A 56,426-nucleotide genomic window follows, 5' to 3' on the forward strand; every position below is an offset into this window, starting at 1 on the left:
CGGCCTGAAGCGCTACGCCGCCCGCAGCTTGCGTGCCGCAGCCACCATGTTCACCAGCGCCGCCTCGGTTTCCGGCCAGGCGCGGGTCTTCAGGCCGCAATCGGGGTTTACCCACAACCGCTCGGCGGGGATGCGCTCGGCAGCCTTCTGCAGCAGCCGGACCATCTCGTCCGCCTCGGGTACCCGCGGCGAATGGATGTCGTAAACCCCGGGCCCGATGTCGTTGGGATAGTCGAAGGCACGGAAGGCCTCGAGCAGCTCCATCTGCGAGCGCGACGTCTCGATGGTGATGACGTCGGCATCCATCGCGGCAATCGACTCGATCACATCGTTGAACTCGCTGTAGCACATGTGCGTGTGGATCTGCGTTTCATCGCGCACGCCGCTGGCGCACAGGCGGAAGGCATCCACCGCCCAGTCGAGATAGTGCTGCCAGGCGGCGCGGCGCAGCGGCAGACCCTCGCGGAAGGCCGCCTCGTCGATCTGCACGATACGGATGCCGGCCGCTTCCAGATCGCAGACTTCGTCGCGAATGGCCAGTGCCAGCTGCCGCGCCTGCTGTTCGCGTGAAATATCCTCGCGCGGGAAGGACCACATGAGCATGGTGACCGGGCCGGTGAGCATGCCCTTCACCACCTTGTCGGTCTGCTGCTGGGCGTAACGGATCCAGTCCACCGTCATCGGCGCCGGACGACTCAGGTCGCCATGGATCACCGCCGGCTTGACGCAGCGCGAACCATAGCTCTGCACCCAGCCGAAGCGGGTGAAACTGTAGCCTTCGAGCTGCTCGGCGAAGTATTCGACCATGTCGTTGCGCTCCGCCTCGCCATGCACCAGCACGTCCAGCCCCAGTTGCTCCTGAATGGCGATCGCACGGCGTATTTCCGCCTGCATGGCCTCGGTGTAGTCGCCTGCGGCCAGCGTGCCCTGCTTGAATGCCTGGCGCGCCAGGCGGATCGCTGGCGTCTGCGGGAAGGAGCCGATCGTGGTGGTCGGGAACAGCGGGAGCTGCAAGCCCGCACGCTGCAGTTCGATCCGCTCGGCGAAGCTCGAAGCCCGCTGGCTGTGCCGTGGCTTGATCGAGGCCAACCGCGCCTGCACGACGGGGTCATGAATGCGTGGCGATTGCGCGCGGCCGAGCTGCACGGCGCGGCTTTGCTGCAACGCCAGCAGTATGTCGGGATCTTCCGGGGCCTCGATGGCACGCGCCAGGGCCGCGACCTCGGCGCACTTCTGCACGGCGAACGCCAGCCAGCTCTTCACTTCCGTATCCAGCTGATCTTCGCGCGTGAGGTCGACCGGGCTGTGCAGCAACGAGCAGGAAGGTGCGATCCACAAACGCTCCCCCAGGCGCTCGGCGGCATGCCGCGCCACCTCCAGCGCCTTCTCCAGATCGCAGCGCCAGACGTTGCGGCCATTGACCAGGCCGAGGGAAAGGATCTTGTAGGCTGGCAGACGGTCGAGAATTACCGGGTACTGCTCCGGCGCGCGCACCAAGTCGATATGCAGGCCGTCGACCGGTAGCGCAGCGGCCAGCCCGAGGTTGTCTTCCAGGCCGCCGAAATAAGTGGCGACCAGCTTCTTCAGCGGCGCGCGCTGGAGCAGGTTATAGGCGCGTTCGAAGGCATTCTTCCACTCCTGGGGCAGGTCCATCACCAGGATAGGTTCGTCGATCTGCACCCACTCGACGCCCTGTGCCGCGAGGCGTTCGAGCACTTCGCCGTAGACGGGCAGCAGCCGCTCCAGCAGTTCCAGTTTGTCGAATGCCTCGCCCTTGGCCTTGCCCAGCCAGAGGAAGGTCAGCGGCCCGATCAGCACCGGCTTGATCCGATGCCCCAGCGCCAGGGCCTCCTCGACCTCGTCGAACAGCTGTGTCCAGGCCAGCTTGAACGACTGGTCCTGGGTGAACTCGGGCACCAGGTAGTGGTAGTTGGTATCGAACCACTTGGTCATCTCCTGCGCCTGCGAACCGCTGCCACAGCAACGCTTCGACACACCACGCGCCATGGCGAACAGGGTTTCCAGGGTCGGTTCGCCTTCGGCCGGACGGAAGCGCTGTGGGATCACATCGAACATCAGCGAATGGCTCAGCACCTGGTCGTACCAGGCGAAGTCGCCGACCGGCAGCAGCTCGATACCGGCATCCGCCTGCAGTTGCCAATGGGCGGCACGCAGTTCACGCCCGACCTGGCGCAACCCGGCCTCATCCAGATCGCCCTTCCAGTACGCCTCGAGCGCCTTCTTCAGTTCACGGTCGCGGCCGATGCGAGGGAATCCCAGGGAGTGGGCAACAGGCATAACGTCTCCAATTCATGTCGAGAAAAAGTTGGAGCGATTGTCCCTTGCCGACAGTCATGAATAAATCTCACATAATTCACAACCAAAAACAAATTCACTCATAATGTGTGCGCTTTCGTATCCTCGCTGTTCTAACGGGCAGACTTTGCGCAGGCGCGGAACACACCATGAACGCCGAGGAACCGGAAAATCTCCAGGCCCTGATCGAGAACCTGCGCCAGGCCGGCGAGGCCGACCAGCCGGTGAAGATCGAAAGCATGCTCCAGGCGACCGGCGAGCGCAGTGTCGGCGCGCTGCTACTGGTACCGGGCCTGCTGGTGTTGTCGCCGCTGTCGGGAATTCCGGGGCTGCCCAGCGTGTTCGCGGTCATGGTGACGCTGATCGCCGGGCAGCTGCTGATGGGTCGACGGCACTTCTGGCTGCCGCAGTGGCTGCTGCAGCGCACCGCCTCCCGCAGCAAATACGACCGGGCGCTGGCGCTCCTGACGCGCCCCGCCGCGTTCGTCGACCGCCTGCTCCGCCCACGGCTGAAGTTCCTGACTCAGGGCCTGGCGGTACGTGGCAACGCGCTGCTGTGCATCGCGATCGCCGCGACCATGCCGCCACTGGAGATCATTCCCTTCGGCAACACCACGGCGGGCGCAGCCCTGAGCGTACTCGGCGTAGGCATGATGGCCCGCGACGGGCTGATGATCCTGCTGGCGATACTCTTCTTCCTGTCGCTGCTGTTCCTGATCAGCCGCATATGGCTATGAGGTCGCCCCATACACTCCGCTCACGGTCGTAAGCCTGACTCGACAGTTTCTCCACACTGGGACACACTGCGCTGCGCCATGAGAATCGCTCATACGCTATACGTGATCGACCGCCTTCCAGGCCGCGATCCCAAAGAATTGCAGGGAGCCCCGGCATGCTGGAAATACGCCACTTGAAAACCCTTCACGCACTGCGCGAAACCGACAGCCTGGTCGAGGCTGCCGAGCGCCTGCATCTGACCCAGTCGGCGCTGTCTCACCAGTTCAAGGAGCTGGAAGAGCGCCTGGGGTTGCAGCTGTTCGTGCGCAAGACCCGGCCGGTACGCTTCACCAGCGCCGGCCTGCGTCTTTTGCAGCTGGCAGATTCATTGCTGCCGCAACTGCGCAGCGCCGAGCGCGACCTGGCGCGCCTGGCCGGCGGCACGGCCGGCCGGTTGCACATGGCCATCGAATGCCACAGCTGCTTCCAGTGGCTGATGCCGACCATCGACCAGTTCCGCGATGCCTGGCCGGAGGTCGAGCTGGACCTCGCCTCGGGCTTCTCCTTCGCTCCGCTGCCGGCGCTGGCTCGCGGCGATCTGGACCTGGTGGTGACCTCCGATCCGGTCGAGCTGCCCGGCATCACTTACGTGCCGCTGTTCACCTATGAAGCCATGCTGGCGGTGGCCAACCAGCACACCCTGGCCAGCCGGCCTCATGTCCGGCCTGAAGACCTGGTCAACGAGACGCTGATCACCTATCCGGTTGAGCGCGACCGGCTGGATATCTTCACCCGCTTCCTCGAACCGGCCGATATCGAACCGGCGCAGGTACGCACCTCGGAACTCACGGTGATGATGATGCAGCTGGTGGCTTCGGGCCGCGGCGTGTGTTGCGTGCCCAACTGGGCGCTGCACGAGTACAGCGCGCGCGGCTACGTCACGGCCAAGCGCCTGGGTGAGAAAGGCCTGTTCGCCACGCTGTTCGCCGGCATCCGCGCCGACATGCTGGATTCGCCCTTCATGCGCGATTTCCTGCTGACCGCCAAGGACACCTCCTTCGCCACGCTGGAAGGCGTCAGCGCGGCGCAGAAAGGGCGCTAGCGGCTCTTCGCGTTCAGCGGCGCTGACGACAGCACAGATAGATCCCCAGCAAGCCTGCCGCCAACCCGCCGGCCAATAGCATCTTGCGCGGGTCATGGGCTTCGCCGCGCCAGCCACCATCGACTCGACGCTGGCCCAACGCGGGATGAAACAGGTTGCCCGACGAAGTGGGCACGCGCTTCGCGCGCCCGAGCGCCATGCCCGTCAACAGGCCATACAGATGATCGAAGCCTGGCGTGACGAAATGCGCGAAGCGCAGCAGTGTGGCCATGGCACCTACCGAAGTGGTGTGGCGTGGGTGCAGCGCCAGGCTGACCATCGCCGCGGCGACCTCGCGTGGATCGCTCAGCGGTGGCGGGGGTTGCAGCGAGCGGCCGGCGTAGTTGCCGCCATCGCGAAAGCCCGGGCTGTCGACGACCGAGGGATAGACGTCGCAGATGTGAATGCCCGGCCACTGTCCGAGCTCGCTGCGTAGCGCGTGAGAGAAGCCACGCAGGCCGAACTTGGCGGCCGAATAAGCCACTGCGTAGGGCTGCGGCACCCAGCTGCCGACCGAAAGCGTGTTGATCAGCACACCGGCGTTCTGCTGCTTGAAATAAGGCAGCACCACATGGGCACCGCGCAGATAGCCGAGCAGATCGGTCTGTACCACCTGTTCGTGGGCATCCAGCGGCGTCTCGTCGAAAGCGCCCACCGCACCGACGCCGGCGTTGTTGATCCAGACGTCGATGCGCCCTTCTCCGAATGCTGCTGCGGCGCTGGCCAGCGCCTCCATGGACTCGTTGAGGGTGACGTCGGTCGGCACGGCCAGGGCTTCGCCACCCCGTTGTCGGCATTCCTCGACGGCTTCCTGCAACGCTTCCGCGTCACGCGCCGCGAGTACCAGACGTGCGCCCTGGCGGGCGAATGCATGTGCCGCCGCACGCCCGATGCCGCTGGAGGCGCCGGTGATCACCACCAGAGCGCCGTCGAGAGAAACTGGGTTCATCCTCGTTCTCCAGGTTTGCTGTCAGTCCACAGAGGACAGTCGCAACCCGGCAAACATTCCCGCCAGCCGTCACACCATCTGCAGCGCGCGCTTGCGCCTGGGCGGTGGGAAAGCGCCATCGAGAATGCTCAGTTCCTCGTCGCTCAGGCGCAGCTCGGCCGCGGCGGCATTGGCACGCACGTGCACGGGATCGACCGCCTTCGGAATCACCAGCACGTTCGGCTGGCGCAGCGCCCAGGCCAGGGCCACCTGCCCCGGCTGCGCACCCTGGCGTCGCGCCACCTCGACGATGGCAGGATCCTGCAACAGGGAGCCGCCCTGTCCCACCGGGCAATAGGCCATGACCGGCATGTCGTGCGCCTGGCAAAAAGGCAGCAGGTCGAACTCGATGCCGCGCTCCTCGGGGTTGTAGAGCACCTGGTTGGTCGCGCAGGCAGCGATATCCCCCAGCTCCTGCAGATCATCCACGTCGCAGTTGGACACACCCCAGCGGCGGATCTTGCCGGCTTCGCGCAGCCGCTCGAAGGCTTCCACGGTTTCCGCCAGCGGATACTGGCCGCGCCAGTGGAGCAGGTACAGATCGATGCAGTCGGTGCCCAGCCGCCGCAGGCTTCGCTCGCAGGCCTGGGGAACGCCCCGGCGGCTGGCATTGTGCGGATACACCTTGCTGACCAGGAAGACTCGCTCACGACGGCCCTGTATCGCCTCGCCGACCACTTCCTCGGCGCCGCCCTCGCCATACATCTCGGCGGTGTCGATCAGGGTCATGCCCAGCTCGATGCCCAGGCGCAGCGCGGCGATCTCCCGGCTGCGCTCGGCGGGATTCTCGCCCATGTGCCAGGTACCCTGGCCGACGACGGGCACCTCACCCTCGCCCAAACGAATCCTGCGCATCAACGAAGCTCCTCTGTCGTACTTGCGGACTCTGCGGGTTCGGCCCAGGGGTCGTAGGTTCCGAAGCTCCACAGGTGTCCTTCCAGGTCGCGGCAACTGAAGCCGCGACCACCATAATCCTCGTCCTTCAGCTCGACGACGATCTCCGCGCCTGCGGCCTTCGCCTGGGTGTAAAGCGCATCGGCGCTGTTGACCACCACGTAGATGCCCTGCGTCGAGGCGCCACCGATTTCGTCCGGCTGGCGCAGTTGGCGCGAGAACGCCGTATCGGTCACCGGGCCGAGCATCAGCATGCTGTTTCCGAACGTCAGCTGCGCATGGATGATGCCTGCCTGCGGGTCTTCGAAGACCCGTTGCCGCTGAAAATCGAAGGCCCGGCACAGCCACTCCAGCGCACTGGGTACATCACGATAACGCAGACAGGGAATCAGGTTGGCAGGGGTGTGCTTGCTGTGGAGAGACATGACGGCTCCTTTGTTGGCGATGCGCTGTGGAATGACGACGCACTCTCTTCAGACCATCGACACCGCTGGCGTTCCCGCCTCGTCAGCCGCGTTCGCTCAGCCCGAGACGAATGCCGAGCCCGACCAGGATCGAACCCAGCAGTCGATCCAGCCACAGGCTCAAGCGCCGACTGCGGCGCAACGCGGCACTGGCCCGATTGGCCAGCAACACCAGCAGGCACTCCACGATGATCGCCACCACGACCACCAGCACGCCCAGAATCAGCAACTGCGTCGCCACCGCGCCGTGCTCGGGCCGCACGAACTGCGGCAGGAATGCCATGAAGAAAATCGCCGCCTTGGGATTGAGGATATCCACCAGGACGCCCTGGCGGTAAGCCTGCCAAGGCGTGGTTCGCGGCCCCGCCTCGAGCGTCCGGCGCGTGCCTTCGCCCGCCGAGCGCAACGCCTGGATGCCGAGATAAAGCAGGTAGGCCGCACCCAGGTACTTGACCACCGTGAACGCCAGCGCCGAAGTCGCGAGGATGGCAGAGATGCCCAGCGCCGCGAAGGCCACGTGCACCAGCGCACCGCTGCACACGCCACAAGCGGATGCGACACCGACCCGCCAGCCTCCTGCCAGGGTGCGCGACAGCACGTAGAGCAAATCCGGCCCGGGCGACAGATTGAGCGCGAGCGCAGCCGAAAAGAACACCAGCCAGAACGTGGAATCGGACATGAGCACCTCGGGGCGGAAACGCCGTCAATCATGGCCTTTGCAAGAGGGGAAAGTGTAGACCGCGATCGTCGATTTCCGCTGCATCGAGGCTCCTTCTCTCCAGCGTCCAGGCCTCGCTTTAGCCTGTTTCGCGAAAATCTGTTAGGATTCGCCACCTTCGTAGCAAATGCATGCAAATCGCTGCGAATGGATCTCCCGGCATACGTCCGGTTCGTGGCTGCAGGGCCACAGCAATCGCGCCCTTGTGCGCTCAGCCTGTTGGTCTTTGGGCCGCCCCTTTTGCGGCCCCTCTCCCTGTCAGCCTTCTTGCTCGCAACCCCTCGAGACTGAGCTCGATCACTTCGCCCTGCGCGAAAAACGGGTTGCCATGACACCTGCCGATACCGGCCTTGCGTCGTGCCAGCGACGCCTGCGGTGAAAATGATAAGGAGAACGCCTTGTTTCAACTTTCCACTACCACGGTCGTGCTTTTGTTGTTCGGTTTCTACGGGCTGACCTTCCTCATGGCGCTACGCATTGGCGCCAAGAAAGAAAACGTCGATGGCTACATGGTCGCCAATGGCGCCATCGGCTTCGGCATGTCCGCGGCGAGCATGACCGCCACCTGGATATGGGCGGCATCCTTCTATGCCGCGGCCAGCTCGGGCTACAAGTACGGGCTATCCGGCGCGCTGCACTACGGTTTCTGGGGCGCGCTGATGATTCTGTTCATCTACCCATTCGGCAAACGCTTCCGCGAACTCGCACCCCAGGCGCATACCCTCGCCGAAATCATGCACGCCCGGCATGGCCGTTCCAGCCAGATGATCCTGGCCGGCTCCAACATCGTCGGCAGCATCATCAGCCTGATGGTCAACTTCACGGCCGCCGGCGCCCTGGTCGCCGTGCTGTCACCACTGAGCTTCATCCATGGGGTACTGATCGCCGGTTTCGGTGTGCTGTCCTACACACTCTGGTCCGGCTTCCGTTCATCGGTAATGACCGACTTCGGCCAGCTGATGGCCATGATCCTCGCGGCGGTCATCATCATTCCGATGATCTTCTTCACCCTGGGCGGGCCTCAGCTGTTCACCGAAGGCATGCCCCGACTGAATCTGGAACAAGCATCCTTCTTCTCCAAGACGGCGTTCCTCGAACAGGGCGCGCCGTTCTTCGTGGCCGTGCTGGCCTATGCCATCGGCAACCAGACCATCGCCCAGCGCCTGTTCGCCGTACGCGAAGACCTGATCAAGCCGACCTTCATCACCGCCACCGTCGGCTACGGCGCCATCGTGATCGGCCTCGGGATGCTGGGTTTCCTGGCGCTGCTGGCGGGCGTGCAACCCATGGATGGCGACCTCAACAACCTGATCCCGCAGATGGCCGCCACCTACCTGCCGCCCTTCGCGGTCGGCCTGCTGTTCATCATGGTGATAGGTTCGCTGTCCTCGACCGCCGACTCTGACCTCGCCGCTCTGTCCGCCCTCGTGATGACCGACATCTACGGCAAGAACCTGGCCCGCGGCCGGCCGAACCCCACCACCATGCTCTGGGTCGGACGCCTAACGATGATCACCGCGACGCTGATCGGAGTGATCTTCGCCAGCATGAAGCTGGACATTCTCTCCATGCTGATCTTCGTCGGTGCGCTCTGGGGCGCCATCGTGTTTCCGGTGATCGCCAGCCTGTTCTGGAACCGTGTCACCAATACCGCGTTCACCAGCGCCGTAGCCGTCGCTTTCCTGATGTTCGTGGTCACGCGCTTCGAGCTCGTTTCACTGCACGGCGCCATGGCGCTGTTCTTCGAGCTGCTCGCCACTCTCGGCGGCGGCGTGGTGATCGGTCTGATGGCCTTCGGCTTCTTCGGCCGTACCGCGGGCCTGGCGCTTGGCATTGTCGCCACACTGGTGCTGGCACCTTTCGCCATCGGTCACCTGCGCGACTACGCCGTGCTGCTCAGCTCGCTGACAGCCTATGGCGCCAGCGCCGTGGTCTGCACCGGCGTCAGCCTGCTTTCCAACGAGCGCTTCGATTTCGAGCGCATCGGCGAACGCGTGGTTGCCTTCCAGCACAGCGACAACAACGAATCCAACCCTGAAGAAAAGGAGATCAACGCATGTCCAGTTTCGCTCTGACTGCCTACGTCCTGATATGGCCTGTATTGGCCACCATGGTCCTGACGGTACTCTGCATCGGCCTGGTCCGCGACATCCGCACAGCCAGGCGCACCGGGAACGATATGATCTGATCGGTTGCTCCATGAACACGAAAGCCCGCAATGATGCGGGCTTTCGTGTTCATGGATGTCGAGTAATCTCGATAAGCATCGCAGGCCCAGCGACATCTGCGCCGTAGCGTGGGTTGAGCGTCGTGCAGGTCACTGAATACTCCGCCTTGCCGATGGGATAACATTCGCGCCCGGCGGCAACTGCGCTGGGTTACCACGGAATATGCCGACCTTAGAACCTGCCCTCACTGCACCACGGAAGATCACACATGCATAAAACCCTCGCCACCACAGCCGTCGCAGCCGGGCTGCTGTTCGCCGGTCAGAGCGCCCATGCCGACAGCCCCATGCTCTGGCAGGACAACAGCCTGACCTATCTCTACGGCAAGAACTTCTCGGTCGACTCCGGCGAGGACGGTCGCGAGGCCGCCATCCAGCAGACCATCACCTTCGAGCACGCCAGCGGCTGGACCTGGGGCGACATCTTCCTGTTCGTCGACCACAAGTGGTTCAACGGCCATTCGGGCAAGGACGGACGGACCTACTACGGCGAATTCAGCCCGCGCCTGTCGCTGGGCAAGATCAGCGGGAAAGACCTGTCCTTCGGCCCGATCAAGGACGTGCTGATCTCGACCACCTACGAGCGCGGCGAAAGCCAGGCCGATGGCACCCCGAACCAGGTCTACCTGCTCGGCCCGGCCGTGGACTTGGAACTGCCGGGTTTCGATCGCTTCTCGCTCAACACCTATTACCGCAAGCCTGACGGCACCACCGGCAACCCCGGCGGCCAGTGGCAGATCACACCGGCCTGGGCCATGACCATTCCGGTGGGCAAGTCCGACATCCTCGTCGACGGCTACATCGACTGGGTCGTCAACGACAAGAAAAGCGGCGGCCGCGAGCTGAAGAAGAACTTCCACTTCAACCCGCAGGTGAAGTACGACCTAGGCAAGGCCCTGGATTACACGCCGGCCAAGCTCTATGTCGGTATCGAGTACGACTACTGGAGCAACAAGTACGGCATCGAGGACACCAGCGCCTTCAACACCGATAACAACGTGGTGAATTTCATCGTCAAGGCGCATTACTGATCGCCAGCGCTGCCCGGTTCGCCGGGCAGCCATCAGCCGCTAGCCCAGCGAAAACACCATCGCCTTGAGGCTGCTGTCCGGATGGATGTCGGGAAACTCCGGCGGATTCTCCAGCCGCATGCTGAATACCAGCATCGGCGCCTCGGATGCCATGCCCTCGATCAGAAACTCGGGTCCGACGTCCGGATCATTGACACAGGCCAGCACCCTGCCGCCGTCGGCAAGCAGCTCCGGCAATCGGCGCAGAATCTTCTGGTAATCCCGGCTCAGCGCGAAACTGCCCTTCTGGAAGGATGGCGGGTCGATGATGATCAGGTCGTAGGGGCCTGATTTGCGCACCTTGCCCCATGACTTGAACAGCTCATGGCCGAGAAACTCGACTCGACTCAGGTCATGCTCGTTCAGGCGGTGGTTGTCTCGCCCCCTACTCAAGGCCGCCCGGGCCATATCCAGATTCACCACCCGCTCGGCACCGCCCGCAATGGCCGCCACCGAGAAGCCGCAGGTATAGGCGAACAGATTGAGCACGCGCTTGCCCCGCGTCTGTTCCTGCACCCAGCGACGGCCGTAGCGCATGTCCAGAAACAGGCCATTGTTCTGCTTGCGGCCCAGATCCAGCTTGTAGCGCAGGCCGTTCTCGCTGATCAGCCACTCCTCGGATACCTCGCCTAGCAGCGCCTCGGTGTCGCTGTTCGGCAGATAGCGATGCTGGAGCAGCAGACTCGCACCGGACGGCCATTGTGCTGAATACCCAAGAGCCGTGAGCATCTCCGTCAGCGCCTGCCGTTCGGCTGGCCCCGGGTCGCGAAACAGCGACACCAGCAGCACGCCCTGCAACCAGTCGACGGTCACATGCTCCAACCCTGCCCAGCATCGACCTCGGCCATGGAACAGGCGGCGAGTTTCCTCGGGCAGGGCATTCAAGGCAGTGATCAGGTGCTGGCGCAGGGTCTCGATGGCGTCCGGGTTCATCAGGCTTCATCACAAATGCGGGCGCGCATTTTACTCATAAAGACCTGTCTGCACTCGCCCGTCGCATTCGAACTTCCCGCTGTGGTCATCGTCGAAAAACGCGTTCCTGCGTTGCTGCACACCCTCTTTCGAGACAAGGAATCCGTTGTGACAGATTGCCGAAAAGCCGACCGAACAGGACCAGGGGCTATTCACGTTACCCTAGCCATGCTGGCTGCGAGCCTGTTGCTGCCCGTCCTCGCACATGCCGCTTCGGATCAGCACCCGCAAGCCGAACTCGCCGCGCGCGATGCAGAAAACAAGCGACTGACGGCAGAGATCATCAACCGCCCTAACCCGCTGTCGCAGCAGCCTGTCTCCCGCTACAACCATTTCATCACCTACGGTCAGTCCCTGGCCTCGGCCGCCGAAGGCTGGCCCGCACTGTCGACGACCCCGGGCTACGACAACCTGATGCTTGGCGATGCCGTGCGCTCGGCCAGCTACAGCGGCCCCAGCTTCCGCGCGGTTGGCGACGTGGCATTTCGCCCGCTCAAGGCGGTGGTCCAGCGCAAGGCCGACGCCAAGATCATCCTCGACGAGGCGCAGGTTGCCGAACTCGAGAAGCAGGCGCAGGAAGAAGGCGAATCCGTCGAGGTCGGCGCGCTGAACATGGCCCGACGCCTCTATCTGGAAAAGCATGGGGTCGATTCGGACCCCGAGCACCTGTTCCTTGCCAGCAATGCTTCCACCTCCGGGCGCTCGATCGCGCAGTTGTCGAAGACCGGCGGGACCGATGAGTACCGGCGCGTACTGCAGGCGGTCGACCAGGCCAAGGCACTGGCGGATGCGGAAGACGCCAGCTACAGCATCGCCGCCCTCTTCTGGCTCCAGGGCGAGTTCGACTATTCCCACACCAACGGCGGTATCAACGACAAAAGGCGCTACAAGGCCTTGCTGCGCCAGTTACGCGACGACCTTTACGCCGACATCGCAACAGGCATCGCCGGCCAGAAGCAGATGCCGGCTTTTCTCAGCTACCAGACCGACGCCAAATCTTCGGTCAAGGACGGCACGCTCGCGGTCGGCATGGCGCAATGGGAATTGGCCCGGGAAGAGCCGAACTGGTTCCTGGTCGGCCCGGTGTACCCCTACGTGGACAAGGGTACGCACCTATCGGCGAACGGCTATCGCTGGTTCGGGCAGATGCTCGGCAAGGTCTATCACCAGGTAGCGGTGGAGCGTCGCCATTGGCAGCCACTGGCGCCACGCCGGGCAACGGTCGAGGGCAAGGAGGTGCTGATCGACTATCACGTGCCGCATCCGCCGCTGGCCTTCGATCGCCCTTACCTGGGGCATGTGGCACGGCCGGTGAAGCAAAAGGGCTTCGTGTTGCTCGATGAAAAAGGCGAGGTGCCGCTGAGCGACGTGGAGATCGTCGCGGATACCATCGTCCGCCTGCGGGCGGCACGCGAGCCGGTCGGCCAGCTACGCATTCGCTACGCCAGCCACCAGTCAGGTGGTGCCGGGCAGCTGCGCGACAGCGATCCGACGCTGGCCGATGCCCACTACGAATACCTGCCCGACAAGGGCATGCAGGCGCTGGAGAATGTCCCCGAACTGGTCGGCAAGCCTTATCCGCTGCACAACTGGAGCATCGCCTTCGATATTCCGGCCGAGGTGCGGAGCCGCTGATCACGCCCATAGCGATGGAGGACGTAGCCGGGTCCGATCCGCTGATCCGATGCAGCAGTCAATCGAAGAAATAGAAAGTGAACTGGCGAACGTCGCTCTGAAGAGGCTCCGCCAACCGAACAGCTGCCTTCTTGCTTCGAAGAACCTAGTCCCGCCCGCCCAGAAGCCGTCCGATCATGTCCAGCGGATATCCGCGATAACTGAGGAAACGACCCTGCTTGGCCCGCTCCCGTGGCTCGCTGGGCAGCGAGCCGGAAAACTTGCGCTGCCAGACGGCACGCAGCTGTTCGCTCCAGTCGAAACCACTGTCTCGCAAGGCCTGCTCGACGTCGCTACGGGACAGGCCCCGCTGAGTCAGTTCCTCCCGAATGCGTAGCGGGCCATAACCGGCATTGGCACGCATCCTGACGAAACTTTCCAGATAACGGGCCTCACTGAGCAGCCCTTCCTCAGCGAGTCGATCCAGCGCCGGCTCGATCAATTCGGCCGGCGCACCGCGCTGGCGCAGTTTGCGGGACAACTCGATACGCCCATGCTCGCGCCGGGCCAGCAAGTCCATTGCAGCCCGGCGTACGGCAGTGGGGTTATCCAGCACGGCGACCATGGGATCAGATGTCGGCGTCCGCCAGATCTTCGGCTACCGGGGTGGCCTTGGTATTGGCCGAAGTCACCAGCAGCTTGGCGCGAATCTGCTGTTCGATCTCCTGGCCGATCTCGGGGTTCTCTTCCAGATACTTGGCCGCATTGGCCTTGCCCTGGCCGATCTTGCTGCCCTTGTAGGCGTACCAGGCACCGGATTTCTCCACCAGGCCCTGCTGCACGCCGAGATCGATGATCTCGCCGTTGCGGTAGATGCCCTTGCCGTAGAGGATCTGGAACTCGGCCTGGCGGAACGGCGGGGCCACCTTGTTCTTGACGACCTTGACGCGGGTTTCGCTGCCCACCACTTCGTCGCCTTCCTTCACCGCGCCGGTACGGCGGATGTCCAGACGGACCGAAGCGTAGAACTTAAGCGCGTTACCGCCGGTGGTGGTTTCCGGGCTGCCGAACATCACGCCGATCTTCATGCGGATCTGGTTGATGAAGATCACCAGGCAGTTGGCGTTCTTGATGTTGCCGGTGATCTTGCGTAGCGCCTGAGACATCAGGCGGGCCTGCAGACCGACGTGGGCATCGCCCATCTCACCTTCGATTTCCGCCTTGGGCACCAGCGCTGCCACGGAGTCGACGATGATCACGTCCACTGCATTGGAGCGCACCAGCATGTCGGTGATTTCCAGCGCCTGCTCGCCCGTGTCGGGCTGCGACACCAGCAGGTCGTCGACGTTGACGCCCAGCTTGCCGGCGTAATCGGGGTCCAGCGCATGCTCGGCATCGACGAAGGCGCAGGTGGAGCCCATTCTCTGGGCGGCGGCGATGACCGAGAGGGTCAGGGTGGTTTTACCCGAAGATTCCGGGCCGTAGATTTCGACGATCCGGCCTTTCGGCAGACCGCCTATGCCGAGGGCGATATCCAGCCCCAGGGAGCCGGTGGAAATAGAAGGGATCGCCTGGCGATCATGATCGCCCATGCGCATGACCGCGCCTTTGCCGAACTGCTTTTCGATCTGGCCCAGGGCAGCGGCCAAGGCACGCTTCTTGTTCTCGTCCATTACAATCCTCACTTGATCAAGAGGGCCAGAGGCCGCAACAACTGTATAAGTAGACAGTATTAGAGCATAGGCAAATTTGATCGCCTAGCCCTGAAGGGGATTTTCTCCATTGACCAGGCTGATCAAACCGACGAGCGCCGCCTCTACGCTCTGCTCACGCACCGCCTGACGGTCGCCGGTGAACTGGAAGCGCCGAGCGAACATCCGATCGGACGCCGACCAGGCCAGCCACACGGTGCCGACCGGCTTCTCCGGCGAGCCGCCGCCCGGCCCGGCCACGCCGCTGACCGCGACGGCAAAGCGCGCGCCGCTGCCTCGTTGCGCGCCACGTGCCATGGCCTCGACCACTTCCCGACTCACCGCACCGACCTGCTCGAACAACGGCGCCGGCACGCCCAGCTGGCGTGTCTTCTGCTCATTGGAATAGGTGACGAAGCCCGCCTCGAACCAGGCCGAGCTACCGGCGATGCGCGTGATGGCTTCGGCGATACCGCCACCGGTACAGGATTCGGCGGTGGTGACGTGCGCACCAGCAAGCTGCAGCGCACGGCCCAGGTCGGCAGCCAGTGCTTCGATCGGGTTCATCGCAACTCCTCGACGGCATTGAAAGAGGCACAGCCTACCCCAGTCGGACAAGACGCACAGCCGTGCGAACAACTACGAGGTTTAGAGAAAAAACGAGCCCCGCCGAAGCGGGGCCGTTCACCGATTCGGAAGCCCCGTCATACCCGCGGGATGTCCGGGTCGTCTTCGAACATATCGACGTCCTCGTCGGTCAGCTCGCCATTATCCGGCTCCGACATGGGAGCATCGTCGATGCTGGCGCCGTCCGGATCGCCGGGCAAAGGCTCCTGGGATTTCGGATCGTTCGGGTCGCGTTCGTCTTGCATGGTTCACCTCCGACGAGGCCGCCAGTGGCCTCCTGGCATTCGAACGACGCAGGGGGAAAAGGTGGCGCCCGTCAGTCCGATTCATGGTCGCCACTTTTGCCCCAAGGAGACGGCTTCGGCTGCTGGCTGGCGATAGCCCGTGTTAACCTTCGCCCACCATCAGGCAGCCGGCAGCCCCACCGGCTGCCCAGGGCGGATGATCGACCGGAGGCTGATGCACATTGCCTTCCATGCCCCGTACGGTCTCGATCCAGCCCGGCCTGCCCCACCGTCTCAGCCCAGAAAACCGATGACCAAAGACGTTCAAGACCTGTCCAAACACACCCCGATGATGCAGCAATACTGGAAGCTCAAGCGCGAGCATCCGGATCAGCTGATGTTCTACCGCATGGGCGACTTCTACGAGTTGTTCTACGAGGACGCCAAGAAGGCTGCCAAGCTGCTGGACATCACCCTCACCGCGCGCGGCCAGTCGGGTGGCAATGCTATTCCCATGGCCGGGATTCCCTTTCATTCCGCCGAAGGCTATCTAAGCCGCCTGGTGAAGCTCGGCGAATCGGTGGTGATCTGCGAGCAGATCGGCGATCCGGCTACCAGCAAGGGCCCGGTGGAGCGTCAGGTGGTGCGCATCATCACCCCCGGCACGGTGAGCGACGAAGCACTGCTCGACGAGCATCGCGACAATCTGCTCGCCGCCGTGGTCGGCGATGAAAGACTCTTCGGACTCTCGGTGCTGGACATCACCAGTGGCCGCTTCAGCGTGCAGGAATTCGGCGGTTGGGAAACCCTGCTGGCCGAAGTCGAGCGCCTGAACCCCGCCGAACTGATGATCCCCGATGATTGGCCCGCCGGCCTGCCGTTGGAAAAACGCCGTGGCGTTCGTCGGCGCGCGCCCTGGGATTTCGACCGCGACAGCGCCTTCAAGGGCCTCTGCCAGCAGTTTGCGACCCAGGATCTGAAAGGCTTCGGTTGCGAGAAACTGACCTTGGCCATCGGCGCCGCCGGCTGCCTGCTGACCTACGCCAAGGAAACCCAGCGCACCGCCCTGCACCATCTGCGCAGCCTGCGCCATGAACGCCTCGACGACAGCGTGGTGCTGGACGGCGCCACCCGGCGCAATCTGGAGCTGGACATCAACCTCGGTGGCGGTCGCGACAACACCCTGCAATCGGTGGTCGACCGTTGCCAGACCGCCATGGGTTCGCGCCTGCTGAGCCGCTGGCTGAACCGTCCGCTACGCGACCGCCAGGTGCTGGAAGCGCGCCAGGACTCGATCACCTGCCTGCTGGAACACTACCGCTTCGAGCAGATCCAGCCACAGCTCAAGGACATCGGCGACCTGGAACGCATCCTCGCCCGCATCGGCCTGCGCAACGCCCGTCCGCGTGACCTGGCGCGTCTGCGTGACGCCCTGGCCGCCCTGCCGCAGCTACAGGCTGGCATGCAGGAGTTGGTCGCGCCGCACCTGATTGAGCTGGCCGCGAGCATCCGCACCTACCCCGAACTGGCCGACCTGCTGGCCAAGGCGATCATCGATAATCCGCCGGCGGTGATCCGTGACGGCGGCGTGCTCAAGACCGGCTACGACGCCGAGCTGGACGAGCTGCAGTCGCTCTCCGAAAACGCCGGCCAGTACCTGATGGACCTGGAGACGCGCGAGAAGGCACGCACGGGCCTGGCCAACCTCAAGGTCGGCTACAACCGTGTGCATGGCTACTTCATCGAACTGCCGAGCAAGCAGGCCGAATCCGCACCGGCCGACTACATCCGCCGGCAGACGCTCAAGGGCGCCGAGCGTTTCATCACGCCGGAGCTCAAGGAATTCGAGGACAAGGCGCTGTCGGCCAAGAGCCGCGCCCTGGCCCGTGAAAAGCAGCTCTACGAAGAATTGCTGGAATTGCTGATCGGCCATCTGGCGCCGCTGCAGGAATCCGCCGCCGCGCTGGCCGAGCTGGACGTGCTGAGCAACCTTGCCGAACGTGCGCTGACCCTCGACCTGAACCGCCCGCGCTTCGTCGAGCAGCCTTGCCTGCGCATCGAGCAGGGCCGCCATCCGGTGGTCGAGCAGGTGCTGACCACGCCCTTCGTCGCCAACGACCTGAGCCTCGACGACGAGACCCGCATGCTGGTAATCACAGGGCCGAACATGGGCGGTAAATCCACCTATATGCGCCAGACCGCCTTGATCGTGCTGCTGGCGCAGATCGGCAGCTTCGTCCCGGCGGCGGCCTGTGAGCTGTCGCTCGTGGACCGCATCTTCACCCGCATCGGCTCCAGCGATGACCTGGCCGGTGGGCGCTCCACCTTCATGGTGGAGATGAGCGAAACTGCCAATATCCTGCACAACGCCAGCGACCGCAGCCTGGTGCTGATGGACGAAGTGGGGCGTGGCACCAGCACCTTCGACGGCCTGTCGCTGGCCTGGGCCGCCGCCGAGCACCTGGCCAAGCTGCGCGCCTTCACCCTGTTCGCCACGCACTACTTCGAACTGACCGTACTGCCGGAAAGCGAGCCGGTGGTGGCCAACGTGCACCTGTCGGCCACAGAGCACAACGAGCGCATCGTCTTCCTGCACCATGTGCTGCCCGGCCCGGCCAGCCAGAGCTACGGCCTGGCGGTGGCACAACTGGCCGGCGTGCCGGGCGAGGTGATCCAGCGTGCCCGCGACCATCTGTCGCGCCTGGAAACCACCAGCCTGCCCCATGAAATGCCGAAAATAGCCCCCGGCCAACCCGCACCGCCCTTGCAGAACGACCTGTTTGCCAGCCTGCCGCACCCGGTCATCGAGGCGCTGGGCAAGGTCCAACCCGATGACTTGACGCCGCGTCAGGCTCTGGAACTGCTATACAGCCTGAAAACGCAGGTCTGATCGCTAGGGTCTGTTGCCGTTTCAGCGCAATCCGCGTTGCTGCGACAAAAGGCGCCAGGCAAGGCGCGGGACGCAGGCAATGGTGGTTCCCTTGCCAAGTCCCGCAACGCCGCATGGCGACATTTGCCGCGCAACCCTTCGGGCCGGGCCTGTTTTTGCGCGATGCGGCGTTCCTCGTCGCTTATTTGGAACGACCAAACTTCGCTCCTCGTGCCTTGCCTCGCGCAAAAACAGGCTCCGGCGCGGACGCGATGAAACGGCAACAGACCCTAATAAAAGCTGCTAGAATCGCGCGCATTTTTGGACATGAGCGGCATTTGCCTGGTGCCGCCCAAGCCTGCCGAACCGGGGGCGTCACTGCCACGCCACCCGAAACGCCTGAGGAGATAATAGAAATGACCTTCGTCGTCACCGACAACTGCATCAAGTGCAAATACACCGATTGCGTAGAAGTCTGTCCGGTGGACTGTTTCTACGAAGGCCCGAACTTCCTGGTCATCCACCCGGACGAGTGCATCGACTGCGCGCTGTGCGAGCCGGAATGCCCCGCCCAAGCGATCTTCTCCGAAGACGAGGTACCGGAAGACCAGCAGGAATACATCGAGCTGAACGCCGATCTGGCCGAAGTCTGGCCGAACATTACCGAGAAGAAGGACTCGCTGCCGGACGCCGAAGAGTGGGACGGCGTGAAGGATAAACTGCAGTACCTCGAGCGTTGATTTAGCGCGCCACGCCGCTGAACGAAAAATGCCCGTCTCTTGGAGACGGGCATTTTTGTTTCCGCAGACCGATCAGGCTCTGTCGACGCCCTTTTTCACAGCGTCTTTCACGTTGCCCTTGACCTGCTGGGCTTCGCCCTTCAGTTCCTGGCTCTGGCCTTCGCCTTTCAGGCGCGGGTTATCGGTAGCCTCGCCGATGCCCTGCTTGACCTTGCCGATACCTTCGTTGGCTTTGCCCTTCATCTTGTCTTCAGTGCTGCTCATGGCGCTTCTCCTTCTATCTGTCAAAGGTCACAATGTTGTGACAGGGCTGAACGGCTCCGGTTGCGCTTTTCCGAGGAACGGTACGCTTCAGCCCTGTCGAGTACGCAGCAGCCTGAACAGCGTCCGGCCGGCCAGGTGAACGAACACCGGCGCACCGACGATCAGATAGAAGTAGTAGGTCACGAAGCGCCAGATCAGGATGGCCGCCGCGGTGGTGGATTTGCCCACCAGCGGCGTCAGCAAGGCCGCAGACGCCAGATCGGCACTGCCAGCACCACCCGGAAGCAGGCTGAACTGGCCGGCAGTCAGCGCCAGCAACTGGACGATGAAGGTCCAGGCCCAGGCAAGCTCGCTGCCGAGCCCGCGCAAGGTCAGATAGAGCACGCTGTAGCGCAGCAGCCAGTGCAGCGTGGTGAGGGCGAACACCCCCAGCAGCACGCGGCGCGGCAAGCGAAAACAGTCGAGCAGTGCGTTCCGGAAGCGGATCATCTTGCGCGCCCAACGGCGCTTGCGCCGCTGCTTCACCCCGAGACGCCCGACCAGCCAGCCATTGAGCAGAAACACCTGGCGATGGAAACGCCCGAGCAATGCCAGCACCACCACCACACCGATCAGTAGTGCCGTGGTGATGCCCAGCAGGCTGGCGATATAGGCATTCATCGCATGCGTCAGCGCGAAGATGAGCACGCCGACCAATGCGCAGATGAAGAACAACAGGTCGCTCAATTGCTCCACCGCATAGGTGGCGGTGCCCTTCGAAGGCGGCACGCCATGGCGCATCAACAATGCCATCAGCGTCAACGGCCCGCCAGCCCCACCCGGCGTGGCGCAGATGGCGAACTCCGTCGCCATGACGATGCCTATCGCACGCCTCTGGGCCAGCGTCCGGCGGCCGACCAACAGGCGCAGACGCTGCGCGTTGAGGTACCAGCCCAGCACGATCATGCCGAGCATCAGCGCCAGTAGATCGAGCGGAAAGCTGCGCAAACGGCCGAACAGTCCACTGCCGCCCAGCAACAGCGGAATCAGCACGGCCCCGGTCAAGGCTGCCGCCAGGATCCACCAATGACGGCTCATGCCACTGCGCCCAGTCGCAACGCATTGCTCCCTAGCCAGTCGATCTTGGTCATCGGCGTACGCCCGTCAGCCAGCAGGCGGCCCAGGGTATCCAGCCAGTAGCGCCGTGAGTACTCGTAGCGCATGTCCACCGGATGAATACCCAGCCGCAGCACCGCTGCTTGCCTGTGGCGTGCGAGCAGCCGCTCGCTGACCTGCCGGGAAAGGCCCCGGCGCCAGGCGCTGCGAGCACTCCAGACCAGCGACGGCGCTTCGATGCCGGTGAAGTCCGGGAGCAGCCGCAGCTGCCTGACGTCACTCGTATAAACCAGCCCCGTCGCCGCCAACGCGCGTCGTGCGCCGGCGCCCAGCAGCCAGCCCGGCGCCACGAAACCATGCACCGGCCAACCGAATTGCCGGAACATCGCCATGCCCTGCTCCAGACGCCGGGCGGCATCGGTTTCGCTCAGGGCATAGAACTCCCCTTCATGGGTCAGCACGCGACGCATGAACCACTCATGCGGCCCGCGCGGCATCGGCGCCTCGTCCAGATGGTGGAAACCATGCAGCACCAGCTCGTCGCCCCGCGCCAGGCGCTGCTCGAGCATGCGGCAGAACTGCGGGTGCTCGTCGAGCCGGTTGCGGCGGTGGAAATCCGGCACCACCAGCCAGGTCATGGGAACAGCCCCCAGCGCATCGACGGCCGCGACGAAGGATCGGTAATCCGCCCAGGTTTCCGGCGCCACATCATGCAGCACCAGCATCAGCGACCGGTCAGCCATGCACGGCGACCGGCAGGTTGGCGGTACCCAGCACGGCGTGATAGTGCGTCAGCAGGCCGGCCACCACCGCATCCCAAGCATGATGCGCCTCGACGTGCTGGCGCGCCTGCCGGCCGAGCAAACGGTGATCGCAATCGAACAGCTCCCGCACCGCCTGAGCCATGGCGGCGGCATCCAACGGCCGGCACAGGCGTCCGCTGTGAAAGGGCACCAGCTCGGGCAGCGCACCGGCCCGCGCCGCCACCACCGGAATCCCGCTGGCCATGGCTTCCAGCACCACCAGCCCGAAGGTCTCCTGGTTGCCGGCGTGCAGCAACACATCGCAGCTGGCCATCAGCCGTGCGACCTCGATGGCGGGACAGAAGCGGTTGACGACCGTCACGTTCGAGGGCACCTGTCGGGGCATGCCCGAACCGACCAGCAGCAGGTGATAGTCCGCGCCCAGCTGGCGAGCGGTCTCCAGCAGAACGCCCAGATTCTTCTCCCGCGAACCGCGTCCGGCGAAGATCAGCAGCCGCGTATCGTCCGCCAGGCCGAGCTCTTCCCTCAGACCCGGATCACGACGGCTGGGCTGGAAGGTCTCCAGATCGACTCCCAGCGGCTGGACATAGACGTTGCGCACGCCCAGCGCGATCAACTTGCTGGCCATCGCCTGGCTGGGCGCCAGCACACGGTCGAAACTGCCGTAGAGCCGCGCGACATAGCCATTCAGGTTGGCACCCAGCCAGTGTCCGAGACGGTTGCCGACCAGCAGCGGCAGGTCCGAGTGGTAGAAGCCGATCACCGGAACGTCCAGCCGCCGCCCCGCGTCCAGCGCGGCCCAGGCAGTCATGTAGGGGTCGCCGACCTCGATCAGGTCTGGACGCAACGAGCGCAGCAGATTGCGCCAGGGCGCACGGCGTACCGGAAAGCGATAACCCTTGCCGAAGGGCAGCACTGGCGCCGGGACTTCATAAACGCCGGCGTTGTGACTGTAATCGCGACCCGGGACCAGAATGCTGTGGCGCACCCCCGAATAGAGTTGCAGGCGACGATGTTTGGCTTCGAGATAGGTACGCACGCCACCACTGGCGGGTGCGTAGAACATGGTCATGTCGGCGATGTGCAATGAAGCGTCTCCGTCGGTTTCGATGCAGAGCCTCTCGCTGGCAGGCAACCGATCCGCATCGACTCGACGACGCGCAATCACTGCTGCCTGGAAAGATTCTGCAATGAAATCAATGGACCTTTTGCCGTAGGCTCTGTTCCCGCTTCGTCGCACGCTTCGTTGCTGCGCGGATCACTTCGCTTCGTCCGCGATCTCCTTGTCGCCAGGCTCCTTGCCCTCGACCGAAGCATGTTCGATCACCGCATTGAGCTCCGCACCGAGCAGCAGCACCGCGGACGATATGTAGAAGTACAGCAGCAACACGATGATGGCGCCGATCCCGCCGTAGGTAGCGTCGTAATTGGCGAAATTCTGTACATACAGGCCGAAACCCACCGACGCGGCGATCCACACGACCACCGCCAGCACCGAACCGGGCGTGATGAAGCGAAACTCCTGCTCCACATCCGGCGTGACGTAATAGAGCAGCGCGACCATCAGCATCATCAGAAAGATCGCCGCCGGCCAGCGCAGCCAGGACCAGAGCACCACCACGATTTCCTGCAGCCCGACCTGGGCGGCCAGCCACTCCATGATCTGCGGCCCCAGCACCATCAGCCCGGCGACTGTCAGCAGCGTGACGGCAATGCCGACCGTATAGAGCAGCGACAACAGCATCAGTTTCCACGCCGGCCTTCCTTCTTCGACGCCGTAGGCCCGGTTCATCGCGTTCATCAGCGCCCGCACGCCCACCGAGGCCGTCCACAGCGCCACCATGATGCCCACCGACATCAGCCCGCTCTTTTTCTGCTGCAACTGATCGATGACCGGGTTGACCTGCTCCAGCGCCACGGGCGGCAGTACCAGGGTGGCCTGTTCGCGCAGCCAGGCGAAGAACTCGGGCAGTTGCAGGAAGCCCAGCAATGCCATCAGAAACAGCAGGAAGGGAAACAGCGAGAACAGCGCCCGGTACGCCAGCGCCGACGCATAGGTGGACATGTCGTCCTTGCTGAACTCCTTGAAAGTGCGCTTGAGCAACGTGATGCCGCCTATGCCCCGCGTATCCAGGATTGCCATGCCTCTCCCCTCACCCAACCTTAATTAACGACCGAAAAATTACCTGCCAGTTTTCGACGGCCTCATGGAAATGGACGGTTGCGCCCGCCCAGAGTTCGCTTCATCCCGGAGCCTTGGCGACGGCGCAGCGGATCGACCATTGATCGCGCGCGCACCACCTGCACGCGGAACTTTCAGAGGCTTCAGCGCTCTGGATGCTGTCACGAAACTTCGCCGTCCGACGCCAACGGGCCGTACGGCGACCGAACAGGAGCGCTGCGCGGCGCCGCCGATTCGCAGCAGACCATCCCGTTCGTTCCGCGAACACCATATCAACGTACCAGGGATGGCTTACGCCGCTTTAGGGTAGCAGGAGCATTGATGAAGTCGGCCATTGCCACGGACGCCAGCGAGTCACGAATGAAAGCCGAGCTGTTCCGATACGCCCGCCTGATTCTCACCAAAGGCAGTGGCGCAGGCGCGACGCTGGGCCTGAACATCCTCCTGGCCCGTTTGCTGGTGCCGGACCTGGCGGGCACCCTGTTCTTCTGCATCGCGCTGGGCACCTTCGTGTCGCTGATATCGCGTCTCGGGCTGGACGTCGCCTGCCTGAAGAACATCTCGGCCCTGCGCGCCGAGCAACAGAGCAGCTACCTCAACAGGGCATTGATCCTGGCGCTGATGGCGAACGTCCCCGCCGTGGCGATCGGCCTGCTGGTAGTGCTTTTTTCCGAAACCACTCAAGCCCATTTCCAGCACGCCGCCGTTCTCTTCGGCGTCGCAGCCGTGGGCCTGTCGCTGACCAATATCGCCAGCGAAACGCTCAAGGCCCGGCACAGGACCAGCGAAGGGCTGTTCTGGCAGACCGCCTGCCAACCGGCATTGACGTTGGTGCTGGTGTCGATCCTGGGCAACGAGCTGACCACCGTCGTCGGCTGCTTCGCCGTGAGCTACCTGCTGGCCACGCTCGGCTCGGTGGCACGAGCGAAGATGAGCCTGAATTCCACGCCGCAGAGCGGTGCGGTCGGCTGGAAAGAAATGCTGCTGCTGTGTACGCCGCTGATGTTGATCGCGGTGATGAACAGCATCATCGAACTGTCGGACACTCTGCTGCTGGGCATGCTGCGCTCTGCCGCGGAAGTCAGCATCTACTACATCTGCGCCAAGGTGGCTGCGCTTTCCACGACCCTGCTGTTCATCATCAACGGCACCATCGGCCCCGAAATCTCCCGGCGCTGGACCAGCGCCGATCGCGCCGGCACCTTTGCCATCGTCGGCAGGTATTCACGAGTGATGCTGGGGCTGGCGGCGATCATCCTGCTGGCCATCGCGGTACTGCACGATTACATCCTCGCCGTGTTCGGCGAGCAGTACCGCGAGCAAGGCATGTTCCCGCTACTGGTGCTGGCGAGCGGTTACTTCTTCGTGCTGGCTGCCGGGCCGCTGGGCATCTTCATGACCATGACCGGCCACCACCGGCAGTACCTGAACTACAACATCGCGGCCTGCGTGATCAACGTGGCGCTCAACCTGTTGCTGATTCCTCGCTACGGCGTCAACGGCGCCTGCTTCGCCACGGCCGTCGCGCTGTTTCTGAAAAATTTCCTGTTGTACATCCAGTTCAAGAAAATCAAAGGAGTGCAAAGCCATGACTGACCGGACCAGTGTCATCGTCTACGGAGCCTACGACCGGCACAACTATGGCGATCTGCTCTTCGCGATCATCCTCAAGCGCTACCTGGAAGCCAACGAGCGCTTCAGGGTACAGGTCGCCGCAACCAAGAAATCCAACCTTTCCCGCTACGGCGCACTGCCGACCGTGCCGTTGAAGAAGGCGCTGGAGGCGACTCGCTCACAGCCCAAGACGCTGCTGATCGTCGCCGGCGGTGAGTGCCTGACCGCCCAGTGGGAGAGCATCATCGGCTACCTGGCTCCCCAGGCGCTCTACTACCCGATCAAGGCCAGCCCCTACCTGCTCGGACAGAAGTTGTTCATCCGTCTCAGCCGCGCCCTGACCTCCATCCCCTCGGACCTGCCGCTGGTTCCGGGCGAGCGCGACTTCCCCGGTCTGCAGGTGATGTACAACAGCGTTGGCGGCAACGAGATCAGCCGGAAGAATCCACTGATCAACGCGGCGATCGCGCGCAACCTCAGGGATTGCAGCTATATCTCGGTGCGCGACATGGAAACCTCCGCCGAGCTCGACAGGCTCGGCATCAAGCACAACCTGGTACCGGACAGCGCCATCCTGATTTCCGACATGTACCCGCAGGGCAGCGTCGCCAGCGAGCCGGGGCACATCGTTTTCCATATCTCCGATCACCACGCCAAGCGCCGCATCGAGGCGATCGCCCAGCAGCTCACCGAACTCAGCATGACGACCGGCCTGAAGATCGCCCTGCTGACCATCGGCAAGGCGCCCGGCCACTCCGACGACGATCCGCTGGACAAACTGCAGAGCCTGCTCGGCGAGCGCGCCTACCGCGTCGACAGCGGGCACATCGAGGACATCATCCGCTGCATCGCCACCAGCAAGCTCTATTGCGGCACCAGCTTGCACGGCGCCATCACGGCACTGGCCTATGCCGTACCGCAGATCGCCCTGCTGCCCAAGCGCGTAGTGAAATTGTCGAGCTTTCTCGAAACCTGGGTGCCGAAACAGTCATGCGGCTTCGCCGAGGTCGCCGAGATCAGCCTGACCGCGACAGCCCTGATCGCCTCGTTCGGCGATGCCCAGAAAGCCGAGCTGCAGACCGTGATCGAGGCGATGAAGAACCGCGTGCGCAACAACCTCGAGCACATGATCGCCCTCCATCAGCAAACCGCCTCGGGAGACGTTACCCAGGCGCAGAAGGCGAACGATGCGGTGCTGGCGGCGCAGTGAGGGTTGGCGCAACCTGAGCGGGCACCTGTGATGCCGTGTGAAGTGAATGCTGTTGGCCGCTGGTCTGCTGGGACCGGCATTTCGGGGTCACTGCCCCAAATGAAAAAGGGCTAGCCTTCGCTAACCCTTTGATTTCATTGGTGCCGGTGAGAGGAGTCGAACCCCCGACCTTCGCATTACGAATGCGCTGCTCTACCTACTGAGCTACACCGGCGCCAGCGAGGCATTATCGAGCGTTGTCAGGCCGGACTCAAGCCCGGCCGACTCGTCCCGTTCCTTGCCTCACAACCCTGGCGTCGGTCCGGCCTGGGTACGCTGGGTGTCGGTGCGTTCAGCCTCGTGCCTGACCTGGTCGACGACTTCCTGGCCCATTTCCGTGGCTTTCTGGTAGCCCTCTTCCGCCTTGTGGCGGAGCCTGTCGGTCATTCTGTCACTGGCCTGGCCCAGCAACTCGTCTTCACGCCGGGTCGGCGGTACCGAGGCAGCCAGCAATGCGCCCAGTGCAATGCCGATCGCACCCAGCGCCAGCGGCTGTTCGGTGAGCAGATGGTTGAAGCCGCCGCGGGCGCGATCGGCCTGGTGTCGCAGGCTGTCCGCAGCCTGCCGGCTGCCGTCTCGAACGCGGTGGCTGGCCTCGGTGACCGAGGCGGACACGTTGTGTCCCATCTGGCTGGTCCTGTCGCGCACATCGGCTCCTTGGTGCTTCAGGCCGGAGAACGTGTCTGCAAGCCTGTCCTTCGACTCGGCCAATTTGTCCTTCACCGAGGTTCCGCTGGTACTGGCGATATGCGGCCGCGGTTGGCGGTTCTGCCCCGCCATCAACCAGATCAGCCCGATGGAGGTCAGCACGGTGGGAACCGGGTTGGCCTTGACGGTGTTGCTGAGGTTGCTGAAGAACTCGCCGCTTCCACCCTTGACGTAGCCCAGCGCGGTGTCGATGAGTTCGCCGGGAGACAGTTTGTTTTCCAGTGCATGCACGATGTCGCTGATCTCGGCACGCTGCTGGTCGATTTCGCGCTCGAGGACCGCGGGGTCCTTCTGCGCTTCGGCGTTGATCTGGTTACCTGTACTCATGACGTGTGCCCCCTCACGGCTTCTTTATCCTTGTTCATCGAGTGAATGGTGCGCTCGGGTTTGAAGGACGACGCCTCGAATTTTTTCTTGCCGGCCGAAACCATGATCAGGCCTATCACCGTCACCACGCCGCCGACGATCAGGGCGGCCAGCCAGGGGGCCATCACCGTGCTCAGGCCATAAACCGCTGACATCAGCAGGATGATGAAACCACCCATCAACACCGCGCCACCGGTTGCGACACTGGCGGCGCCCGCCTTGGTCGCACGGATCGACTCGCTCAGTTCGGCCTTGGCCAGCGCCAGTTCCTTGGTTACCAGCGAGGGCACCTCATGAGTCAGCTGGCGCAGCAGACCACCCACCGAGCTGTCGTTCTGCGGGGGCATGGCCGGATCGTGCGGTGTATTCACTTTGCGTTGTTCGCTCATGGGTAGAGCCCTCCGTCTTTGCCTTTGCCATAGTGGCCGGCCGACCCGGCGCCTGTATCGCTACCCGGCGTGGCGTGCATGCCCAGGCCAGCAGCGGTGTCGGTCTGGCCCAGGCCTGTGCCGGATGGGCGGCTCGTTGTGTGGGAGGTAGCGGTGGACGCGGCGCCTGCATTGCTGATGCTGCCGACGGTGCCGCCAGGCTCGCCGCTGTCGAGGTGCTCATTGATTTCATGTTGGCTGGGAAGATGATCATCGGCGCGTCCCGAACGATCAGCGAACCGCCTCGAACCATTCCCGTGGTGATAATCGTCCTCCGTGTGCCGGCTGGATGCGCGGGCGAAGCGGGTCAGACCGAAACCAAGGGCGATGCTGCCGGTGATGAACAAGGCGGGATTGTCACGCGCAAGCCGATTCACCTCGCCGAACAGCTGATCGACGCTTTTGCCGCGCAGGTCGTCGGCAAGCTTGACCATGCTCTGCGCCATGTCGGCAACGTAATGCGACAGGCCCGTCTGATCCTGGCTCTCGAGTTCCGCGGCAGCCGCCTTGGCGCCTTGGGCGACCTTCTCGATCTCGGCGGCGGCCGTGTCGCGATAGCTGTCCAGTTGCTCCTTGCCCTGCGCCTTGACCTGCTCGGCCGCCTCCCTGGCCTTGTGCTTGGCATCCTGCGTCACGTGTTCGAGATCCTGGCTGGCGGGGTTCGAAGCGGAGACAGGCGTCGCCGGGCCGCTTCTGGGTTGGCCGCCGTAACCTGTGATTTCTTCGTCGGGTGTCGTCATCTGATTCACCTTTGCATGGCTTGGCCGCAAGACCAGGTTTGTCGGAACACAGCGCCGCACCGAGGCAGTGACCGTGCAGTTTCAATGCATACATAAAAGGTGACCGGGGCAGGTATTTTCAGTTCCATCATGCCGATGTAACGCTATCCGGCCGTCTAGACGGGCTCGTCCGGTCCCGTTGCGGCTGGCGGAAGGCGGGCTTCGGTATTTGCTGAAGGCATTTTCCTGACGAAAAAAAACGGGCCCGAAGGCCCGTTCTGGTGTCGCATTGCTAGACCGTTATTACTGCAGCGGCCCGATGCTGGTGCAGCTGTTGGCTGCGGCTGCGTGCTTGGTGAGGATCGGCAGCTGTGGGCGATACGAACCGCTCAGGGTATCCAGCGAGAGCACATACTCGCCCCACCACGGACCGGCAGCCCAGTAAGTCATCGGAATGCAGTTCTGGCGCAGGTAGCTCAGCAGGTTGTCCATCGCCACCATCGCAGATGGCGAGAAGTCCGGCACGCCATGCTCACCGATGTAACCGCGCAGCTTGTTGGCTTTCAGCCATTCAACGAAGGGCTTGACGCGCTCCACGCCAAGGTTTGCGGCGAATTTCTCGTTACGGTCGGCGTAGTTACCCGAGTAGTCCTTGTCCAGGTACATGTGCGCTTCATAAACCAGGTTGTTCTTCGGGTCGCGCATCCAGGGGCTGTTGACCAGCGTGGTGTTGTACTTCGGGAAGTGGTAGGCGCTCGAGTAGCGGTCACCGGCGATGTAGATCCAGCGCTTGCCATCCACCGTGCGAATGGCCTTCGCCGCTGCTTCAGCCGCTTGCGGCCACAGCCCGTTGGTGGAGTAAGGCTCGTTCATCAGGCCGTAACCGTCCACAGCCGGGTGGTTCACCACTTTCTGCGCGATCTGCTTCCAGACGCCGGCGAAAGAGTCGATCGGAACGTCCTTGCTGCCAATCAGCTTGTCGTAGTAGCGGTAGTAGTTGTGCAGATCCAGGATCACCTTGACGCCATGCTTCTGGGCGAAATCGAGTGACTGCATCAGGCGAGCAAGCTCGGCGGAATCCAGGCTGGTATTCAGCTTCGGCTGGATACGCTCCCAGACGAACGGCAGGCGCACCAGGTCCATACCCTTGTCCGCGTACTTCTTGTAGTACGACTCTTCCGGATAGGAATAATGCTTGCCGTAAACCCCCGGCAGCGCGACATGCGCACCGAAACCGGCCGCGGACAGGTTCACACCCACCAGGCGCACGGAGCCATCGCCGGGCTTGCCAGCGGGCGGCGTGATTTCCGGGTTCGGCGCGGGTGCGGGTGCAGGCGCTTCCACCGCACCGGACGAGCTGATCACCGAAACGGTTTTCGGATAACCATGCCGGCTACTGTCGAGCGTGGCACCGTCCAGGAATACGCTCATGTTGCTGCCATTGAGCTGGGCCTTGGTGATCTTGCGAACCTGCCCGTCGGCCAGCTTCACGGAAGCACCCACCACGAACGACTTCTGGTTGGCCGCAGTCGCCGCGATGGTAAAGCCGGCAGATTGCCGCCAGAGGCCATTCACCCAATGCTCGTTGGTGTAGTTGTTCAGGCCGCTGGAAACGGAAGTCTCGGGAGCAGGCGTAGGCGTCGGTGCCGGATTCGGCGCCGGTGCTGGCGTGCTGACAGAGCCTGACTGCGTGGCGAGCTTGTTCGGCGCACCCGCGATATTGCCGTCGAGCGCGGCACCGTCCATGAACACGCTCAGGTTGCTACCGACCTGTTGTACCTTGGTGATCTTGCGCGTCTTGCCGTCGGCCGTCTTGACGGCAACGCCGACTTTGAAGGCAGACTTGCTGGCATCCGTCGCGGCGATGGAGACACCGGGCGACTTTCTCCAGACGCCATTCAGCCAATCGCTGTTGCTGAAGTTGTTGATCGACGCCGAATAGCTGATGCCACTCGGTGCTTCGCTACCAGGCTTCGAAACCTCGGGAGCAGGAACCACCGGAGCAGGAGAAGTATCTGCTGCGCTGGAAACAGTGCTGACGGTCTTGGGCGCGCCAACTTTCTTGCCGTCGAGAAGAGCGCCATCTACGTATACGCTCAGGTTCACACCGACTTTGAATACTTTGGTGATCTTGCGGACCTGGCCATCTGCAAACTTGATGTAAGTGCCAGGCTTGAAAGCAGCGATAGAAGCGGTAGTCGCCGGCACGGACAGACCTGCGGTCGTTTTCCAGATACCGTTGACGAAGTCGCTGCTATTGAACTTGTTGATTGGCGAGGTGAATGCAGCAGCTGCAGAAGCTGTATTAACAGCCGCATGAGCCTCACCGGTAACTGCGACAGTACCCAATACTGCAGCCATGGCGACAGAAGCCGCGAGAACTTTGCGGGCACCAGAAAAAACATTGATGGACATGCCGTCTCTCCGGAACTTAATACTTCTAAAGGCGGAGCCGATAAAAAAGTAGCGGGAGTTGATAAAGTCGTGCGGGCGCTTACTTGCGGAGTTATCTCAATCTGCGTAACCGAACGAGCCACTTTGCAACCTGTCCGGCCTGCTGTTCCAGCGAGCCATCCCGTTGCGTGGCGGCTTTATAATAGGTTTCCTGAAAGAATGGAAATTTCTCGCCAGCAAAATATCGCCAAAGTACCGTCACGGAAACGGCAAAGATATTAATGTGCTATTAGCACGTGGCGCTTCGCCAGTGCCAAAATCGGCAAACGAAGCCCTTTAACACGTTGCGCAACGGCGCTGAACGGCGTCATTTTTTTGAATGGCTGCATATTGAAGGCTTAAGTCTTACTATTACTTCCCGACGAACGGTGGCGTTTCCAACGCCTTCTCCATGTCTCAAATTCATTGATAAAAGCCGTTGCGTTTAACAAGCGAAACGTAAAAGGAGGCATTCAATGAGCCATTCATTCAAAGTTGGCGATCATGTTCGGTGGAACTCCGAAGCAGGATTTGTCAGCGGGAAGATTATCAAGGTGCATACCGCCGACACCGACTACAAAGGACATCGGCGTCGGGCCAGTCCGGAAGAGCCCCAATATGAGATCAAGAGCGACAAGACCGATCACGTCGCGATGCACAAGGGGAGCGCGCTCAAGAAGCTCGATTGACGGACAAGGCTACCGCCATGCCTGTCTATCAGGCGTGGCGATCGAAGGGCATTGATGATGAGTGGCGGGACGCTCAGCCGTGCTGGGGTTATGGCTGGAGCGCAAGCAGGGATGTGACGGCACCCGTTCGGCGCCGTACGGAGGAAGGGAGGAAAGAACGGCACCCTATCGGTGCCCTGGTGTAATGCCTTGCCGCCTCATGGCGGCAGCGCGAAGCGTTCAGCCGTTCAAGGCTCACGCTCCAGCACGTTCCAGTCACCACCATTGCGCTGTTTGCCGAAGGCATTGCGCGACAGATAGTAGAAGAACAACGGAATACCCAACGCATAGCGCTTGAACAAGCGGCGCGGTTCGATCAGCAGGCGGAACAGCCATTCAAGCCCGAAACGCCTCATCAGCAAGGGCGCACGGGGAAAGCGCTGAGCGGCAAAATCCAGAATCGCACCGCCGCAGATCAGCAAGGCGGGCGTATCCAGAGCGTCGCGCAACTGAACGGCGATCTGCTCCTGCTTGGGCATCCCCATTGCCAGCACGATGATGGGGAAGCGCCCCTTTACGTGCCTTGAGGTCACGAACTGCAGATAATCGCCAGACTTCTGAAAGCCATCCAGCGCATGGAAGGGCCGATCACCGAACAGTTCCCTGGCACCATCGCTCAACCAGGGTTCCTGGGTACCCAGCGCAAACAACTCATAGTGATCTTCCGAGTCCCCGACAAAGTCCTCTATCAAGCGGGGAATGAAATCCGAACCATTCAGATTGGCCTTCGGCTCCACGCCATTGAGCAGGCAGGCCATCTTTATCCCGACGCCATCACGCAACAGATAATTGACCTCGAAGAAACTTTCATAAATCTTCGGATGGCGCTGCGCAATGTTGTAAGCATGCTGATTCAAGAAACCGAGAATCGTCGGCGTCTCGCGTTTACGCAACTCTGTCATCAGCGAACCAGTATCAGCCTCATCCAGTAGTTTAAGCTTCCCTATCAAAGGATCCATCCTTCTGGTGAGCGAGTTTTTCATAAATGACTTCTCTGTTTTAAATTCACTTCCAACCGGCCTGATACTCCACCGGGCGAGTCTTCCTGCCATTCAAGGCGAGCAGTTCATGGAAAAAACTGAACAAAGCGCTTCGCTGCAGGACAAACGAAACTGTTGCAACTTTCAGCGACACCCCGACAGATGACGAGGCATGGCCATGAAAGGAATAGGTAGCATTTCCCGGAAAGCGAAACGGACGCTCGCCGGTATCGCACTGATAGCCACCAGCGCGGGTGCGCAGGCAGAGGCCATCGACCTGATAGGCCTCAACATCGGCGGAGCCGCGTTCGCCGGCGGCATCTATCCCGGCAAGTACAAGACCAACTACTTCTTCCCCGCCCCCGATTACCTGCAGCAATGGAAGGACAAGGGCATACGCACCATTCGCTTTCCGATCCTGTGGGAGCGCCTGCAATGGGAGCTGAACGAGGAACTGAACGAGGATTACGCCTCGCTGATCGACGGGGTGCTCGAGCAGGCTGCCGAGCACGACATGCGCGTCATCCTCGATATCCACAACTATGCACGCTACAAGAAACAGAAGATCGGCTCCGAGCAGGTACCCATCTCGGCCTACGAGGACCTTCTCGAGCGAATCGCCAGGCGCTGGAAGGACAGCGAGGGGCTCTACGCCTACGACATCATGAACGAGCCCCACGGCGTGGACGAATACTGGCCGGCCGCCGCCCAGGCCGGGATCGATGCGATACGCAAGCATGATCGCGAGCGCCCGCTGCTCATCGAAGGCAACTTCTGGTCCAGCAGCTACCTCTGGCGCAAGTACAACGACCCGCTCCTGCAGCTGAAGGACCCCGCCGACAAGCTGATCTTCTCGGCGCACCTGTATGTCGATAAGCACGGCAACGGCCTGTACAAGGACCCACTGCCGGACGATTTCGACACCATGGTCGGCGTGAAAAGAGCCAGGCCCTTCGTCGAATGGCTTATCGAGCATGGCCGTAAAGGTCATATCGGTGAGTTTGGCGTCCCCGGTGACGACCCCCGCCTGCTGGAAGCGATGGATAATCTCCTGTCGTACCTGCAGCAGCATTGCATACCCATGAACTACTGGGCCGCCGGCAAGGCCTGGGGCAATTACAAGCTCTCGGTCGAGCCGAAGGACGGCAAGGACCGTCCGCAGTGGGCAGTACTCGAGAAGTACGTTGGCCAAGGCGACTGCCAGGCAATCGGACCACGGGGCTGAACACGGTTGCGGCCCGTGCGAAGAGGGTCGCATGCCTTACCTGCTCAAACCTTGGAAACCGGGGAGTCCGGCAACCAGCGAGAGATCCTCGATTTCACCCTGTTGAGCACCTTGCGTTTCAGGCTGTGGCTCTTGCGCACGATGTCGGCCTTCAGATTCGGCAACTGTCCCGGCAGGTACATCTCGTTGGTTTCGATGCAGTACACCGGCTTGCCGGTCAGGCGGGTGATCTCCAGCGCCTGGTTGACTTCGCTTTCGATGAACAAACGCGCCGCGGGATCCTTGCCGAACACCTCCGCCTTGAACTTGTGGTGCATGTTCAGCCGCCGCCGTTCCTCGGCGCTGGGCAGATCGAGCATGTGCAACTGGCCGTACTGAACGCCGTGCTTGTGCAGCCAGCGTTCGGTCTCTGGCCGGTACTTCTCCAGCCTGCTGGTAACCAGGTGGGCGACCTTCACCGAAGGGATGAACAGCGGTCGTGTATTGCAGAGGAAATCGAGGTAGCCCGGCCCATCGTCGTTTTCCTCCGCCGTCGGATCGACGCAGAGCACACCGTCGATATCCAGACAGGCGTGGGCCAGAAGCGGGTGATGCATGATGTTCCATTCGAAGACGCGCGGCTGTTCCACCTCTTCGAAGTAGAGGTCGACCTGATGCCGGTTGTGCCTTTCCACGAACGCCGCCATGGTCACCACGGTCCCGCCATAGATGGCCTTGACCTGGTCGCAGGCGGCCCGCATCGAATTGCCCGTCGAAAGGCTGTCATCCACCAGCAGGATGGTGCGTGCTTCGTGCGGCTTGACCAGCTGGTCGTGCTTGTAGGCCCGCGTGTTGCCTTTCTTCAGGTCGTCGTTGCGAAGAAATGAATAAAGATCCGTCAACGGCAGATTGAGCTTGAGCGCGATGATGCTGGCGACCAGCATACCGCTGCGTGGAATACCGACAATCAGCTCGACATCATTGGGCACCCTGCTGGCGAACCGCGAGCTAAGTTGCGATAGGTCGTTCAAGCCTCTGTATTTCATGGACCTCTCCTGTCCGCCGATTTTTGTTGTTGCTTTCTCCTGCTCCTCGAACCGCCTTAACGGCTCAGTGAAGAGCGCAACTGTTTGGTATGGGTATGGACATAGTGCAGTACATATAAGGCGAAGGCGTTCATCAGCGAGAAGTTCAGAAAGCGCCTGCGGATCTGCATGTCTTCACGAATGGCGTCGAAACGCCGCTTATGGGAAACACCGGTCGTATCGAATATGCACAATGGAAATGGCAACTGCATGACGGCCGTCTTGACATCGAGTCCCTGCAGAAACTCGATGAGCAGGCAATAGTCGGCCGACAACTTGTAATCGAGCCTGAACCTGAACTGGCGCAGGCGTTCATTCTCGAAATACATGGTCTGGTGGCTGGCCGGCAGGCCGATTGGCGCGCGTTCGATGGGTCTGGCACTGGTTCTGATCAATCGTCCGCTGGCGGTCTTCTGATAGAAATCGCCATAGATGAACTTCGGCTTGATATCGGCGCGCTGCACCTGCGCGGTGATTCTCTCCAGCACTTCGGCGTCCGCCAGGCAGTCGCCGCTGTTGAGAAACAGCGTGTAGCCCGGGGTTTCCACGGCCTTCGCACGCCCTTTGTCCATCGCATCGTAGATGCCCTTGTCAGGCTCGATGGTAATTTCCGCCTGGGCATCGTCCAGCGCTTGCAACCACTCGACACTGCCATCGGTGGACGCGCCATCGATGACGATCCAGCGAAAGTTTCGACAGGTCTGACGGCTCAGGCTCTGGTAGGTATCGCGCAGTCCGTCCAGATTATTCCAGTTTATAGTTACGATACTGAAACTGACCATAATTCACCCGTTCGATATTTGCATTTAAGGTTTTTTCACTGGCCTGAACCTTGGCGTAATAAAGGAAGAACGCAGCGGCCATCCCATATACGTCGCCGGAAAATGTCAGCGCATTGGACAGCGTGAAGTTCAGCATCCCCGATACGAATGCCAATTGCAGGGCGGCAAGCAAATTCCCTTTATCGGGACATTTGCGCATTATCCAGATGAAACCACCATAGAAGAGCAGCACGACGACAGGCGTCAGGAAACCATAACGATAATAAACACCGAACAGCCCGACATCGGAAAGATAGAAGTGCGAGTTGTAGATCGCTGAGAAACCACCCTGCCACTGCAGCGATAGCGCACCCATGCCGAAATAATGGTTGTCACGGATGGCGTCGAGAATGATCGAAACCGTTACATCCCTTACGCTGGTCTGGCCGGTCGCTTCGAATATCAGCGCATGGAGCCTGTCGTACTGCTGCTGATAGAACTCGGGCATCAACAGATAAGAAACAACCAGGATCGCCAGCCCCAATATGCTCATCTTCAATAGCGAATCGACGCGCTTGCGGAAGATCCAGAGCCCCGCCAGCGCCCATACCAGCATCGTCTGGCGGGTCTGCAGAACCAGCCAGAGATAGGCGACGAAATACAGCAAGATGCAGAGTTTGCCGAGGGTGACCCGGTCTCGCATGCTGTACATCACCATGAATACCGCCACGGAGATGTAGGGCGAGGCGATGCGGAAACGGTTCGGCCGCAGCGCGTCTTCGTATTGCAACCAGTTGTCGACCGTGAACGCCGCCGCCTGGTTCTGCGGAATGATGCCCAGGTAGTAGGTGAAGCCGAAGGTCGCGCAGAAGATGGCGATGTAGAGAAAGTACTTCTCCAGCTCGGCCTGGGTCGGCTGTGCCTGGATCAGCAGGAACAGCACCGGGAAGAAGATCAGGTACTGGAGGAAACGTCTCTCCTCGAACAGCCCGTAGACGATCGGCTGCTCGAAATTCAGATAGGCCAGCACCGCCGAAACCAGGGGCAGCACCGTGCCCATGAAGATGATCCACAGGCTCGTCTTGGACTGGTAGACCCATCGCCAGGCCACGAACAGACAGGCCGTCGCGCCCACGACGAACAGCAGGAAAATCTCCTGCAGATAGGGAACACCCGCCCTTTTGTCATCCGTGAGGAAGAAGCAGGTGGAGTTCAGCAAAACCAGCATGAAAAGCAGGTTTCGGTAGGCCAGTATTTTCCTTAACAAAGCGCTAATCCCAGTTGAGTTTCGATCGCCATGACGCAGCCTTGACCGCCGGCGCGCCCGCACCACCCATCAGCCGGCGCCCGCGCGTGTGTTCATGGACAACGGGGCTGGCGTAAATATCCGTCGCTCGCCTGCGGCGGGCAGCCGATTCAGCCCCTTGCCCGATCCTGATGCTCGACGAACCAGCGATAGGCGTCGCGCAGCCCCTCCTCCAGGCCGATGCTCGCCTGCCAGCCCAGAGCCTCGAGGCGTGAAACGTCCATCAGCTTGCGCATGGTTCCATCCGGCTTGCTGCTGTCGAATGCCAGCTCCCCCTGGTATTCGGTGACCCGCGCGACGGTTTCCGCCAGTTCGCGGATGCTGCAATCGACGCCGGTCCCGACGTTGATGTGCGAAAGCATGGGCTGCGTGCAGGCCTGGTAGGCGCTCGCCTCCAGCTCCATCACATGCACGCTGGCCGCAGCCATGTCGTCGACGTGGAGGAATTCGCGCATGGGCTTGCCGCTGCCCCAGATGACCACCTGCTCGTCGCCACGCTGGCCGGCTTCATGGAAGCGGCGCAGCAACGCCGGGATGACGTGACTGTTTTCCGGGTGGAAGTTGTCGTTCGGGCCATACAGGTTGGTCGGCATCACGCTGCGGTAATCGCGCCCGTACTGGCGGTTGTAGCTCTCGCAGAGCTTGATGCCGGCAATCTTGGCGATGGCGTAGGGCTCGTTGGTCGGCTCCAGCGTGCCGGTCAGCAGCGCCTCTTCCTTCATCGGCTGCTCGGCCTCCCTGGGGTAGATGCAGGAGGAGCCGAGAAACAGCAGCTTCTGCACGCCGTGGCTGTGCGCGGCGTGGATGACGTTGGCCTCGATCATCAGGTTCTGATAGATGAACTCGGCCGGATAGGCGTTGTTGGCATGGATACCGCCGACCTTGGCCGAGGCGAGATAGACCTGGTCGATCCGCTGCTCGGCGAAGAAGGCAGCCACTGCCGCCTGGTCCAGCAGGTCCAGCTCGTCCCGCGAGCGGGTAATCAAGTTGCCGTAGCCGAGCGCCTGCAGCCGACGCACGATCGCCGAGCCGACCATCCCGCGATGGCCGGCGATGAAGATGCGCTGATCCTGTTCCCGTGGCATGGCTCAGTTCTCCACGCTGACCGGAACATCGTGCCCGTGCTCCTTGAGCAGGGCGTGACGGCGGGCGATCTTCAGGTCTTCATCGACCATCTCGGCGCACATCTGCTGCACGCTGATCTCCGGCGTCCAGCCCAGCTTCTGCTTGGCCTTGCTCGGATCGCCCAGCAGCGTCTCGACTTCCGCCGGGCGGAAGTAACGCGGATCGACGCGCACGATGACGTCGCCTTCCTTCAATGCCGGTGCCTTGTTGCCCTCGATGCCTTCGATGACGGCCCGCTCATCGACACCGCTGCCCTCGAAGCGCAGGCGCACGCCCAGTTCGGCCGCCGACCAGCGAATGAACTCACGCACCGAATACTGCACGCCCGTGGCGATGACGAAGTCGTCGGCCTGCTCCTGCTGCAGCATCATCCACTGCATGCGCACGTAGTCCTTGGCATGCCCCCAGTCGCGCAGCGAATCGAGGTTGCCCATGTACAGGCAGTCTTCCAGTCCCTGGGCGATGTTGGCCAGGCCACGGGTGATCTTGCGGGTAACGAAGGTCTCGCCTCGGCGCGGCGATTCATGGTTGAACAGGATGCCGTTGCAGGCATACATGCCGTATGCCTCGCGGTAGTTGACCGTGATCCAGTAGGCGTAGAGCTTGGCCACCGCGTAGGGCGAGCGCGGGTAGAAAGGCGTGGTTTCCTTCTGCGGAATTTCCTGCACCAGGCCGTAAAGCTCGGACGTCGAGGCCTGGTAGAAACGGGTCTTCTTCTCCAGGCCGAGCAGACGGATGGCCTCGAGCAGGCGCAGGGTGCCCAGGCCGTCGACATCGGCGGTGTATTCGGGTGCCTCGAAGCTCACCGCCACGTGGGATTGCGCCGCGAGGTTGTAGACCTCGTCGGGTTGCACTTCCTGGATGATGCGGGTCAGGTTGGAGGAATCGCTGAGATCGCCGTAGTGCAGGACGAAATTCTGGTTCTGGACGTGCGGGTCCTGATAGATGTGGTCCACCCGCTGGGTGTTGAACGACGAGGCACGGCGCTTGATGCCATGGACCTCGTAACCTTTTTCCAGCAGCAGTTCCGCGAGATATGAACCATCCTGGCCGGTAATCCCGGTGATCAACGCTCTTTTCCGTTCCATTTCACGAACTCCTGGTCAATTAAAAGATGAGAGGGGATTAGTCAGGGTTTGGCGCCTTTGAGCATCAGCTGCAGACGCTCCAGAAAGCCGAAGCAGATGACCGGCAACGACGGAAACTTGTAGAAGAAGCGATAGGTGTCGTACTGCGTACGCGGTGCGCTGAGCGATGCCTCGTCGACCTGCGCGGCCTCGATCAGGGCGATGCCCTCGCCTTCCACGTCATGCAGAACGCTGAGCTCCATCGGCTTCATCGACAGGCTGAAGCTGTGCAGGCCCGGCTTGGTCGTGCGGGTCAGTTGCAGGCCGTTGCGGCAATCCTTGCAGCCGTAGAGATTGACGGTGAAATCCAGGTGGGCCAGTTTGCCGTTCAGGCGCTTGATGCTGGCCGGCGACAGCTCGCAGAAGGCGTCGTATACGGCCAGGCTCTCTTGCAGCCGGGCGAAACGGTAGTCGATGCGCTGCTGCTGGATCGCCACCTGGAAGCGCGACGAGGCGACATAAAAATGCTGCCCCGGATCGCCGAAGTTGGTGGTCAGCGAGCGGTAGGGATAAACGAAGTACAGGTCCTGGGAGATGATGTAGGCGTTGTGCAGTTTCAGCCAGGACGACTCGGGCCAGCTGCGAATGTCCCCGGGGATGCCCTCGATGGCGCTCACATCGGTGCCCTGCTCCTGCAGCCAGGTGCGGAAGCCCTGCCAGTTGCGACGCGACCAGATCTGCCCCCAGGACGCCGCCAGCTGCATGAAGTGGACATGCGAATCGCCGTTGTCGATGGGCGTGAACGGCAGGTTGGCGGTCTGGTTGAACTGCTGGCTATAGAGGCTGATGCCCGCCACTTTCGGCTCGTCGGCATAGAAGGCGGCGGCCCGCACGCTGTACTCGTAGAAGTGCGGCGAGACGAACAGGTCGTCTTCCAGCACCACGATGTCGCCGTACTCCTCGGTCAGGTCGCCGCAGCTCAACACGTGCTGGCGCAGGCCCATGCGCTGCTCGCGGGCGATCACCCGCTTTTCGCCATAGGGCCAGTCGAAATCCCTGGCCGCCTGCAGCGGCTCCAGGGTGTCGGATTTGTCCAGGCTGATCACCAGGCGCACGTTGCCGGCCGGATAGTGCGCCTTGCTCAACGAGCGCAGCAGGCGGCCGAGGCTTTTCGGCCGGTTGTAGCCAATGACGACGACGGTGGGCAAGTTGACTGTCATATCGAATCCGAACCACTTGAGTGTTTGAAGATGTACCGGAGCATGCTCACTGGCCCTGCTCCGTTCGCCGCGCGTACCACACCCGCGAGGCGATCAGCACGATCACCATCAGCGCCGAATAGATCAGGACGCTGGCGCAGGCGAAGGCCTGCACCGTCACGACCGCCTCGCTCCACAGCAGCGCGCCGGCGAACAGCGCGCCGATACGCAACGCCGTGCTGACGACCTCGAACAACAGGAAGCGCTTCTGCAGCGACAGCGCCGGCACCGTGACCACGCAGGGCCGCGAGATGAAGATGAAGAACTCCGCCAGCGCCAGCCAGCGCGCGAACTCGCCCGCCACCCGCCACTCGGCGCCGAATACCCAGGCGAACAACGCCGGGCCGGCGACTATCACCACGGCGAACGGCACCAGCCCTACCAGCGCCAGCGCGGACGTGGCCTTCACCAGCATCGAGGTGACCGCCTCGCCGTCGTGGATGGCACGGGTGATGCGCGGGTAATAGACATCCCCCACGGACTTGCCGATGAGGTTGGTCGGCATGCTCAGCACCTGTTTGCCCAAGGCGAAGAAGCCTGCTGCCGCCGGCCCGAAGTAGACCGCCAGCACCAGCGTCGGCAGGTGTTGGGAGATCGCGTTGATCAGGATCACCGGCGCGCGGTACAGCGGAAAATCCGCGTGCCGCCGCGCCAGGGCCGCCAGGCCGGGCACCGGCTCCGCGGTTTTTTCCGCGCCATGGTCATGGGCCTTGGCGCGCCACATGGCCAGGCCCAGCATTGCGGCATGCAGCGCCTGTTGCAGCGCGGTGGTGCAGACCAGCACCAGCGCGGACGACTGGATCAGCCCGGCCCCGGTGCGCAGCGAATTGAACAGCAGTGAGTTGCCCACCGCCACGCTGGCAGTGATGCGAAACTGCTGAGTGCGATACAGCCATTGCTGGGCGATCTCCAGTGCCGCACCACTGAACATCACCAGCGGTATCAGCATCAGGTACGGCTCGATCACCGCGACATCCGCCTTCTCGACGAGCCAGCCGCCAAAAAGATGGATCGACAGCGCCGCCAGCGCGGCCAGCAGCACGGCGAGCATCAGCGACAGCCGCACCAGCCCGCGCGCATCGCCGTCGCGCTTGGGCAGCACGATGGCGATGGGATAGGTCAGCGCCGCGATCGGGATGAGCATCAGCGTCACGCTCAGGAAGGTGCCCAGCACGCCGTAGGCTTCGGGCCCGTAGATGCGCGTGATGACCGGCATGAAGGCCATGGTGATGGCCTGGGCGCCGGCCGTACCGCTGACGACCGTCAGGATGTTGCGCAGCAGCTTGCTACGCATGCCGCCGCGCAAGGCCTCTTTCAACCGTTCCATGGACGAACCGGAAGCCGGCTGGCCGTCCTGCTGTTCGATGACGTTCACTGGCGATTTCCGTTCACGCCGCGATCGACTTGCGGCCGATGCCGTAGTAGGCGAAGCCTTCGCGGGCGATCTGCTCGGTGTCGTACTGGTTGCGGCCGTCGATAATCAGCGGCGTCTTCAGCAACCGCTTCAGCGCGCGGAAATCCGGGCGGCGGAAGGGTTTCCACTCGGTCACCAGGCACAGCGCGTCGGCATCGATGGCCGCCTCGTACTGGCCTTCGACGATCTGCAGCTTCTCCTCGGCGAACCAGGCCTCGGGGAATTCGCGGCGGGCCGTGTCACTGGCCACCGGATCGAAGGCCCGCACCTTGGCGCCGGCGGCAATCAGGCTGTTGATCAGCACCACGCTCGGCGCTTCGCGCATGTCGTCGGTGCCCGGCTTGAAGGCCAGCCCCCAGACCGCGAAGGTACGGCCGCCGAGGTTGCCTCCGTAGTGGGCGGAAATCTTGTCGAACAGGGTGTGCTTCTGCTGCTCGTTGCGCGCTTCAACCGCCTGCAGCAGCTTTGGTTCGAAGTCGATCTGGTGGGCGATGTTGATCAGCGCCTTGACGTCCTTCGGGAAGCACGAGCCGCCATAACCGCAGCCGGCATAGATGAAGTGGTAGCCGATGCGCTCGTCGGAACCGATGCCCAGGCGCACGTTCTCCACGTCCACGTCCAGCCGTTCGCAGAGCCCGGCGATTTCGTTCATGAAGGAAATCTTGGTCGCCAGCATGGCGTTGGCGGCGTACTTGGTCATTTCCGCATCGCGAATGCCCATGAACATGGTGCGCGGGCGGTTGCGAATGAAGGGCGCGTAGATGCGGCTCATGACCTGTCGCGCATGCTCGTTGTCGGCACCAATGACGATCCGGTCGGGGTGCATGAAATCGTTGACCGCCGCGCCCTCCTTGAGGAACTCGGGGTTGGAAACCACCGAGAACTCCACGTCCACACCACGCGCTTCGAGGCGTTCGGCGACGGCGGCGCGCACCAGGTCCGCGGTGCCCACCGGCACGGTGGACTTGTTCACCACGATGGCCGGGCTGGTGAGGTGATCGCCGATCTGCCGGGCCACTTCCAGCACGTAGCGCAGATCCGCCGAGCCATCCTCGCCGGGCGGCGTGCCGACGGCGATGAAGAACACTTCGGACTGTTCCACTGCCTCGCTCAGCGAGGTGGTGAAATGCAGGCGACCCGAGGCGTGATTTTCGCTGACGATGGTTTCCAGCCCCGGCTCGTAGATTGGCAGGATGCCCTGCTTGAGGTTGGCGATCTTCTCCTTGTCGACATCGACGCAGTAGACCGTATTGCCCATCTCCGCGATGCAGGCCCCTGTCACGAGGCCGACGTAGCCACTCCCTACGACCGTGATGTTCATTACCCGATTCCTCGTTTTAGACGTTGTTCAGCCATGCCGCAGCCCGCCCCGCCAGTACGGCTGGCAGCCAGGGTTGCTGGGCAGTGATCAGGAAAGGCCGGGGTTCCACGGAACCCCGGGCGCTATGCTCGACAGCGAATCGGACTAGACGGTCTGTTCGCTGTATCCGTAATGGTCGTAGTAGCCGCGGAACTGTCCGTTGCGCTTGGCCTTCTCGACGTCGACATGGTTGAGCACCACGCCGGCGACCGGCGCATTGCTCTGCAGCAGCTGGGCAACGCCTTTCTGCGCATGAGGAATCAGCGTGCTTTCCGACTTGATGACGTAGATCACCGCGTCCGCGAGGATGGACAGCACGGCCGCATCGCTGACAGCCTGGCTCGGCGGCGAATCGATGATGATCCGGTCGTAGCGCCCCTTGACTGCTTCCAGCAGCTTGGCGAACCGCGGCGAAGAGAGCAGTTCCAGCGGGTTCGACGGCACGGTTCCGGCGGAAATCATGTCGACGTTGCCCACACTGCGGATGCAGTCGTCGAGCTTGGCGTTGCCGCCGATCAGGTTGGCCAGGCCAGGCGTGCCCGGTGCGAACTCGAAGGTCTGGTCCAGCGTCGCCCGGCGCAAGTCGGCGTCGATCAGCAGCACGCGGTTCAGTTGGCCCATGGCGAAGGCCAGGTTGGCCGAGACCGAACTCTTGCCCTCGCCCGGTGCGGTGGACGTCACCACCAGCACCTGGCGCGGCTGGTTGCCCTCGGTCAGGGTGATGTTGGTACGGATGGTGCGAATGGCCTCGCAGAAGCGCTTTTCCTCGTTGCGCTGGAACAGGTGGCTGACCTGCTTGCGAAGATTGCGCGGCACCTGCGGCACGATGCCCATGACCGGCAGGTTGAGCTTGGTCTCGACCTCGTCCGAGCTCTTGAAGGTGTTGTCCAGGATCTCGCGGATGATGGCCTGGGCAATGCCGACGACCAGCGCCAGGAACAACGCCACGACCATGAACAGCCTGGTGTTCGGCTCGCTGGCCTGGGCCGGCGGAATGGCTTCGTCGACGATACGGGCGTTGGTCGAGCTGAGGTCGGAAGTCGCGGTGGTTTCCTGCAGCCGGGTCATGAAGGTGTCATAGAGCGCACGGTTGGCTTCCACTTCACGCTGCAGGTCGCGAACCTTGAACTCCTTGCGGGAGATGTCTTGGATCTGCTCCTTGTTGTCGTTGAACGAGGCGCGCAGGGAGTTCTCGTTGGCCACCGCCAGTTGATAGCTGCGCTCGATGCTCGCCACCACCTGCTCCACCTGCTGGCGCAGGCTCGCGGTTGCCGCGTTGAGATCGGAACGCGCCGACTGCATGGCCGGGTGCCGATCGCCATAACGTCGCGACAGGTCCTCGACACGGGAACGGGCATGGGCACGATCGGCCTTGAATTGCTGGATCAGCGGGTGTCCCAGCACGGCCGGCACACTGGCCAGGCGCTCCCAGCCCTGATCGCGCATGGATTCCACCTGACGGAACTGGCTCTCGGCTTCGGCACGCTGACGCCGTGCATCGATCATCCGATCACCGGTCAGCGACAGCTCGTTGGCGCTGATGGTCCCGACGCCATCCATGTCGACCAGCCCCTCGGCATCCAGGTAGGCCTGCAGGCGGTCTTCGGAATCCTTCAGGTTCTGCCGCAGATCGACCAGGCGGGTGTTCATCCAGCTCGCCGCGGTCATCGACATTTCCACCTTGGCTTCCAACTGCGCCTCGATGTAGCTGGTCGCCAGGTGGTTGGCCGCCTGCGCAGCCATCAGCTTGTCGGCCATCGCGACCGACAGGTAGACCAGCTGGCTCTTGCCCTCCACCCATACGGTGGTCCTGTCCATGAAGACCTGGGTCGCATGGTCCATGATCTGCGCTTCGGTCAGCGGCTCGGGCTCTTCGCCCATGATGGCGTCCAGCATGCCGCCGATGTCGATCAGCGGTCCGGGCTGCTGGCGCAGGTCGAACTCGGGATGCTCGGTCAGCTCGAGGTCGCGGACGACCTTTTCCGCAACGCCGCGGCTCTGGATCAGGCTCAGCTGGGTCTGCAGGTATTCACTGACCTCGGTGGGCGCGTTCGCTGGCTGGAACGACACCACGGGCGTGCCCTTGACCTCGATGATCACCGAGGTCACAGCCTTGTAGATGGGCGTCATGCGCGACAGCAGCACGGCCATCAGCACTGCCACCACCGCCACCAGCAGGACGATGCCCCACTTGCGCGACCAGACGGCGTGCCAGATTTTCTTCAGGTCGATGAAGTCGCTATCGTCGGTGCTGGTAGAACGCTGCCACGGACGATCCGGACGAACAGGGCTGTTCATGATTAGAAGAATCCTTCATCGATGTTGATCGTATCGCCTGGGCGAACCAGCGTATCCATGTTGGCTTTCTCCGCTTTGCGGCTGCCTTCGGAATTGCGCACGATGCTCATGCGGTTGGTGGAGGCTCGCTCCGTCAGGCCGCCGGCCAGCGCGATCGCACGGTCCAGCGTGAGACCCGGCTGGTAGGGATAGCCACCGGGCGCCTTGACCTCACCGGCGATGTAGAACTCGCGATAGTTGACGACACTGACGGATACCCGCGGGTCCTTCAGGTAGCCATCCTTGAGCTGCTCGACCAGCAGGTTGCGAACCTCGCCGGGGGTCTTGTCGTTGGCATCCACCTCGCCGATGAAGGGAAAGGTGAAGGTTCCCGCGTCGGTCAGGCGTATCTGTTCGAACGTCAGGTCGGGCTCGCCGTGGACGCTGACGCTGATCACGTCGCCCGAACCGAGCCGGTACTGCGTGGCGGTCGCCGAGAAGCTGCAGGCCAGCAGCAGCAACAGGGCGAAGTATTTGAAGATGTTCCGGGTGGGCATTGTCGGCTCCTCCATAGGCACGGTTGACGTCCCTGGCCTCACAGGCTCAGTTCCAGGCTCAGCATGTAGATGTTTCGGTCGAAGGTTCTCCAGTCCAGAGTCGAGTCGTTCTCGGTCCTCAGATAGGAAAGGCCGACATCGATCCAGCGGTCAGGCGAATAGGTCACACCCACGCCATAAGAGGTTCGATCGTCGTCGCGGTCGATGCCCTCGTATTCGCGTTCCGAGTAGCGGTACTTCAGTTCGGTGGCGATACGGGACGTCCACTCGTGGTCCCAGGTGGCCTCGGTGGTCCAGTCGTTGATGGTGCTGGCGCCGTCGTCGCCTTCATCGAAGGCGCGGCGCGTGTTGAGGTTGAACACCGAGTAGGTGCGCGGCTTCCAGGTCACGCCCACTTCCCACATGGGGCTGGTGAAGTCTTTTCGGGTGTCGCTGTCGAAGTCCTTGCGCTCGGCGCCAAGCCGCACGTTGCCGGAGGTTTTCGCCGTGGCGTCCCAGATGGCACCGCCGAGCACGGCCACGTTGGTGCTGTCGCGCCGCGCCGAGGCCTGTTTGTAGTCGTGATCGGTATGCCGCAGCTCCAGCAGCGAACGAACCCCGCCTCCCAGGCGGTGGTACCAGATGGAGTTGAACATCAGGCTGTCGCGCTCTTCGCTGGCATTGAGGTCACCGCTGTTGTGATAGCGGCGCTGCTCGTAGTGGGTGCCGAATTCCAGCTGATTGCGCGCCGTGGGCGCACCGTAGCGATAGGAAGCACGCGCGATGGCCTGGCTGTACTTGTCGTTCTCGGTGATCGATTCGGTATCCGAGGTTTCTTCGACGCGGTGGTATTCCAGCCCCCAGCTCAGTCGATGCCGGGAGGTGAGCTCCATGATGCTGCGCAGCCGCACATGGTGGTCCGTATGGCTGGCTTCCGAGTCGGAGTGGTAGGTCTGGTTGTCCGCGTTGTATTGAAGCTCGTATTCGCTGTTGCGGTTGCCCGTGCTGAGCAGGAACGTCGGGCTGATGCCGGTAATCCAGGATTCCTGCTCGTTCGTTGACAGGCCACGGTAGTTGTCGTTGTAGCTTTCACGCAGCTCCAAGGTCGGCGTAAAGCGGAAGACACCGATATGAATGTCCTGTGGATCGATTTCCGCCCAGCTATTGGTGCTCAAACAGAGCAGCGATACACCGGCAAGCGTGATGTTCCTCATTAGGGAATCCCTTCTCGGAGATGGATGTTGTTGTTCTGCCTGCATCACATCGGAACAGGAGCCAGGCAACAGACCGCGAATTGGCGAAACAGTTGCAAAGCGCCGGATTTCTGGCGAAACCCCATTCATTCCTCCGTTTCTGCCCTCGCCCTGCCCGCTCCGGTTCCAGGCACGCTACCGCCCCAGGCGTTCGTAACCCTGTGCGCGACAACGGCCTCGTCAACTCGACAGGCCACCTGCCCAAGTCCCGAAACGGCTGTTCTCGGGGCAGGCAAATCAATGTGGTTCTGGATATTTCTTGTTAGAAGGACGCCATCGCGCCCTGCGCCCGGACCGGCTGCACGCTGGCCAGGCCAACCTGAATGTGTTGCTCGCGGTTGAGCAGGCTGAGCAGCAACATGACCCGCTCCTGGCCATCCATCGAAAGGAAGATCGCCTCCATGTCGGCGAACTCCCCCACCTTGATCTGCACCCGATCGCCGGGCATCAGCACGGGGTCGTGCGTCATGGCGGCGCAACGCAGCTTGAGGTGGTCGATGATGGAATCCCTGACCCGACAGGGCTGTCCGCAGAACGCGACGACGTGGCTGACGCCCCGCGTGGAACGCAAGGACAACCAGCTGTCGTCCGCGCTCATGCGAATGAATACGTAACCCGGGAAAAGCGGCTGCTGCAGGTGCCTGAGCTTGCCCGCACGGATGGTTTCGCGCGTGAGGGTCGGTGCGAAACATTCGAAACCCTGGCGGTCGAGATGCTCATGCGCCCGCGCATCCTGGCGCGGCTTGCACTGAAGCAGGTACCAGGCACTCGTTGGCAATTCAGTCGGTCTGTTCACAGCTTCTCCGTAGCCCCTCGACATCGGCGTTCAATAACGCCTGTTCGTCACCAAAGGCACCTGTATCAGGCGCCCTTTCTGGACACGGTCGAGTCGCCAGGAGTTCCCCGCGTTTACATCGGGATATGAATGCAAGGACGAACGGGGCGGGAAGGTTTCCGTTCGTTCGCCGTGCAGATAAAGGAAGGGGGTACGGAGGGAACCGCTCAGGTCAGTTCGATGCGATCAGGGTGGATGACGATCCGCCCCTGCTTGTAGAGGCCACCGATGGCCTTCTTGAAGTTCCCCTTGCTGACGCCGAACAACCGGGCGATCTCGTCGGCCGGGCTCTTGTCGCTGACGGCCAGGGTGCCCTGGTTTTCCTGGAGTTTCTGCAGGATCAGCGCCTGCAACGCATCAGCCGCCTCGCTCCCGACCGGCTGCAGGCTCAGGCTGATCTTGCCGTCGTCGCGCAGCTGCTTGATATAGCCCTTTTCGCGCGTGCCGCCACGCAGGAACTTGAACGCCTCGTTCTTGTGGATCAGCCCCCAGTGCTGGCCATTGATGATGGCCTTGAAGCCCATGTCGGTGGTTTCCACCACCAGCAGATCGACGGCCTCGCCGACCCGGTAGCGCGGCGGCGTCCTGTCCAGGTAGCGATCCAGCTTCGCAGTCGCGGTGATGCGCCGCGTGTGCTTGTCGAGATAGACGTGGACCACGCAGTAGTCGCCTTCCTGCAGCGGGCGCTTCTCTTCCGAATGCGGCAGCAGCAGGTCCTTGGGCAGGCCCCAGTCGAGAAACAGCCCGACGCGGTTGATCTGTACCACCTTCAGGCTGGCGAACTCACCGACCTGCACCTTGGGTTTCTCGGTGGTGGCGATCAGCTTGTCGTCGCTGTCCAGGTAGACGAAGACGTTCAGCCAGTCGTCCACCTCGGTGGGCACGTCCTTGGGAATGTAGCGGTTGGGCAGCAGGATTTCGCCGTCCGGGCCACCGTCCAGATAGAGGCCGAAACCGGTGTGCTTGGTGATTTGCAGGCTGTTGTAGCGCCCGATTGCCGCCATGACGAATGATCCTGAGATGAAAGCGGGTGATTCTAGCAGCCGGAGCCCGGCCGGCCGCTATTGCGGCAACGCATAGGCGATGACCGAGTCACCGGCCCTGGTGCCGAGCGAGCCGTGGCCGCCGGCGACCACCACGACCATCTGCCGGCCGGAACGGCTTTCGTAGGTCATGGGCGTCGCCTGACCGCCGGCGGGCAGCCGTGCTTTCCACAACTCCCGGCCGGTGGTCACGTCGTAGGCGCGCAGGTAGTAATCAAGCGTGCCACTGAGAAAGGCCACGCCCCCGGCCGTCAACATCGGCCCGCCGAGGCTCGGCACGCCCATCTTGAACGGCAGTGGAATCGGCGCCCGGTCACGCACGGTGCCGTTCTTGCGCAACCAGTGGGTCTTGCCGGTACGCAGATCGGCGCCCGCCACATAACCCCAGGGCGGCGCGGTGCACGGCAGGCCGATGGGCGAGACGAAGGCTTCGAGCTTCACCGCGAATGGCGCACCGAAATTCTCGTTGAGATAGGGCTCGCGCTCGGAAACGTAGGTAGTCTCGTCGTCCTCGCGCGGCACCAGGGTCGAGGTGAACGGCAGGTAGGCCGGCGTGCTGAATACCATCTGCCGCACCGGGTCGACAGCCACCCCGCCCCAGTTGAAGACGCCGAAGTTACCCGGATGGATCAGCGATCCCTGGGTCGAGGGCGGCGTGTAGCGCCCTTCGTAGCGCAGCGAATGGAACTGGATGTGGCACATCATCTGGTCGACGAAGGTGGCGCCCCACAGGTCCTTGTCTCGCAGCACCGGCGGCGCGTAGCTCAGCGCCGAAACCGGCTGCGTCGGTGCCGTCCAGTCGCCGTCAGCCGCGCCCTGCGGCGCCGGCACTTCGCGCACCGGCAGGATCGGCTCGCCGCTGCGGCGATCGAGCACATAGATGTCGCCCTGCTTGGTCGGCGCCACCAGCGCCGGCACCAGGCCCTCGGCGGTCTGGATATCGACCAGGCTCGGCTGCGCCGGCACGTCCATATCCCAGAGATCGTGATGCACGGTCTGGAATTCCCAGCGCAGACGGCCGGTTGCCACTTCCAGCGCCACGATGGACGAGGAAAAGCGCTCGCTGCTCTCGCTTCGCTCACCGCCCCACTGGTCGGTAGCCGGATTGCCCAGCGGCACGTACACCAGCCCCAGCGCCTCGTCGGCGCTGGAAATGCTCCAGCTGTTGGGCGTGCTTTGCACATAGGTTTCGTCGGGGCCGATCGGCTCGGTCCGCTCGGGGTTGCCCGGGTCCCAGTTCCACTTGAGCTCGCCGCTGATGACGTCATAAGCGCGGATCACCCCCGACGGTTCCGAGGGCGAAATATTGTCGTTCACCGCCCCGCCGATGATCAGCAGGTCATTGGCGATGACGGGCGGCGAGGTGGAATAGTAGAAGCCCTCGGTGACGTTCGGCATGTTGGCCCACAGGTTGACCTGCCCCTTGTCGCCGAATGCCGGACACACCTCGCCGGTACCGGCATCCAGGGCAATCAGCCGCGCATCCGCGGTCGGCATGAACAAGCGCTGGCGGCAGGCCTGCCCCTCGTCCGGGCCGGCGCTGGCGTGATAGGCCAGGCCGCGGCAGGTCAGGTGCTGGCGATTGCTCGAATCCGGCACCTGCGGATCGAAGCGCCAACGCTCCTCGCCGGTTTCGGCATCCAGGGCGATGACGAGATTGTGCGGCGTACAAAGGTACAGGCTGTCATCGACCATCAGCGGCGTGACTTCGTAGGTGGTTTCCTCGGGATCACCAGGGCGCCGTACGTCACCGGTGCGGTAATGCCATACCGGCTCGAGCCGATCCACGTTGCTCGGCGTGATCTGTGCCAGTGGCGAATAACGGGTGCCATGCTGTGTACGCCCGTAGGCATGCCACTCGCCGGCGGGCACCTGCGCATCGGTCGCCGCCGGCGCGCTGGTCAGCGCCGCGGGCAGCATGCCCTTGATGTCATGGGTATCGGTATTGATGGCCTGTACGGCCGTGGCACCCCAGAGTACTACGGCCAGCAGCAGCGGCAACGCGCCGCCGCCCCAGACACGCGCGCCGTAGTGTTGCCAGCCCAGGCGCTTCACCACCCAGGGCGTCAGCAACCACAATCCGAGTGGCGCGATGAGGCTGCCGCGCGGCGCCAGTTGCCACCAGTCGAACCCGACCTCGTACAAGGTCCAGCCCAGGGCACCGAGCATCACCAGGGCATATACCCACAGCGCCGCGCGGCGGCGTGCCAGCAACAGCACGCCAGTGAACAGGAAGCCGGCGCCGAGAATGGCGAAATACCAGGTACCGCCCAGGCCAATGAGCTTGACGCCACCCACCGCCAGCACCAGGCCGAGGATGAGGCACAACACGCCACTGATGACGACCGCCACGGAATCTCCTTCTTGTTGTTGTCGGGCCGCGCTTCACTGCGGCGCATCGCTGACCGCCGTCAGGACGGCCGCGTATGGAAGTTGACCGGTGGCGGTCAGGTTTTGCTCCCGAAACGCTGCGAACGCGTGACGCTCAGTCGGCCTCGAGCCCGACCCGCAGCAACTGCCCATCGTCGGAATCGGTGAGCAGGTAGAGATAGCCATCCGGCCCCAGCCGCACGTCACGGACGCGCGCGCCCAGCTCCTTGAGCAGCCGTTCTTCGTGAGCGATCTCGTCGCCTTCCAGCTGCAGGCGAATCAGCGAGCGATCCACCAACGCACCGATGAACAAGTTGTGCTGCCAGGCCGGGAAACGCTCGGCATCGTAGAAGGCCATCCCGCTGATACCGGGCGACTCCACCCACACATGATGCGGGGCTTCACTGCCTTCGACGACCTCGCCCGTGGCCTCGGGAATCGGCTGGCCGTTGTAGTTGATGCCATGGGTCGCCAACGGCCAGCCATAGTTGCGGCCCGGCTTGGGCAGGTTGATTTCATCGCCGCCGCGCGGCCCGTGCTCGTGGGTCCAGAGCTCACCGGTCCAGGGGTTGATGGCGGCGCCCTGCTGGTTGCGGTGCCCCAGCGACCAGATTTCCGGCGGCACGCCCTGCCGGTCGACGAAGGGATTGTCCGCCAGCGCCTGGCCATCGGGCCGGATACGCACGACCTTGCCCTGGTGCTTGTCCATGTCCTGAGCCGTGGGGCGCTGATTGTTCTCGCCGAGGGCGACGAACAGGTTGCCGTCCCGGTCGAAGACCAGCCGCGAACCGAAGTGATGACCCGTGGACAGTTTCGGCTGCTGGCGGAAGATCACCTCGAAACCTTCCAGGCGCGCCAGGTCGGCACTCAGTTTTCCTCGCCCGACGGCCGTTCCCGCCCGGCCATCGCTCCCGGCCTCGGCATAGCTGAGATAGACCAGCCGATCCTGCTCGAAATCCGGTGACAGTCGCACATCCAGCAAACCGCCCTGAGCGCTGGCGAACACCTCCGGCACGCCTTCCAGCGGTTCGGACAGCTTTCCATCGAGACCGACCAGGCGCAGTCGACCCGGCCGTTCGGTGACCAGCATCCGCTTGCCATCGGGGAGAAACGCCAGGCTCCAGGGAAACGCCAACCCACCGACGACGTCCTCGACGCTGACCCGCCCCTGCTCGCTCGGGTAATGTTCGATCTGCGCGAACGCCATCGATGACGCTAACAACGCAACGCCCCCAAGCGCAGCGCGCAGGCAACGGCTCAGCATGTGCAATCCTCCAGCGATCGAGGCACGGCAACTCACCGCGCCGGACCTTTGAGTGAAGACCATGGCCGGGCGTTCCGCACGGGCAGCATTGGCCCCATTGCCGCCGAATGCCGACGCAGCGTGGGCCGCCGAGCGGATAATCGAACGCTCCCCAACAAAATCTGTATAATGCCCGGTTCGATTGACCAAAGGAAAAGAGAGTACGATGGCCAGCAAGACCTCATCAGCCAAGCGCAAGCCGGAACCCGCCAGCGAAACCAGCCAGTCCCTCGCGGCGCAGATGGCCGCATTTCTGAAGGCCGGCGGCGAAATCCAGAAGATTCCCAACGGGGTCAGCGGACAGACGCAAGGCCCGTCGCGCCAGATCACCATCAGCAAGAAGTAACCCTCCTTTTCAGCGAGCTACAGGGCGCGACCCTTCGCCGTGGCTCGCTCGCTTTTTCTCTCCTCCCGAGTTGCACATGACCGAGCCGATCCGCCTGTCCAAACGCCTTGCCGAACTGGTGGGCTGCTCCCGGCGTGAGGCCGAACTCTATATCGAAGGCGGCTGGGTCCAGGTCGACGGACAGACTGTCGAAGCCCCGTATTTCAAGGTTCAGACGCAACGTATCGAGTTGCTGCCCGGCGCCCTTGCAATCGAAACACCGCCCGTGACCCTGCTGATGCACAAGGCAGCCGGACAGACGCCCGCTATCGATTCCGCCAGCGTCCAGCACATGCTGGGCGAGGCCGCTCGCTGGCCTGAGGATCCGACCCGGAGCGCGCCCCTGCAGCGGCACCTCGCTCGTCATACCGAGCTGTTGCCACTGGAGCCGGACATGAGCGGCCTGCTGGTGTTCAGCCAGCAGCGCGAGGTGATCCGAAGACTGAGCGACTCGCGCAACAAGCTCGAACAGGAATACATCGTCGAGGTCGCCGGCGAGCCGGAAACCAACGGCCTGGCCCTGCTCGACAAGGGTATCGGTCATCGCGGCCGGATCCTGCCCAGGGCCAAGGCCAGCTGGCAGAACGAGACCCGCCTGCGCATCGTCCTCAAGGAACCCCAGCCCGGCGACGTGCGACAGCTGTGCGAGGCGATCGGGCTGCGTGTGATCGCCTGCAAGCGCATCCGCATAGGGCGCCTGTCGATGGCCAAGCTGCCGCTGGGGAACTGGCGCTACCTGGGCGAACACGAGCGTTTCTGAGGCGCTCGCACGCAAGTCAGCGATGCATCTCCCTCGGTGACGACTAGACTGTTCCAGGGTCTCGCTGAAAAGAGTGCATCGTGCATAGAGTTCTCCTGGCGTTACTGCTCGGGTTGTTGCCGCTGCCCTGCGTTGCGCAGAAACCGGTCGAAGTCTGGAGTTATCACACCTCGCCCCCCTTCGCACTGCCGGATGCACCGGGCGTGTCGGATGCCTTCGTCGATCTGCTCAATCGGCACGCCACCAATGCCGGGCGCTTTCTGTTCAAGCTGGTCCAGCTGCCGCGCAAACGGCTGGACATGCGCCTCATCGAGAACCAGCCAGGCGTGTTGCTATGGGGCACGCCGGAATTCCTTTCCGAGGCACAGTCCGCCCACGCCACCTGGTCGCGCCCGCTACTGCACGACCAGCAGGATTTCATCTCCCTGGCCACCACCGCCTACGATTACCAGGGCACCGAATCGCTTTACGGCCTGACGCTCGGCGGGGTACTGGGCCATCGCTACACGAGCCTCGACAGCGCCATCGAGCGCGGCCTGATCAGGCGCGAAGACGTCCATTCGGATCTGCAGAACCTGCAGAAGCTGCGTGCCGGGCGTATCGATACGGCACTGCTCCCGCGCTCGACGCTGCTCTACTACCGAAAAACCGACCCACAGCGGGATCTGTACATCTCGGCCAGGCCGCTGTATCAATTCGAACGTCGCCTGATGCTGACCGCCAGCCTCGACGATGCAGTGAAAAGCTACCTGCGCGAGATCACCGAAGCGCTTTCGGACAATCCTCGCTGGCACCGCCTGCTCGATCGCTACGGGTTGCAGCCCATTGCTGCGGACAAGCAGCACCGGTGAACGGCACGGCACCGCACGGGTCGAACGATGCCGACACGCCATGAACGAATAACGAACCGAAGAGAACACAAGCCGCGATGAAAAAAATACTGGTGATCGGCCTGCTCCTGGCGTTGGGCGGCTGCGCCTCGCAGCTCTGCCATCAATCCCCGGACAGCGAAGCCTGCCGTGCCGAGCGGCTGCTCTACGAGAACGATCTGCTACAGGCCAAGATTCTCATCTCCACCGGCAACGAAGAAGGCTATGAACTCGCTCATGCGCTGCTCGCGCGCAGCGCCCCGCAGGATCGTCATGGCGAGACCGACTTCTACCAGGCCTTGCTGATGATCCGCCAGGGACCGCAGCCTTCCGAAGTGCTGAAGCAGCTGCAGAAGGCGCAGAAAAAGGGCCATCCGCACGCCATCGCGCTGCTCTACAAGATCCATCATGAGCCCTATCTGATCGAGAAACGCGACCCGCTCGAAGCCGAGCGCTATCGCAAGGCCTACGCACAACTGGACGTCGCGCTAAGCGGTTATCCCTCGTTCGAAAAGGCCCTCGAACTGGTTTCCCAGCTGGTGGAGGAGCCGCCGCAACTGCTACCGCTGCCTTGTCCCGCCCGCTGTCGGTAACCGGGGCGGCCGCTAATCGCCAGGCCACGCTTCAGCGGTCCGACAAACCAGGGTCACAGTGGAAGTAAAAAGCGACATCCACCCTACGGCGCTGGCGTTTGCGACAGCTTGGGGTCTTCCTCACCGGACGCCGCCGCCTCGGCCTCCTCTCGCGAGGCATAGGGCCCGGCGATGATCTGGCCATCCACTTCCACCACCCAGCACACCGCCCAGGTGGGGCGCCAGGCCTTGGGTACGTCATCGCCTTTGAGGTGCTTGATCTGCGTCTGCATCTGGATCTCCAGCTGGTTCGTCGTAGAAAACGCCCTTGCTACAGTGACCACAGCCGCCTCCGGTTTGCTCCCAGCGGGCGAACTGCGCCGGCTCGGTCGGCTCTACAACTGCGAAGGCCGCCAGATACGAGGGCACGATGGATAACCACCTGACAGGCCGCGGCAAGCTACTGCTGCTGTCGATCGCGGCACTGCTGTTGCTGAGTGCCTGCAGCCGCATCAACCTCGCCTACCGCAACCTGGACATCCTGATTCCCTGGTCGCTGAACGACTACCTGGACATGAACAGCGCCCAGCAGGCGCGTCTCAAGGCACAACTGCGCGAGCATCAGGCCTGGCACTGCCGTAGCCAGTTGCCGATCTATCTCGAAGGGCTGGAGACGCTGCAGCGCGAAGTCGCCGAAGACCGAATCGAAGTGGCGACGCTGCGCGCTCACCAGCGAAAAATGCGCCAGGCCATCGAGGCGATAGCCGTGCGCATCAGCCCCTCGGCCAGCGAACTGCTCGGCAGCCTCGACGAGCGCCAGGTGCGGCGCCTGCAGGAGAC

53 protein-coding genes and 1 tRNA gene (1 of these 54 running past the window's edge) are annotated in these 56,426 nt (G+C 62.8%); 17 read left to right on the forward strand and 37 right to left on the reverse strand.

Going from position 1 to position 56,426, the window contains the following annotated elements; translation table 11 throughout:
- Positions 1-12: 12 nt before the first annotated feature.
- On the reverse strand, positions 13-2,298 hold the full coding sequence (gene metE, locus EA795_RS08435) for a 5-methyltetrahydropteroyltriglutamate--homocysteine S-methyltransferase (RefSeq protein ID WP_122076580.1): 2,286 nt from the start codon (positions 2,296-2,298) through the stop codon (positions 13-15).
- A gap of 167 nt (positions 2,299-2,465) precedes the next feature.
- On the opposite strand from metE, the gene EA795_RS08440 reads away from it, so the two are divergent.
- On the forward strand, positions 2,466-3,053 hold the full coding sequence (locus tag EA795_RS08440; RefSeq protein ID WP_122076583.1) for an exopolysaccharide biosynthesis protein: 588 nt from the start codon (positions 2,466-2,468) through the stop codon (positions 3,051-3,053).
- A 155-nt stretch (positions 3,054-3,208) separates the two neighbouring features.
- Entirely contained in the window at positions 3,209-4,135 is a 927-nt protein-coding gene (gene metR, locus EA795_RS08445) for a transcriptional regulator MetR (protein ID WP_122076587.1), read from the forward strand.
- Positions 4,136-4,148: 13 nt separating this feature from the next.
- On the opposite strand, the gene EA795_RS08450 is transcribed toward metR, so the two are convergent.
- The 4 genes from EA795_RS08450 to EA795_RS08465 all read right to left on the reverse strand — a co-directional run bounded on the left by EA795_RS08450 (position 4,149) and on the right by EA795_RS08465 (position 7,199).
- Positions 4,149-5,123 (reverse strand): SDR family oxidoreductase, encoded by a 975-nt coding sequence (locus EA795_RS08450; RefSeq protein WP_115027564.1) that lies wholly within the window; start codon positions 5,121-5,123, stop codon positions 4,149-4,151.
- A gap of 69 nt (positions 5,124-5,192) precedes the next feature.
- A complete protein-coding gene (locus EA795_RS08455) occupies positions 5,193-6,017 on the reverse strand; it encodes an aldo/keto reductase (protein ID WP_115027563.1) in 825 nt (274 codons plus the stop codon).
- Positions 6,017-6,481, reverse strand: a complete 465-nt coding sequence (locus tag EA795_RS08460) for a VOC family protein (protein WP_058073581.1) — start codon at positions 6,479-6,481, stop codon at positions 6,017-6,019. Before EA795_RS08460 ends, EA795_RS08455 begins: the two co-directional genes overlap by 1 nt.
- A gap of 82 nt (positions 6,482-6,563) precedes the next feature.
- Positions 6,564-7,199: a LysE family translocator gene (locus tag EA795_RS08465; protein ID WP_058073582.1), complete on the reverse strand. Its 636-nt coding sequence runs from the start codon at positions 7,197-7,199 to the stop codon at positions 6,564-6,566.
- A gap of 437 nt (positions 7,200-7,636) precedes the next feature.
- Here EA795_RS08465 and EA795_RS08470 point away from each other — a divergent pair, with 437 nt between their 5' ends.
- The 3 genes from EA795_RS08470 (at position 7,637) to EA795_RS08475 (ending at position 10,496) form a co-directional block, all read left to right on the forward strand.
- Positions 7,637-9,313, forward strand: coding sequence for a sodium:solute symporter family protein (locus EA795_RS08470; RefSeq protein WP_115027562.1), 1,677 nt, complete (start codon positions 7,637-7,639; stop codon positions 9,311-9,313).
- A complete protein-coding gene (locus EA795_RS21395; RefSeq protein WP_214331627.1) occupies positions 9,295-9,426 on the forward strand; it encodes a putative transporter small subunit in 132 nt (43 codons plus the stop codon). The genes EA795_RS08470 and EA795_RS21395 overlap by 19 nt, the downstream gene beginning before the upstream one ends.
- Before the next feature lie 248 nt (positions 9,427-9,674).
- Positions 9,675-10,496, forward strand: coding sequence for an outer membrane protein OmpK (locus tag EA795_RS08475; RefSeq protein ID WP_122076590.1), 822 nt, complete (start codon positions 9,675-9,677; stop codon positions 10,494-10,496).
- Positions 10,497-10,535: 39 nt separating this feature from the next.
- Here EA795_RS08475 and EA795_RS08480 read toward each other — a convergent pair whose 3' ends face one another.
- Complete coding sequence (locus EA795_RS08480) at positions 10,536-11,468, reverse strand: class I SAM-dependent methyltransferase (protein ID WP_122076593.1); 933 nt, start codon at positions 11,466-11,468, stop codon at positions 10,536-10,538.
- A 207-nt stretch (positions 11,469-11,675) separates the two neighbouring features.
- On the opposite strand from EA795_RS08480, the gene EA795_RS08485 reads away from it, so the two are divergent.
- A complete protein-coding gene (locus EA795_RS08485; protein WP_122076596.1) occupies positions 11,676-13,142 on the forward strand; it encodes a sialate O-acetylesterase in 1,467 nt (488 codons plus the stop codon).
- Positions 13,143-13,287: 145 nt separating this feature from the next.
- Here EA795_RS08485 and recX read toward each other — a convergent pair whose 3' ends face one another.
- The 4 genes from recX to EA795_RS21010 form a co-directional block, all read right to left on the reverse strand.
- Positions 13,288-13,746, reverse strand: a complete 459-nt coding sequence (gene recX, locus EA795_RS08490; protein WP_122076599.1) for a recombination regulator RecX — start codon at positions 13,744-13,746, stop codon at positions 13,288-13,290.
- 4 nt (positions 13,747-13,750) lie between these two features.
- The gene (gene recA / locus EA795_RS08495) at positions 13,751-14,794 is read right to left on the reverse strand and encodes a recombinase RecA (protein ID WP_014851993.1); all 1,044 of its coding nucleotides are present in this window, start codon (positions 14,792-14,794) and stop codon (positions 13,751-13,753) included.
- An 84-nt stretch (positions 14,795-14,878) separates the two neighbouring features.
- Entirely contained in the window at positions 14,879-15,379 is a 501-nt protein-coding gene (locus EA795_RS08500; RefSeq protein ID WP_122076602.1) for a CinA family protein, read from the reverse strand.
- A 137-nt stretch (positions 15,380-15,516) separates the two neighbouring features.
- On the reverse strand, positions 15,517-15,684 hold the full coding sequence (locus EA795_RS21010; protein WP_158601297.1) for a hypothetical protein: 168 nt from the start codon (positions 15,682-15,684) through the stop codon (positions 15,517-15,519).
- 289 nt (positions 15,685-15,973) lie between these two features.
- Between EA795_RS21010 and mutS the strand changes: the two genes are divergently transcribed.
- Positions 15,974-18,553 carry a DNA mismatch repair protein MutS gene (mutS, locus tag EA795_RS08505; RefSeq protein WP_014851991.1) on the forward strand — a complete coding sequence of 860 codons (2,580 nt, stop codon included), beginning with the start codon at positions 15,974-15,976 and terminating at the stop codon, positions 18,551-18,553.
- Positions 18,554-18,948: 395 nt separating this feature from the next.
- On the forward strand, positions 18,949-19,272 hold the full coding sequence (gene fdxA, locus EA795_RS08515) for a ferredoxin FdxA (protein WP_014851990.1): 324 nt from the start codon (positions 18,949-18,951) through the stop codon (positions 19,270-19,272).
- A 72-nt stretch (positions 19,273-19,344) separates the two neighbouring features.
- Here fdxA and EA795_RS08520 read toward each other — a convergent pair whose 3' ends face one another.
- The 5 genes from EA795_RS08520 to EA795_RS08540 all read right to left on the reverse strand — a co-directional run bounded on the left by EA795_RS08520 (position 19,345) and on the right by EA795_RS08540 (position 23,538).
- Positions 19,345-19,536: a CsbD family protein gene (locus EA795_RS08520; RefSeq protein ID WP_014851989.1), complete on the reverse strand. Its 192-nt coding sequence runs from the start codon at positions 19,534-19,536 to the stop codon at positions 19,345-19,347.
- A gap of 87 nt (positions 19,537-19,623) precedes the next feature.
- The gene (gene gpgF, locus EA795_RS08525; protein WP_122076605.1) at positions 19,624-20,613 is read right to left on the reverse strand and encodes a glucosaminyl phosphatidylglycerol flippase; all 990 of its coding nucleotides are present in this window, start codon (positions 20,611-20,613) and stop codon (positions 19,624-19,626) included.
- On the reverse strand, positions 20,610-21,374 hold the full coding sequence (gene gpgD, locus EA795_RS08530; RefSeq protein WP_122076608.1) for an N-acetylglucosaminyl phosphatidylglycerol deacetylase: 765 nt from the start codon (positions 21,372-21,374) through the stop codon (positions 20,610-20,612). Before gpgD ends, gpgF begins: the two co-directional genes overlap by 4 nt.
- Positions 21,367-22,482, reverse strand: coding sequence for an N-acetylglucosaminyl phosphatidylglycerol synthase (gene gpgS, locus EA795_RS08535; RefSeq protein ID WP_058073592.1), 1,116 nt, complete (start codon positions 22,480-22,482; stop codon positions 21,367-21,369). The genes gpgD and gpgS overlap by 8 nt, the downstream gene beginning before the upstream one ends.
- Before the next feature lie 171 nt (positions 22,483-22,653).
- Positions 22,654-23,538 (reverse strand): YihY/virulence factor BrkB family protein, encoded by an 885-nt coding sequence (locus EA795_RS08540; protein ID WP_014851985.1) that lies wholly within the window; start codon positions 23,536-23,538, stop codon positions 22,654-22,656.
- Between the two features lie 360 nt (positions 23,539-23,898).
- On the opposite strand from EA795_RS08540, the gene EA795_RS08545 reads away from it, so the two are divergent.
- Both EA795_RS08545 and EA795_RS08550 read left to right on the forward strand, forming a co-directional pair.
- Positions 23,899-25,173 carry a lipopolysaccharide biosynthesis protein gene (locus EA795_RS08545; RefSeq protein WP_058073593.1) on the forward strand — a complete coding sequence of 425 codons (1,275 nt, stop codon included), beginning with the start codon at positions 23,899-23,901 and terminating at the stop codon, positions 25,171-25,173.
- Positions 25,166-26,401 (forward strand): polysaccharide pyruvyl transferase family protein, encoded by a 1,236-nt coding sequence (locus EA795_RS08550; RefSeq protein ID WP_122076611.1) that lies wholly within the window; start codon positions 25,166-25,168, stop codon positions 26,399-26,401. Before EA795_RS08545 ends, EA795_RS08550 begins: the two co-directional genes overlap by 8 nt.
- Before the next feature lie 138 nt (positions 26,402-26,539).
- On the opposite strand, the gene EA795_RS08555 is transcribed toward EA795_RS08550, so the two are convergent.
- The 5 genes from EA795_RS08555 to EA795_RS08575 all read right to left on the reverse strand — a co-directional run bounded on the left by EA795_RS08555 (position 26,540) and on the right by EA795_RS08575 (position 31,076).
- A tRNA-Thr gene (locus tag EA795_RS08555) sits at positions 26,540-26,615 on the reverse strand.
- Between the two features lie 68 nt (positions 26,616-26,683).
- On the reverse strand, positions 26,684-27,475 hold the full coding sequence (locus EA795_RS08560; protein WP_014851973.1) for a DUF3618 domain-containing protein: 792 nt from the start codon (positions 27,473-27,475) through the stop codon (positions 26,684-26,686).
- Positions 27,472-27,903 (reverse strand): phage holin family protein, encoded by a 432-nt coding sequence (locus tag EA795_RS08565; RefSeq protein WP_122076614.1) that lies wholly within the window; start codon positions 27,901-27,903, stop codon positions 27,472-27,474. The genes EA795_RS08560 and EA795_RS08565 overlap by 4 nt, the downstream gene beginning before the upstream one ends.
- The gene (locus EA795_RS08570; RefSeq protein ID WP_122076618.1) at positions 27,900-28,682 is read right to left on the reverse strand and encodes a hypothetical protein; all 783 of its coding nucleotides are present in this window, start codon (positions 28,680-28,682) and stop codon (positions 27,900-27,902) included. Before EA795_RS08570 ends, EA795_RS08565 begins: the two co-directional genes overlap by 4 nt.
- Positions 28,683-28,964: 282 nt before the next feature.
- A complete protein-coding gene (locus EA795_RS08575; protein ID WP_043942529.1) occupies positions 28,965-31,076 on the reverse strand; it encodes a glycoside hydrolase family 5 protein in 2,112 nt (703 codons plus the stop codon).
- A gap of 494 nt (positions 31,077-31,570) precedes the next feature.
- Here EA795_RS08575 and EA795_RS08580 point away from each other — a divergent pair, with 494 nt between their 5' ends.
- On the forward strand, positions 31,571-31,783 hold the full coding sequence (locus EA795_RS08580) for a hypervirulence associated TUDOR domain-containing protein (protein WP_014851969.1): 213 nt from the start codon (positions 31,571-31,573) through the stop codon (positions 31,781-31,783).
- A 227-nt stretch (positions 31,784-32,010) separates the two neighbouring features.
- On the opposite strand, the gene EA795_RS08585 is transcribed toward EA795_RS08580, so the two are convergent.
- Positions 32,011-32,805, reverse strand: a complete 795-nt coding sequence (locus EA795_RS08585) for a WecB/TagA/CpsF family glycosyltransferase (RefSeq protein WP_238536418.1) — start codon at positions 32,803-32,805, stop codon at positions 32,011-32,013.
- Between the two features lie 175 nt (positions 32,806-32,980).
- On the opposite strand from EA795_RS08585, the gene EA795_RS08590 reads away from it, so the two are divergent.
- Complete coding sequence (locus EA795_RS08590) at positions 32,981-34,027, forward strand: glycoside hydrolase family 5 protein (RefSeq protein WP_122076621.1); 1,047 nt, start codon at positions 32,981-32,983, stop codon at positions 34,025-34,027.
- Between the two features lie 44 nt (positions 34,028-34,071).
- Here the strand turns inward: EA795_RS08590 and EA795_RS08595 are convergent, their stop codons facing one another.
- From EA795_RS08595 to EA795_RS08665, 15 genes are all read right to left on the reverse strand, one after another.
- Positions 34,072-35,052, reverse strand: a complete 981-nt coding sequence (locus EA795_RS08595) for a phosphoribosyltransferase family protein (protein WP_058076402.1) — start codon at positions 35,050-35,052, stop codon at positions 34,072-34,074.
- 56 nt (positions 35,053-35,108) lie between these two features.
- On the reverse strand, positions 35,109-35,873 hold the full coding sequence (locus EA795_RS08600; RefSeq protein WP_014851965.1) for a glycosyltransferase: 765 nt from the start codon (positions 35,871-35,873) through the stop codon (positions 35,109-35,111).
- Entirely contained in the window at positions 35,836-37,185 is a 1,350-nt protein-coding gene (locus EA795_RS08605; RefSeq protein ID WP_240644998.1) for a hypothetical protein, read from the reverse strand. The genes EA795_RS08600 and EA795_RS08605 overlap by 38 nt, the downstream gene beginning before the upstream one ends.
- 83 nt (positions 37,186-37,268) lie before the next feature.
- Positions 37,269-38,243 (reverse strand): GDP-L-fucose synthase, encoded by a 975-nt coding sequence (fcl, locus tag EA795_RS08610; protein ID WP_122076627.1) that lies wholly within the window; start codon positions 38,241-38,243, stop codon positions 37,269-37,271.
- Positions 38,244-38,246: 3 nt separating this feature from the next.
- A complete protein-coding gene (gene gmd, locus EA795_RS08615) occupies positions 38,247-39,371 on the reverse strand; it encodes a GDP-mannose 4,6-dehydratase (RefSeq protein ID WP_014851962.1) in 1,125 nt (374 codons plus the stop codon).
- Positions 39,372-39,412: 41 nt separating this feature from the next.
- Entirely contained in the window at positions 39,413-40,570 is a 1,158-nt protein-coding gene (locus EA795_RS08620; protein ID WP_014851961.1) for a glycosyltransferase, read from the reverse strand.
- A 46-nt stretch (positions 40,571-40,616) separates the two neighbouring features.
- Entirely contained in the window at positions 40,617-41,984 is a 1,368-nt protein-coding gene (locus tag EA795_RS08625) for a lipopolysaccharide biosynthesis protein (protein WP_014851960.1), read from the reverse strand.
- A gap of 13 nt (positions 41,985-41,997) precedes the next feature.
- Positions 41,998-43,344 carry a UDP-glucose dehydrogenase family protein gene (locus EA795_RS08630; protein WP_014851959.1) on the reverse strand — a complete coding sequence of 449 codons (1,347 nt, stop codon included), beginning with the start codon at positions 43,342-43,344 and terminating at the stop codon, positions 41,998-42,000.
- Between the two features lie 144 nt (positions 43,345-43,488).
- Positions 43,489-45,681 carry a GumC family protein gene (locus EA795_RS08635; protein WP_014851958.1) on the reverse strand — a complete coding sequence of 731 codons (2,193 nt, stop codon included), beginning with the start codon at positions 45,679-45,681 and terminating at the stop codon, positions 43,489-43,491.
- Between the two features lie 2 nt (positions 45,682-45,683).
- Positions 45,684-46,217, reverse strand: coding sequence for a polysaccharide biosynthesis/export family protein (locus EA795_RS08640; RefSeq protein WP_014851957.1), 534 nt, complete (start codon positions 46,215-46,217; stop codon positions 45,684-45,686).
- Positions 46,218-46,255: 38 nt separating this feature from the next.
- Positions 46,256-47,410 (reverse strand): outer membrane beta-barrel protein, encoded by a 1,155-nt coding sequence (locus EA795_RS08645; protein ID WP_014851956.1) that lies wholly within the window; start codon positions 47,408-47,410, stop codon positions 46,256-46,258.
- A gap of 301 nt (positions 47,411-47,711) precedes the next feature.
- Entirely contained in the window at positions 47,712-48,245 is a 534-nt protein-coding gene (gene rfaH / locus EA795_RS08650; protein WP_238536417.1) for a transcription/translation regulatory transformer protein RfaH, read from the reverse strand.
- Positions 48,246-48,451: 206 nt separating this feature from the next.
- Positions 48,452-49,288 carry a CvfB family protein gene (locus tag EA795_RS08655; RefSeq protein WP_014851954.1) on the reverse strand — a complete coding sequence of 279 codons (837 nt, stop codon included), beginning with the start codon at positions 49,286-49,288 and terminating at the stop codon, positions 48,452-48,454.
- Between the two features lie 57 nt (positions 49,289-49,345).
- The gene (locus EA795_RS08660; protein WP_122076630.1) at positions 49,346-51,679 is read right to left on the reverse strand and encodes a membrane-bound PQQ-dependent dehydrogenase, glucose/quinate/shikimate family; all 2,334 of its coding nucleotides are present in this window, start codon (positions 51,677-51,679) and stop codon (positions 49,346-49,348) included.
- Positions 51,680-51,812: 133 nt separating this feature from the next.
- On the reverse strand, positions 51,813-52,961 hold the full coding sequence (locus tag EA795_RS08665; RefSeq protein ID WP_122076632.1) for a PQQ-dependent sugar dehydrogenase: 1,149 nt from the start codon (positions 52,959-52,961) through the stop codon (positions 51,813-51,815).
- Positions 52,962-53,166: 205 nt separating this feature from the next.
- On the opposite strand from EA795_RS08665, the gene EA795_RS08670 reads away from it, so the two are divergent.
- The 4 genes from EA795_RS08670 to EA795_RS08685 all read left to right on the forward strand — a co-directional run bounded on the left by EA795_RS08670 (position 53,167) and on the right by EA795_RS08685 (position 55,607).
- Complete coding sequence (locus EA795_RS08670; protein WP_014851951.1) at positions 53,167-53,346, forward strand: PFL_1563 family small protein; 180 nt, start codon at positions 53,167-53,169, stop codon at positions 53,344-53,346.
- A gap of 76 nt (positions 53,347-53,422) precedes the next feature.
- The gene (locus EA795_RS08675; RefSeq protein WP_122076635.1) at positions 53,423-54,145 is read left to right on the forward strand and encodes an RNA pseudouridine synthase; all 723 of its coding nucleotides are present in this window, start codon (positions 53,423-53,425) and stop codon (positions 54,143-54,145) included.
- A gap of 80 nt (positions 54,146-54,225) precedes the next feature.
- Positions 54,226-54,996 (forward strand): substrate-binding periplasmic protein, encoded by a 771-nt coding sequence (locus EA795_RS08680; RefSeq protein WP_170162218.1) that lies wholly within the window; start codon positions 54,226-54,228, stop codon positions 54,994-54,996.
- 77 nt (positions 54,997-55,073) lie between these two features.
- A complete protein-coding gene (locus EA795_RS08685; protein WP_122076640.1) occupies positions 55,074-55,607 on the forward strand; it encodes a hypothetical protein in 534 nt (177 codons plus the stop codon).
- An 83-nt stretch (positions 55,608-55,690) separates the two neighbouring features.
- Here EA795_RS08685 and EA795_RS08690 read toward each other — a convergent pair whose 3' ends face one another.
- Positions 55,691-55,879 (reverse strand): hypothetical protein, encoded by a 189-nt coding sequence (locus EA795_RS08690; RefSeq protein ID WP_065984179.1) that lies wholly within the window; start codon positions 55,877-55,879, stop codon positions 55,691-55,693.
- Between the two features lie 137 nt (positions 55,880-56,016).
- Here EA795_RS08690 and EA795_RS08695 point away from each other — a divergent pair, with 137 nt between their 5' ends.
- Positions 56,017-56,426: the start of a DUF6279 family lipoprotein gene (locus EA795_RS08695; protein ID WP_122076643.1), read on the forward strand. Its footprint extends 469 nt past the window's final position; the window shows 410 of its 879 coding nt (coding positions 1-410); it begins with the start codon at positions 56,017-56,019; its stop codon lies beyond the right edge, outside the window.

The organism is Stutzerimonas nitrititolerans (assembly GCF_003696285.1).
Lineage (GTDB): Bacteria > Pseudomonadota > Gammaproteobacteria > Pseudomonadales > Pseudomonadaceae > Stutzerimonas > Stutzerimonas nitrititolerans.

Excerpts from the sequence above, each read along its gene's own strand:
- EA795_RS08665 (WP_122076632.1), bottom strand. The coding sequence starts at position 52,961 with ATGCTGAGCCGTTGCCTGCGCGCTGCGCTTGGGGGCGTTGCGTTGTTA.
- EA795_RS08565 (WP_122076614.1), bottom strand. The coding sequence starts at position 27,903 with ATGAGCGAACAACGCAAAGTGAATACACCGCACGATCCGGCCATGCCC.
- EA795_RS08675 (WP_122076635.1), top strand. The coding sequence starts at position 53,423 with ATGACCGAGCCGATCCGCCTGTCCAAACGCCTTGCCGAACTGGTGGGC.
- EA795_RS08480 (WP_122076593.1), bottom strand. The coding sequence starts at position 11,468 with ATGAACCCGGACGCCATCGAGACCCTGCGCCAGCACCTGATCACTGCC.
- EA795_RS08595 (WP_058076402.1), bottom strand. The coding sequence starts at position 35,052 with ATGAAATACAGAGGCTTGAACGACCTATCGCAACTTAGCTCGCGGTTC.
- EA795_RS08550 (WP_122076611.1), top strand. The coding sequence starts at position 25,166 with ATGACTGACCGGACCAGTGTCATCGTCTACGGAGCCTACGACCGGCAC.
- EA795_RS08570 (WP_122076618.1), bottom strand. The coding sequence starts at position 28,682 with ATGACGACACCCGACGAAGAAATCACAGGTTACGGCGGCCAACCCAGA.
- EA795_RS08575 (WP_043942529.1), bottom strand. The coding sequence starts at position 31,076 with ATGTCCATCAATGTTTTTTCTGGTGCCCGCAAAGTTCTCGCGGCTTCT.
- EA795_RS08520 (WP_014851989.1), bottom strand. The coding sequence starts at position 19,536 with ATGAGCAGCACTGAAGACAAGATGAAGGGCAAAGCCAACGAAGGTATC.
- EA795_RS08560 (WP_014851973.1), bottom strand. The coding sequence starts at position 27,475 with ATGAGTACAGGTAACCAGATCAACGCCGAAGCGCAGAAGGACCCCGCG.
- fcl (WP_122076627.1), bottom strand. The coding sequence starts at position 38,243 with ATGCCACGGGAACAGGATCAGCGCATCTTCATCGCCGGCCATCGCGGG.
- EA795_RS08645 (WP_014851956.1), bottom strand. The coding sequence starts at position 47,410 with ATGAGGAACATCACGCTTGCCGGTGTATCGCTGCTCTGTTTGAGCACC.
- EA795_RS08465 (WP_058073582.1), bottom strand. The coding sequence starts at position 7,199 with ATGTCCGATTCCACGTTCTGGCTGGTGTTCTTTTCGGCTGCGCTCGCG.
- EA795_RS08545 (WP_058073593.1), top strand. The coding sequence starts at position 23,899 with ATGAAGTCGGCCATTGCCACGGACGCCAGCGAGTCACGAATGAAAGCC.
- EA795_RS21010 (WP_158601297.1), bottom strand. The coding sequence starts at position 15,684 with ATGCAAGACGAACGCGACCCGAACGATCCGAAATCCCAGGAGCCTTTG.
- EA795_RS08685 (WP_122076640.1), top strand. The coding sequence starts at position 55,074 with ATGAAAAAAATACTGGTGATCGGCCTGCTCCTGGCGTTGGGCGGCTGC.
- metR (WP_122076587.1), top strand. The coding sequence starts at position 3,209 with ATGCTGGAAATACGCCACTTGAAAACCCTTCACGCACTGCGCGAAACC.
- gmd (WP_014851962.1), bottom strand. The coding sequence starts at position 39,371 with ATGGAACGGAAAAGAGCGTTGATCACCGGGATTACCGGCCAGGATGGT.
- EA795_RS08690 (WP_065984179.1), bottom strand. The coding sequence starts at position 55,879 with ATGCAGACGCAGATCAAGCACCTCAAAGGCGATGACGTACCCAAGGCC.
- EA795_RS08670 (WP_014851951.1), top strand. The coding sequence starts at position 53,167 with ATGGCCAGCAAGACCTCATCAGCCAAGCGCAAGCCGGAACCCGCCAGC.
- EA795_RS08600 (WP_014851965.1), bottom strand. The coding sequence starts at position 35,873 with ATGGTCAGTTTCAGTATCGTAACTATAAACTGGAATAATCTGGACGGA.
- EA795_RS08460 (WP_058073581.1), bottom strand. The coding sequence starts at position 6,481 with ATGTCTCTCCACAGCAAGCACACCCCTGCCAACCTGATTCCCTGTCTG.
- gpgD (WP_122076608.1), bottom strand. The coding sequence starts at position 21,374 with ATGGCTGACCGGTCGCTGATGCTGGTGCTGCATGATGTGGCGCCGGAA.
- metE (WP_122076580.1), bottom strand. The coding sequence starts at position 2,298 with ATGCCTGTTGCCCACTCCCTGGGATTCCCTCGCATCGGCCGCGACCGT.
- recX (WP_122076599.1), bottom strand. The coding sequence starts at position 13,746 with ATGGTCGCCGTGCTGGATAACCCCACTGCCGTACGCCGGGCTGCAATG.
- EA795_RS08585 (WP_238536418.1), bottom strand. The coding sequence starts at position 32,805 with ATGAAAAACTCGCTCACCAGAAGGATGGATCCTTTGATAGGGAAGCTT.
- recA (WP_014851993.1), bottom strand. The coding sequence starts at position 14,794 with ATGGACGAGAACAAGAAGCGTGCCTTGGCCGCTGCCCTGGGCCAGATC.
- EA795_RS08590 (WP_122076621.1), top strand. The coding sequence starts at position 32,981 with ATGAAAGGAATAGGTAGCATTTCCCGGAAAGCGAAACGGACGCTCGCC.
- EA795_RS08450 (WP_115027564.1), bottom strand. The coding sequence starts at position 5,123 with ATGAACCCAGTTTCTCTCGACGGCGCTCTGGTGGTGATCACCGGCGCC.
- EA795_RS08635 (WP_014851958.1), bottom strand. The coding sequence starts at position 45,681 with ATGAACAGCCCTGTTCGTCCGGATCGTCCGTGGCAGCGTTCTACCAGC.
- EA795_RS08500 (WP_122076602.1), bottom strand. The coding sequence starts at position 15,379 with ATGAACCCGATCGAAGCACTGGCTGCCGACCTGGGCCGTGCGCTGCAG.
- mutS (WP_014851991.1), top strand. The coding sequence starts at position 15,974 with ATGACCAAAGACGTTCAAGACCTGTCCAAACACACCCCGATGATGCAG.
- EA795_RS08630 (WP_014851959.1), bottom strand. The coding sequence starts at position 43,344 with ATGAACATCACGGTCGTAGGGAGTGGCTACGTCGGCCTCGTGACAGGG.
- gpgF (WP_122076605.1), bottom strand. The coding sequence starts at position 20,613 with ATGAGCCGTCATTGGTGGATCCTGGCGGCAGCCTTGACCGGGGCCGTG.
- EA795_RS08540 (WP_014851985.1), bottom strand. The coding sequence starts at position 23,538 with ATGGCAATCCTGGATACGCGGGGCATAGGCGGCATCACGTTGCTCAAG.
- EA795_RS08440 (WP_122076583.1), top strand. The coding sequence starts at position 2,466 with ATGAACGCCGAGGAACCGGAAAATCTCCAGGCCCTGATCGAGAACCTG.
- EA795_RS08620 (WP_014851961.1), bottom strand. The coding sequence starts at position 40,570 with ATGACAGTCAACTTGCCCACCGTCGTCGTCATTGGCTACAACCGGCCG.
- EA795_RS08475 (WP_122076590.1), top strand. The coding sequence starts at position 9,675 with ATGCATAAAACCCTCGCCACCACAGCCGTCGCAGCCGGGCTGCTGTTC.
- EA795_RS08655 (WP_014851954.1), bottom strand. The coding sequence starts at position 49,288 with ATGGCGGCAATCGGGCGCTACAACAGCCTGCAAATCACCAAGCACACC.
- EA795_RS08640 (WP_014851957.1), bottom strand. The coding sequence starts at position 46,217 with ATGCCCACCCGGAACATCTTCAAATACTTCGCCCTGTTGCTGCTGCTG.
- EA795_RS08580 (WP_014851969.1), top strand. The coding sequence starts at position 31,571 with ATGAGCCATTCATTCAAAGTTGGCGATCATGTTCGGTGGAACTCCGAA.
- EA795_RS08455 (WP_115027563.1), bottom strand. The coding sequence starts at position 6,017 with ATGCGCAGGATTCGTTTGGGCGAGGGTGAGGTGCCCGTCGTCGGCCAG.
- fdxA (WP_014851990.1), top strand. The coding sequence starts at position 18,949 with ATGACCTTCGTCGTCACCGACAACTGCATCAAGTGCAAATACACCGAT.
- EA795_RS08485 (WP_122076596.1), top strand. The coding sequence starts at position 11,676 with ATGCTGGCTGCGAGCCTGTTGCTGCCCGTCCTCGCACATGCCGCTTCG.
- EA795_RS21395 (WP_214331627.1), top strand. The coding sequence starts at position 9,295 with ATGTCCAGTTTCGCTCTGACTGCCTACGTCCTGATATGGCCTGTATTG.